Annotated in this window: 54 protein-coding genes and 1 tRNA gene; 30 read left to right on the top strand and 25 right to left on the bottom strand. The window is 64.2% G+C overall.

Annotated features, from left to right (window positions below; all coding sequences use genetic code 11):
* The first annotated feature begins 651 nt into the window (after positions 1 to 651).
* Together LG661_RS15755 and LG661_RS15750 are read left to right on the top strand one after the other, a co-directional pair.
* A complete protein-coding gene (locus LG661_RS15755) occupies positions 652 to 2691 on the top strand; it encodes a M23 family metallopeptidase (RefSeq protein WP_230532845.1) in 2040 nt (679 codons plus the stop codon).
* A gap of 6 nt (positions 2692 to 2697) precedes the next feature.
* A complete protein-coding gene (locus tag LG661_RS15750) occupies positions 2698 to 3615 on the top strand; it encodes an AEC family transporter (RefSeq protein ID WP_230532844.1) in 918 nt (305 codons plus the stop codon).
* Here the strand turns inward: LG661_RS15750 and gluQRS are convergent.
* Positions 3594 to 4502: a tRNA glutamyl-Q(34) synthetase GluQRS gene (gene gluQRS, locus LG661_RS15745; protein ID WP_230532843.1), complete on the bottom strand. Its 909-nt coding sequence runs from the start codon at positions 4500 to 4502 to the stop codon at positions 3594 to 3596. The two genes, LG661_RS15750 and gluQRS, sit on opposite strands and share 22 nt — an antisense overlap.
* Before the next feature lie 17 nt (positions 4503 to 4519).
* Here gluQRS and LG661_RS15740 point away from each other — a divergent pair, with 17 nt between their 5' ends.
* Positions 4520 to 5161, top strand: coding sequence for a DNA-3-methyladenine glycosylase family protein (locus LG661_RS15740; protein WP_230532842.1), 642 nt, complete (start codon positions 4520 to 4522; stop codon positions 5159 to 5161).
* Positions 5162 to 5171: 10 nt separating this feature from the next.
* Here the strand turns inward: LG661_RS15740 and LG661_RS15735 are convergent, their stop codons facing one another.
* Together LG661_RS15735 and LG661_RS15730 are read right to left on the bottom strand one after the other, a co-directional pair.
* Positions 5172 to 5942, bottom strand: a complete 771-nt coding sequence (locus LG661_RS15735; protein WP_230532841.1) for an HpcH/HpaI aldolase family protein — start codon at positions 5940 to 5942, stop codon at positions 5172 to 5174.
* Between the two features lie 34 nt (positions 5943 to 5976).
* Positions 5977 to 6300 carry a DUF1476 domain-containing protein gene (locus tag LG661_RS15730; protein ID WP_230532840.1) on the bottom strand — a complete coding sequence of 108 codons (324 nt, stop codon included), beginning with the start codon at positions 6298 to 6300 and terminating at the stop codon, positions 5977 to 5979.
* Positions 6301 to 6535: 235 nt separating this feature from the next.
* Here LG661_RS15730 and purC point away from each other — a divergent pair, with 235 nt between their 5' ends.
* The 8 genes from purC (at position 6536) to LG661_RS15690 (ending at position 12612) form a co-directional block, all read left to right on the top strand.
* Complete coding sequence (purC, locus tag LG661_RS15725) at positions 6536 to 7330, top strand: phosphoribosylaminoimidazolesuccinocarboxamide synthase (RefSeq protein WP_230532839.1); 795 nt, start codon at positions 6536 to 6538, stop codon at positions 7328 to 7330.
* A gap of 117 nt (positions 7331 to 7447) precedes the next feature.
* Entirely contained in the window at positions 7448 to 7984 is a 537-nt protein-coding gene (locus tag LG661_RS15720) for a hypothetical protein (RefSeq protein ID WP_230532838.1), read from the top strand.
* A gap of 67 nt (positions 7985 to 8051) precedes the next feature.
* Positions 8052 to 8291: a phosphoribosylformylglycinamidine synthase subunit PurS gene (purS, locus tag LG661_RS15715; RefSeq protein WP_230532837.1), complete on the top strand. Its 240-nt coding sequence runs from the start codon at positions 8052 to 8054 to the stop codon at positions 8289 to 8291.
* A 7-nt stretch (positions 8292 to 8298) separates the two neighbouring features.
* Positions 8299 to 8997: a phosphoribosylformylglycinamidine synthase subunit PurQ gene (gene purQ / locus LG661_RS15710; RefSeq protein WP_230532836.1), complete on the top strand. Its 699-nt coding sequence runs from the start codon at positions 8299 to 8301 to the stop codon at positions 8995 to 8997.
* Between the two features lie 197 nt (positions 8998 to 9194).
* On the top strand, positions 9195 to 11405 hold the full coding sequence (gene purL / locus LG661_RS15705) for a phosphoribosylformylglycinamidine synthase subunit PurL (protein ID WP_230532835.1): 2211 nt from the start codon (positions 9195 to 9197) through the stop codon (positions 11403 to 11405).
* Between the two features lie 11 nt (positions 11406 to 11416).
* Positions 11417 to 11653, top strand: coding sequence for a BolA family protein (locus tag LG661_RS15700; protein ID WP_230532834.1), 237 nt, complete (start codon positions 11417 to 11419; stop codon positions 11651 to 11653).
* Between the two features lie 101 nt (positions 11654 to 11754).
* Positions 11755 to 12090, top strand: coding sequence for a Grx4 family monothiol glutaredoxin (gene grxD / locus LG661_RS15695; RefSeq protein ID WP_230532833.1), 336 nt, complete (start codon positions 11755 to 11757; stop codon positions 12088 to 12090).
* A gap of 201 nt (positions 12091 to 12291) precedes the next feature.
* Positions 12292 to 12612 carry a hypothetical protein gene (locus LG661_RS15690; protein WP_230532832.1) on the top strand — a complete coding sequence of 107 codons (321 nt, stop codon included), beginning with the start codon at positions 12292 to 12294 and terminating at the stop codon, positions 12610 to 12612.
* Here the strand turns inward: LG661_RS15690 and tlpA are convergent.
* The 3 genes from tlpA to LG661_RS15675 form a co-directional block, all read right to left on the bottom strand.
* Positions 12609 to 13241, bottom strand: a complete 633-nt coding sequence (gene tlpA / locus LG661_RS15685; protein ID WP_322098878.1) for a thiol:disulfide interchange protein TlpA — start codon at positions 13239 to 13241, stop codon at positions 12609 to 12611. The genes LG661_RS15690 and tlpA overlap by 4 nt on opposite strands.
* Positions 13242 to 13420: 179 nt before the next feature.
* Positions 13421 to 14827: a calcium-binding protein gene (locus LG661_RS15680; RefSeq protein ID WP_230532831.1), complete on the bottom strand. Its 1407-nt coding sequence runs from the start codon at positions 14825 to 14827 to the stop codon at positions 13421 to 13423.
* Positions 14828 to 15011: 184 nt separating this feature from the next.
* Positions 15012 to 16841, bottom strand: a complete 1830-nt coding sequence (locus LG661_RS15675; protein ID WP_230532830.1) for a calcium-binding protein — start codon at positions 16839 to 16841, stop codon at positions 15012 to 15014.
* 285 nt (positions 16842 to 17126) lie between these two features.
* Here LG661_RS15675 and lptM point away from each other — a divergent pair, with 285 nt between their 5' ends.
* Both lptM and lysA read left to right on the top strand, forming a co-directional pair.
* The gene (lptM, locus tag LG661_RS15670) at positions 17127 to 17369 is read left to right on the top strand and encodes an LPS translocon maturation chaperone LptM (protein ID WP_230532829.1); all 243 of its coding nucleotides are present in this window, start codon (positions 17127 to 17129) and stop codon (positions 17367 to 17369) included.
* Between the two features lie 8 nt (positions 17370 to 17377).
* Entirely contained in the window at positions 17378 to 18646 is a 1269-nt protein-coding gene (lysA, locus tag LG661_RS15665; protein ID WP_230532828.1) for a diaminopimelate decarboxylase, read from the top strand.
* A 58-nt stretch (positions 18647 to 18704) separates the two neighbouring features.
* Here the strand turns inward: lysA and LG661_RS15660 are convergent, their stop codons facing one another.
* The 3 genes from LG661_RS15660 to LG661_RS15650 form a co-directional block, all read right to left on the bottom strand.
* Positions 18705 to 20078 carry a calcium-binding protein gene (locus LG661_RS15660; protein ID WP_230532827.1) on the bottom strand — a complete coding sequence of 458 codons (1374 nt, stop codon included), beginning with the start codon at positions 20076 to 20078 and terminating at the stop codon, positions 18705 to 18707.
* 114 nt (positions 20079 to 20192) lie between these two features.
* Positions 20193 to 20423, bottom strand: a complete 231-nt coding sequence (locus tag LG661_RS15655; protein WP_230532826.1) for a hypothetical protein — start codon at positions 20421 to 20423, stop codon at positions 20193 to 20195.
* Positions 20424 to 20470: 47 nt separating this feature from the next.
* Positions 20471 to 20908, bottom strand: coding sequence for a cadherin repeat domain-containing protein (locus LG661_RS15650; RefSeq protein WP_230532825.1), 438 nt, complete (start codon positions 20906 to 20908; stop codon positions 20471 to 20473).
* Positions 20909 to 21281: 373 nt separating this feature from the next.
* On the opposite strand from LG661_RS15650, the gene LG661_RS15645 reads away from it, so the two are divergent.
* From LG661_RS15645 to LG661_RS15605, 9 genes are all read left to right on the top strand, one after another.
* Entirely contained in the window at positions 21282 to 23837 is a 2556-nt protein-coding gene (locus tag LG661_RS15645) for a TIGR02302 family protein (RefSeq protein WP_230532824.1), read from the top strand.
* A 121-nt stretch (positions 23838 to 23958) separates the two neighbouring features.
* Positions 23959 to 24150, top strand: coding sequence for a twin transmembrane helix small protein (locus LG661_RS15640; protein WP_230532823.1), 192 nt, complete (start codon positions 23959 to 23961; stop codon positions 24148 to 24150).
* 101 nt (positions 24151 to 24251) lie between these two features.
* On the top strand, positions 24252 to 24848 hold the full coding sequence (locus tag LG661_RS15635; protein ID WP_230532822.1) for an acyloxyacyl hydrolase: 597 nt from the start codon (positions 24252 to 24254) through the stop codon (positions 24846 to 24848).
* 24 nt (positions 24849 to 24872) lie between these two features.
* Positions 24873 to 25448, top strand: coding sequence for a cob(I)yrinic acid a,c-diamide adenosyltransferase (locus LG661_RS15630; protein WP_230532821.1), 576 nt, complete (start codon positions 24873 to 24875; stop codon positions 25446 to 25448).
* A 203-nt stretch (positions 25449 to 25651) separates the two neighbouring features.
* Complete coding sequence (locus LG661_RS15625; protein WP_230532820.1) at positions 25652 to 26359, top strand: rhomboid family intramembrane serine protease; 708 nt, start codon at positions 25652 to 25654, stop codon at positions 26357 to 26359.
* A gap of 102 nt (positions 26360 to 26461) precedes the next feature.
* A complete protein-coding gene (locus LG661_RS15620) occupies positions 26462 to 27211 on the top strand; it encodes an electron transfer flavoprotein subunit beta/FixA family protein (protein ID WP_230532819.1) in 750 nt (249 codons plus the stop codon).
* A 13-nt stretch (positions 27212 to 27224) separates the two neighbouring features.
* A complete protein-coding gene (locus tag LG661_RS15615; RefSeq protein WP_230532818.1) occupies positions 27225 to 28169 on the top strand; it encodes an electron transfer flavoprotein subunit alpha/FixB family protein in 945 nt (314 codons plus the stop codon).
* A 77-nt stretch (positions 28170 to 28246) separates the two neighbouring features.
* The gene (locus LG661_RS15610; RefSeq protein ID WP_230532817.1) at positions 28247 to 29128 is read left to right on the top strand and encodes a 3-hydroxybutyryl-CoA dehydrogenase; all 882 of its coding nucleotides are present in this window, start codon (positions 28247 to 28249) and stop codon (positions 29126 to 29128) included.
* A 185-nt stretch (positions 29129 to 29313) separates the two neighbouring features.
* On the top strand, positions 29314 to 29883 hold the full coding sequence (locus LG661_RS15605; protein ID WP_230532816.1) for an HNH endonuclease: 570 nt from the start codon (positions 29314 to 29316) through the stop codon (positions 29881 to 29883).
* 17 nt (positions 29884 to 29900) lie between these two features.
* Here the strand turns inward: LG661_RS15605 and LG661_RS15600 are convergent, their stop codons facing one another.
* Positions 29901 to 30401, bottom strand: a complete 501-nt coding sequence (locus LG661_RS15600; protein WP_230532815.1) for a disulfide bond formation protein B — start codon at positions 30399 to 30401, stop codon at positions 29901 to 29903.
* Positions 30402 to 30414: 13 nt separating this feature from the next.
* Entirely contained in the window at positions 30415 to 30996 is a 582-nt protein-coding gene (locus LG661_RS15595; protein ID WP_230532814.1) for a YqaA family protein, read from the bottom strand.
* A 152-nt stretch (positions 30997 to 31148) separates the two neighbouring features.
* On the opposite strand from LG661_RS15595, the gene LG661_RS15590 reads away from it, so the two are divergent.
* The 5 genes from LG661_RS15590 to LG661_RS15570 all read left to right on the top strand — a co-directional run bounded on the left by LG661_RS15590 (position 31149) and on the right by LG661_RS15570 (position 35588).
* Positions 31149 to 31233 (top strand) — tRNA-Leu (locus tag LG661_RS15590).
* A gap of 336 nt (positions 31234 to 31569) precedes the next feature.
* On the top strand, positions 31570 to 31962 hold the full coding sequence (locus tag LG661_RS15585) for a hypothetical protein (protein WP_230532813.1): 393 nt from the start codon (positions 31570 to 31572) through the stop codon (positions 31960 to 31962).
* A 1-nt stretch (position 31963) separates the two neighbouring features.
* A complete protein-coding gene (locus tag LG661_RS15580; RefSeq protein WP_230532812.1) occupies positions 31964 to 32482 on the top strand; it encodes a hypothetical protein in 519 nt (172 codons plus the stop codon).
* Positions 32483 to 32692: 210 nt separating this feature from the next.
* Positions 32693 to 32923, top strand: coding sequence for a hypothetical protein (locus LG661_RS15575; protein WP_230532811.1), 231 nt, complete (start codon positions 32693 to 32695; stop codon positions 32921 to 32923).
* A gap of 358 nt (positions 32924 to 33281) precedes the next feature.
* On the top strand, positions 33282 to 35588 hold the full coding sequence (locus LG661_RS15570) for an MHYT domain-containing protein (RefSeq protein ID WP_230532810.1): 2307 nt from the start codon (positions 33282 to 33284) through the stop codon (positions 35586 to 35588).
* A gap of 36 nt (positions 35589 to 35624) precedes the next feature.
* On the opposite strand, the gene LG661_RS15565 is transcribed toward LG661_RS15570, so the two are convergent.
* A complete protein-coding gene (locus tag LG661_RS15565; protein ID WP_230532809.1) occupies positions 35625 to 36269 on the bottom strand; it encodes a hypothetical protein in 645 nt (214 codons plus the stop codon).
* Between the two features lie 70 nt (positions 36270 to 36339).
* Entirely contained in the window at positions 36340 to 36615 is a 276-nt protein-coding gene (locus tag LG661_RS15560; protein ID WP_230532808.1) for a hypothetical protein, read from the bottom strand.
* A 278-nt stretch (positions 36616 to 36893) separates the two neighbouring features.
* Between LG661_RS15560 and LG661_RS15555 the strand changes: the two genes are divergently transcribed.
* Positions 36894 to 37325 (top strand): COG4315 family predicted lipoprotein, encoded by a 432-nt coding sequence (locus LG661_RS15555; RefSeq protein WP_230532807.1) that lies wholly within the window; start codon positions 36894 to 36896, stop codon positions 37323 to 37325.
* Positions 37326 to 37381: 56 nt separating this feature from the next.
* Here the strand turns inward: LG661_RS15555 and LG661_RS15550 are convergent, their stop codons facing one another.
* The 7 genes from LG661_RS15550 to LG661_RS15520 form a co-directional block, all read right to left on the bottom strand.
* Entirely contained in the window at positions 37382 to 37921 is a 540-nt protein-coding gene (locus tag LG661_RS15550; RefSeq protein ID WP_230532806.1) for an RNA pyrophosphohydrolase, read from the bottom strand.
* A 344-nt stretch (positions 37922 to 38265) separates the two neighbouring features.
* Positions 38266 to 39582, bottom strand: a complete 1317-nt coding sequence (locus tag LG661_RS15545) for a S41 family peptidase (protein WP_230532805.1) — start codon at positions 39580 to 39582, stop codon at positions 38266 to 38268.
* On the bottom strand, positions 39582 to 40937 hold the full coding sequence (locus tag LG661_RS15540) for a murein hydrolase activator EnvC family protein (protein ID WP_407666726.1): 1356 nt from the start codon (positions 40935 to 40937) through the stop codon (positions 39582 to 39584). Before LG661_RS15540 ends, LG661_RS15545 begins: the two co-directional genes overlap by 1 nt.
* Positions 40938 to 40941: 4 nt before the next feature.
* Positions 40942 to 41436, bottom strand: coding sequence for a 23S rRNA (pseudouridine(1915)-N(3))-methyltransferase RlmH (rlmH, locus tag LG661_RS15535; protein ID WP_230532803.1), 495 nt, complete (start codon positions 41434 to 41436; stop codon positions 40942 to 40944).
* Positions 41437 to 41451: 15 nt separating this feature from the next.
* Positions 41452 to 41781 carry a ribosome silencing factor gene (rsfS, locus tag LG661_RS15530; protein ID WP_230532847.1) on the bottom strand — a complete coding sequence of 110 codons (330 nt, stop codon included), beginning with the start codon at positions 41779 to 41781 and terminating at the stop codon, positions 41452 to 41454.
* Positions 41782 to 41932: 151 nt separating this feature from the next.
* The gene (locus LG661_RS15525) at positions 41933 to 42517 is read right to left on the bottom strand and encodes a nicotinate-nucleotide adenylyltransferase (RefSeq protein ID WP_230532802.1); all 585 of its coding nucleotides are present in this window, start codon (positions 42515 to 42517) and stop codon (positions 41933 to 41935) included.
* 83 nt (positions 42518 to 42600) lie between these two features.
* A complete protein-coding gene (locus LG661_RS15520; RefSeq protein ID WP_230532846.1) occupies positions 42601 to 43842 on the bottom strand; it encodes a glutamate-5-semialdehyde dehydrogenase in 1242 nt (413 codons plus the stop codon).
* 94 nt (positions 43843 to 43936) lie between these two features.
* On the opposite strand from LG661_RS15520, the gene LG661_RS15515 reads away from it, so the two are divergent.
* Together LG661_RS15515 and LG661_RS15510 are read left to right on the top strand one after the other, a co-directional pair.
* The gene (locus LG661_RS15515) at positions 43937 to 44398 is read left to right on the top strand and encodes a DUF72 domain-containing protein (protein WP_230532801.1); all 462 of its coding nucleotides are present in this window, start codon (positions 43937 to 43939) and stop codon (positions 44396 to 44398) included.
* A complete protein-coding gene (locus LG661_RS15510; RefSeq protein ID WP_230532800.1) occupies positions 44395 to 44502 on the top strand; it encodes a DUF72 domain-containing protein in 108 nt (35 codons plus the stop codon). Before LG661_RS15515 ends, LG661_RS15510 begins: the two co-directional genes overlap by 4 nt.
* 79 nt (positions 44503 to 44581) lie before the next feature.
* Here the strand turns inward: LG661_RS15510 and proB are convergent, their stop codons facing one another.
* From proB to rplU, 5 genes are all read right to left on the bottom strand, one after another.
* Complete coding sequence (gene proB / locus LG661_RS15505) at positions 44582 to 45727, bottom strand: glutamate 5-kinase (RefSeq protein ID WP_230532799.1); 1146 nt, start codon at positions 45725 to 45727, stop codon at positions 44582 to 44584.
* Positions 45724 to 46758, bottom strand: a complete 1035-nt coding sequence (obgE, locus tag LG661_RS15500; RefSeq protein ID WP_230532798.1) for a GTPase ObgE — start codon at positions 46756 to 46758, stop codon at positions 45724 to 45726. Before obgE ends, proB begins: the two co-directional genes overlap by 4 nt.
* 139 nt (positions 46759 to 46897) lie before the next feature.
* Positions 46898 to 47548, bottom strand: a complete 651-nt coding sequence (locus LG661_RS15495; protein WP_230532797.1) for a GNAT family N-acetyltransferase — start codon at positions 47546 to 47548, stop codon at positions 46898 to 46900.
* 177 nt (positions 47549 to 47725) lie between these two features.
* Positions 47726 to 47992 carry a 50S ribosomal protein L27 gene (gene rpmA, locus LG661_RS15490; RefSeq protein ID WP_230532796.1) on the bottom strand — a complete coding sequence of 89 codons (267 nt, stop codon included), beginning with the start codon at positions 47990 to 47992 and terminating at the stop codon, positions 47726 to 47728.
* Positions 47993 to 48026: 34 nt separating this feature from the next.
* Positions 48027 to 48419 (bottom strand): 50S ribosomal protein L21, encoded by a 393-nt coding sequence (gene rplU, locus LG661_RS15485; protein ID WP_230532795.1) that lies wholly within the window; start codon positions 48417 to 48419, stop codon positions 48027 to 48029.
* Positions 48420 to 48721: the final 302 nt, after the last annotated feature.

Raw genomic sequence — 48721 nt, 5'->3', positions numbered from 1 at the left:
ACCGCCGCCTACGCTTCTCTTTCTTTCTTCACTTGTCAAAGAGCAGCATCGAATGATGCGTAGATTTTCCGAAGCCGAAAGCGCCTCAGCCCGGCATCGCCGGTTTGAGCCGCCAACCTCAATTCAGGAAAATCTCGGAACCGCCATTTGCCGGCCATTTCCGCGATGAACCTGATTTAGGATCATTCGACTTTCGTGTCAACCCCGAATTTGAATTTTCCAAATCCGGGACCAAACCCACCGTCCGAAGATGACGGCCTCCACAGTAACGAGCTTCTTGTCCCGACCGAGGTCGGGCCTGTCTGCCCGGGTTCCGAGGAGGTTCTTGGCGCTGCCAGGGGCGGCGTCGATGGGCGGTATATAGGCTCAAGCCTTCGCCCCTGTCAACGCGTTCATGAAAGTTTTTTGACGGCCTTCGAACCGGGCCGGCCGGCGCCGGGATCCACTGCAAAATTCGGGCCGGTTTTCTCCCGCCGCGCCTTACTGCAGACATAGTGCGGGCCGAAGCAGCGGGTCGAAACCGCGGCCTTCGGCAGGGAGCGGCCGATCCGCAGGCCTTCGGGAGACCTGTGCGGTCGCCGTCTGTTGTGCTAGAGCGCCATAGGGCTTCATGAACCCGCCTGACCGACCCGCCACCATCCGTCCGAGCCGATGAGCCATAATCCTCCAGACGACAGCCGAGACAGACGCTCCCAGCGGGCGGCCTCGCGCCTGTATCAGGGAATAGACCTCGGGCAGGATCCTCCCCTCACCCCCAGCGGCGGCGCCGCACCGGAGGTGGACCGGCGCGAGATCAATCTGCGCTGGCTCGGCGCCAGCGTCCTGACGGGACTGACGGGCGCCGCCCTCATCGGCGCCTCCATCTATATAGCGCTCGAGGGCGCCACGACCTCGGCGCTCCCGCCGGAGCGGGTGGCCATGAACGGCCTTGCCGGCTCGAGGGCGGAGGAAAGCCGCGAATCGAACACCGCCCGCAAGAGCGACCGGCTGAACCGCACGGAGGTCGCGAACGCGGCCCGCCATACATTCCGGGCTCCCATGACGATCCGGAATGGCGAGCGCGAGGCGATCAAGGTGCGCCAGTTCGTGCGGATCGCCACCAACCTGTCCCTGACGGCCGGCACCTATGCCTCCGACATTCCGCCATTCAACCCGCTGCGGCTCTTTGCGGAGGACAACCAGGAGCGGATCGAGGCCACGCCCGAAATCACCGATGCGGATGTCTCGGTGGTCCGGCGGGATCTCGCCTCGACCGTGATCGAGGCCAGCGCCCCCGCCCTGGCGGACAGCGACATCCTCGCAATCCTGGAGGAAGAGCGCCGCTCCTCCAGCGAGGCGGGACGCCGGGCCTCCGTTCCCATCCCCGCCCAGCAGCTGCTGTCGCGGACGCTGCGCCAGCCGGAAGAATTCGGCGAGGCGCTCGGCTACGCCAATGTGGTCGACGCGGCCTTTAGCAGCATCGAAGTCCGGGTCGTGCCGGAAAACGTGACCAGCCTGCCCAAGCTCGAGCCCGTCGCGATCACGCCCCTCGTCGAGGAGCGCGACGTCGTGATGAAGAAGGGCGAGACCCTCGAGACGGTCCTGCGCAGCTATGGCGCGTCGCCCGAGCAGATCACCGCGATCACGGCGGCGCTCGCCGCGCGCATCAAGGTCGAGGCCCTCACCGACGGCCACCGGCTGCGCATCCTCATGGCGCCGGGCCCGCGTCTGGGCGATTCCAAGCAGATCGTGCGCGTGCAGGTCTTCGGCGACCGGGGCATCGACGGGATCGCGGCCATGAACGACCGCGGCGTCTTCGTCTCCGTCACGCCTCCGAGCGACCCGTCCGATCAGCAGAGCGCCGAGGCTCCGGAGGAGGAAGGCGAGGAGGAAGAGGGCCGCGGCGGCGTGCGCCTCTACGAGAGCCTCTACGAAACGGCCCTGAAGAACGAGCTGCCGCAGGAGATGGTGGACGAGCTCGTCCGGATCTTCGGCTATGACGTGGATTTCCAGCGCCGCGTCGCGCAAGGCGACAGCTTCGAGGTCTTCCTCGGCGCCGACGACGAGGACGACACGCCGGAGATCCTCTACGCTTCCCTGAACGTGGGCGGCGACACGCGCAGCGTCTACCGCTATCAGGGCGACGACGGCTCCGTCGACTATTTCGACGAGACCGGCCGCTCCCTCAAGAAGTTCCTCATCCGCAAGCCCATCGCCGATGGCGTCCTGCGCTCCGGCTTTGGATCGCGCCGGCATCCGATCCTCGGCTATAACCGTCCGCATACCGGCGTCGACTGGGCCAACAGGATCGGAACGCCGATCTTCGCGGCGGGCAACGGCACCATTCTCAAGGCCCAGTGGGATTCCGGAGGCTATGGCCGCCGCGTCGAGATCCAGCATACGAACGGCTACGTCACCGCCTATTCCCACATGTCGTCCTTCGGCAAGGGCATCGTCCCCGGCGTCAAGGTCAGGCAGGGCCAGGTGATCGGCTATGTGGGCAATACCGGCCTCTCCACGGGCCCGCACCTCCATTACGAGGTGATCATCAACGGCAGCTTCGTCGACCCGCTCAAGATCCGCCTGCCCCAGGGGCGGGAGCTGGAGGGCCGCGGCCTGGCCGAGTTCCGGCGCCAGCGCGAGCAGGTGGACAATATCATGTCCCAGGCCAGCGCCTCGGCGAGCCTCTCACAGCGGGCGGAGCTGCGCTAAGTCCCCATGCTCGACCTGCTCGCGATCGTCCTGCCGGTCTTCGGTCTGATCGGCATCGGCTATGTCGCGAGCCGGACGGGCTTCGTCTCCGACCGGGCCGGCGAGGGCCTGTCGGAATTCGTCTTCACCCTCTCCCTCCCCTGCCTGATCTTCCGCACTCTGGTCCGCGCCGAAATTCCCGACGTCCAGCCCTGGGGCTACTGGATCTCCTATTTCGCCGGCGTCGCCGTGGTCTGGGCCCTGGCGACGGTCATGGCCAAGCGCTTCTTCGGGCTGAAGGGGGTCTCCGGCGTCGTCGCGGGCTTCTCGGCCGGTCAGGCGAATACGGTCTTCGTGGGCGTGCCCATGATCCTGAAGGCCTATGGCGACGAGGGCGCGGTTCCCCTCTTCCTGCTGATCGCCGTGCACCTGCCCGTCACCATGACGCTCGCGACCATCCTGGCCGAGGGGCGGCAGGCCTCGCCGCTCATCATCCTGCGCCGGCTTGCGACCCATCCCATCGTCGTCGGAATCCTGGCGGGCTCCGCCTGCCGGCCGATCGCGCCCTACCTGCCGGGGCCCTTCTGGCAGGTGGTGGAGCTTCTCGGGAGCGCGGCGGTTCCCTGCGCCCTGATCTCCATGGGCCTCGCGCTTCGCCGCTACGGGCTCAAGATGGGCTGGAAGCTGCCGACCCTGATCTCGGTCCTCAAGCTCGTGATCCATCCGCTCGTGGTGCTGCTGCTGGCGACCCTGGTCTTCGACATGCCGCCGGTCTGGGCGGGCGTCGCCGTGCTGTTCGCCTCCTGCCCCTCCGGCATCAATGCCTATCTCTTCGCCGAGCGCTACGGCGAGGGCGTGGCGCTGGCCTCGAGCGCCGTCACGCTCTCGACGGCCCTTGCCCTGGGCACGACCCTCGTCTGGCTCTACGTGCTGGGCGTGGGCTGAGCCGGGAAGCCGAGGCGCTGCCGTATCTCGGCGGCCGTGACGCCTCGCTCCCGCAAGTCGCCCAGGGCCTCGGATTGCCGGCTCTTCGCCAGCTTGTCGCCCTCCGGATCGAGGATGAGGCCGTGGTGGTGGTAGAGCGGCGTGGGCAGCCCGAGCAGCGCCTGCAGCAGGACATGAAGGTCGGTGGCGGCTTCGAGATCCTGCCCGCGCACCACATGGGTCACGCCCTGCAGCGCGTCGTCCAGCACCACGGAGAGATGATAGCTCGTCGGCACGTCCTTGCGCCGGATCACCGCGTCGCCCCAGCGCCAGGGATCGGCCGGAACGGTCTCCTCCCGTCCCTCGCGGTCGAAGCGGCGGTAGGAATGCGGCCCCGGCAGGAGCCTGCGCGCCGCCTCCATGTCGATCCGCCAGGCATGAGGCCGGCCCTCGGCCATCCGGCCTTCGGCCTCCCCGGCGGAAAGCGCCCGGCAGGTTCCGGGATAGAGCGGGGCCCCGTCGGGATCGCGCGGCCAGGAACGGCCGCTCCCGGCCTCACCATGGGAAATGGCGTCGGCGATCTCCTTGCGGGAGCAGAAGCAGGGATAGACGACTCCCCTCCCCTTCAGCCGGGCGAAGGCGGCGCCGTACTCGGCGAAATGCTCCGATTGCCGCCGGACGGGCTCCTCCCAGGACAGACCGAGCCAGGCGAGGTCGTCGTCAATCGCCGCCTCGAACGCGGGACGGCAGCGCGTGATATCGATATCCTCGATGCGCAGGAGGAGCCGGCCCCCGAGGCGGCGGGCGAAGTCGTCGTTGAGCAGGGCCGAGTAGGCGTGGCCGAGATGAAGTCGCCCGTTGGGGCTGGGAGCGAATCGGAAGACGGGCTTCGTCACGGGAGCCTGCATGGAAAGGAACGAACGGAATGGGCACCCTCCTCGAAACGGATGCGGTTCTCAAGAGGGGGCTCGACGCCCTGACCGGAGCCGATCCCGTCATGAGGAGGCTCGTCGGAGAAGGAATCGTCCCGGCGCTCCGCAAGCGTCCGCCAGGGTTCGAGGGCCTGGCCTGGATCGTCGTGGGCCAGCAGGTCTCGACGGCGAGCGCGGCGGCGATCTGGGGGCGGCTGAGACAGGTCCTCGATCCGCCCTCCCCTGGGACCCTTCTGGGCCTCTCCGAAGAGACGCTGCGCGCGGCGGGCCTGTCGTCCGGCAAGGTTAGGACGCTGCGCGCCGCCGCGACGGAGATCGTGGAGGGCCGCCTGCCCCTCGACCGGCTCGATGAATACCCAGACGACGAGGCCCATGCCCTGCTCACCGCCGTGAAGGGCATCGGCCCCTGGACCGCCGACATCTACCTGCTCTTCTGCCTCGGACACCCGGACGCCTTCCCGAGCGGCGACCTCGCCGTGCAGGAGGCGGCCCGCCTCGCCTACGGCCTGGAGCAGCGCCCGGACGCGAAGGGGCTGACGGCTCTGGCGGAAAACTGGAGACCCTGGCGGGGCGTCGCCGCGAAAGTGCTCTGGGCCTATTACCGCGCCGTGAAGGCGCGGGAGGGCGTAATTTAAGGAGGGGGGCTCAGCCCCGGGCCGCGCCGAGCGCCGCCTGGGCGCCTGCCCTGAGGAAGGACACGTCGCTGGAGATCGACACCATGTGGAATCCCTTGCGAACGAGCGCCGCCGCGCGGATGCCCGACACCGCGTAAATGGCGGCGAATTTGCCGGCCGCCCTTGCCCGGGCGAGCACATGGTCCAGCGCCTCCTCGACCGCGGCGCTTTCCGGGTTCAGCTCCCGCCCTTGCGACAGGGCGATGGACAGGTCGGACGGGCCGATGAAGATGCCGTCGATTCCGGGCACGGCCAGGATGTCGTCGACGATGGCGAGCGCCTCTCGGGTCTCCACCATAGCGAAGGTGACGGAGAGGCTGTCGGCGCTCCGGAAATAATCGGCGGGCTGAAGGCCGAAGACCGTCAGGGCTCCGTGAGGTCCCCAACTCCGCTCCCCGACCGGCGGGAATTTCGTGACGCTCGCCAGGCGGCGGGCATCCTCGATGGTATTGATCATGGGGGCGATCACCCCTGACACCCCCGCATCGAGGAAGCGCGAGCAGGCCGCGAAGTCGCCCACCGGAACCCGGACCAGGGCGGGCTTTCCCGCCGACGCGATGAGCGGCACCGCCTGGAGCGCCGCGGCCATGTCGACGGAGCCATGCTGCATGTCGACCACCACGGCGTCGAACGCCTCCCGGGCGAGGAGGCCCGGGATGGTCGGCTCCGGCATGCCGCACCAGGCGGCGAGGACGGGGGAACCGCCCCTCAGGCGGTCGGGAAAAGACAGGCTGGCGGGCATGAAGCGGTCCTCGACGTGATGGTGCTAGGGGGGTTCAGCGCCCGGCCTTGATCTCCTCGACGGCGCGGGCCGTCAGGTCAAGGAGCCTTGCCGTCAGTTCGGTCTCGCCGACCGGCTTGCCGGCGCTCTCGAGATCCCGGCTGACCTTGCGGACCACGTCCGCGTCGCCGGCCTCCTCGAAATCGGCCAGAACGACGCTCTTGGCGTAGGCTTCCGCATCGGCGCCGCTCTTGCCGAGCTGATCGGCCGCCCAGAGGCCGAAGAGCTTGTTGCGGCGGGCGGTGGCCTTGAAGCGAAGCTCCTCGTCGAGGGAGAACTGCTTCTCGAAGGCATCCCGGCGGTTGTCGAAGGCAGTCATGGGAGTGATTCTCCTAACGGTAGGTATTCCTGCGATATAAAGGCGCACTCGCGTTCTCGCCAGTCATAACCATCTCAGATCAAGAAGCCCGCATCCTGCTGTAACTCTGCAGCTTTTCCCCTGCGTTGTGCTTGTCCATGGGATCGGATAGGTTGCCCCTAAGCGGAGCGCTGGTACCAAGCCGCGCCTACGCCAGCCGCGGATCACATTGTCCATCCCCAAGGAGCCACGGCAAATGGATTTTCTCAAACCACGGTACACGCCTATGAATCGTCGCCGTCGCATCTATGAGGGCAAGGCGAAGGTCCTTTATGAGGGCCCGGAGCCCGGCACGCTCATCCAGCACTTCAAGGATGACGCGACCGCCTTCAACGCCAAGAAGCACGAGGTGATCGACGGCAAGGGCGTGCTCAACAACCGGATCTCGGAATTCCTCTTCCAGCATCTGAACGAGATCGGCGTTCCGACCCATTTCATCCGCCGCCTAAACATGCGCGAGCAGCTGATTCGCGAGGTGGAGATCATTCCGCTTCAGGTGGTCGTCCGGAACGTCGCGGCCGGGTCGCTCGCCACGAGGCTCGGCCTCGATGAAGGCACGCAGCTGCCCCGCTCGATCATCGAGTTCTATTACAAGAACGACGCCCTCAACCACCCGATCGTATCCGAGGAACATATCACCGCCTTCGGCTGGGCCTCCCCCCAGGAGATCGACGACATCATGGCGCTCGCCATCCGGGTCAACGACTTCCTCTCCGGCCTCTTCCTCGGCGTCGGCATCCGCCTCGTGGACTTCAAGATCGAGACGGGCCGCCTGTGGGAGGGCGAGATGATGCGCATCGTCGTCGCCGACGAGATCTCCCCGGATTCCTGCCGCCTCTGGGACATCAAGTCCAAGGACAAGCTGGACAAGGACCGTTTCCGCCAGGACATGGGCGGTCTGGTCGAGGCCTATTCGGAAGTCGCCCGCCGCCTCGGCATCCTGTCCGAGAACGAGAACCCCGTCACCGGCGGCCCGCGCCTCGTCCAGTGAAGCGGGTCTTTGATGAATGACGCTGAAAAGCCCGGCCCAGCGCCGGGCTTTTTGTTTGGGCATCCGGGCACGCGCAGCCCATCGACCTTCCCGCCCGTTTGGCGTTACTAAGGCACCATGTCGGTTCGCCTGCTCCCCCGCTGCCTCGCCCTGGTCCTGGCCCTGTCCCTCGTCTCCTGCGGCTATGTCCCCCGCCCGGTGGCGGGCCTGCCTGCGGGCGAATCCTGGGGGGCGCTTCCCTTGCGCAAATGGCTGGCCGAGGACCGGGCCGAGCCGGTGGCCCTCTCCTTCTGCGTTCCGCCGGAATGCCGGCCGGGTCTGGCGGTGGGCGTGATCCGCCTCATGGGCAGGGAGGCCCGGATCACGGAGACCGTCCTCAAGGATCCGGAGCGCCTAGCCCGCGCCCTGCGCTCCCCCGGAGGAAAGGAGCGAAAGGTGCGGACCCTCGTCTCGGTCGAGCGCCTGGGCACCGGACCTCACTCGGGCTTTGCGATCAGCCTCGCCCCCGCCGACGGCCGCAAGGAACCGGTCTATGGGGCGGCCCTCGGCCGGCGCGCGGGCGAGAACCTGGAGGTGGTTCTGGTGATCGGGGAGAAAGCGGACGCCGTGCGGGAGACCGCGCTCAGTGTCGCCGCCCAGGAATTGGGCTCCTGAGGGCGTTGTTTCTTGGGCTCTTTGGCTTTATGGCGTTGTCCAATTCCTGAAACAGCCTGAGGCCCCCATGAAAGCCCGCGTCACCGTGACCCTCAAGAACGGCGTTCTCGATCCGCAAGGCAAGGCCATCGAAGGCGCCTTGCAGTCCCTTGGCGTCGACGGCATCGCCAATGTCCGCCAGGGCAAGGTCTTCGACATCGAACTCGACACCGCCGACAAGGCCAAGGCCGAGGCGTCGCTGAAGGCCGCCTGCGAGAAGCTTTTGGCGAACACGGTGATCGAAAACTATCGCGTCGAGATCGCGTGAGGCATCGATGAAATCTGCTGTCGTCGTCTTCCCCGGCTCCAATCGCGAAGGCGATGTGCTGCGGGCGCTGAAACTGGCTGGCTCCGACGTCCAGAAGGTCTGGCATGCCGAAACCGAGCTGCCCAAGGGCACGGACCTGGTCGTCCTGCCCGGGGGCTTCTCCTACGGCGATTACCTGCGCTGCGGCGCGATTGCGGGCCGTGCGGCGGTCATGGACGCGGTGCGGGCCCATGCGGCGCGGGGCGGCCTCGTGCTCGGCATCTGCAACGGCTTTCAGATCCTGTGCGAGTCGGGACTTCTCCCCGGCATCCTCATGCGCAACGCCAATCTCAGGTTCATCTGCCACCGCCAGTTCCTGAAGGTGGAGCGCAACGACACCGCCTTCACGAAGGCCTATGCCAAAGGCCAAGCCATCGACGTCTGCGTCGCCCACGGGGAGGGCAACTACACGGCGGATGTGGAGACGCTCAACCGCCTCGAGGGCGAAGGCCTCGTCGCCTTCCGCTACTGCGATGCGCAGGGGCATGTGACAGCCGATGCGAACCGCAACGGCTCCATGAACTCCATTGCCGGCATCTATTCCGACAAGCTCAACGTGCTCGGCATGATGCCCCATCCGGAAAACCTGGTGGAGAACCTCGTGGGCGGCACCGACGGGCTTAGGCTTTTCGAGAGCCTCGTGTCGAGCTTCCCGAAGGCGGCCTGACCTCTTGAGCGGGGACGAGACGCCCCGCAGCCCTCATCCTGAGGAGCAAAGCGTCTCGAAGGACGAGGGCGTCTCCAAAAGCTCTCCTGACCCGGTGTCCTCGTCCTTCGCGATAGGCCTTGCAGGCTCCTCTCAGGATGAGGACACCTGATTGTTCCATCCCCTCCTTGCCGGAGAGGGTAAAAAGCGAGACCCCGATGATCCGCAACGACGTCGCCATCACCCCGGAGCTGGTCAAGGAGCATGGGCTGAAGCCCGACGAGTACGAGCGCTTCGTGAACCTGATCGGCCGCGAGCCGACCATCACCGAGCTCGGTATCGTCTCGGCCATGTGGAACGAGCACTGCTCCTACAAATCCTCCCGCATCCATTTGCGCGGCCTGCCGACGAAGGCGCCGTGGGTCATCCAGGGACCGGGCGAGAATGCTGGCGTGATCGACATCGGCGACGGGCAGGCCTGCGTGTTCAAAATGGAGAGCCACAACCACCCGTCCTTCATCGAGCCCTATCAGGGTGCGGCGACGGGCGTGGGCGGCATTCTGCGCGACGTGTTCACCATGGGCGCGCGGCCGATCGCGGCGCTGAACTTCCTGCGCTTCGGGGAGCCCGACCATCCCAAGACCGCGCATCTCGTCTCGGGCGTGGTGGCCGGCATCGGCGGCTACGGCAATTCCTTCGGCGTGCCGACGGTGGGCGGCAGCGTGGGCTTCCACTCGCGCTACAACGGCAACATTCTCGTCAACGCCATGGCGGTGGGCCTCGCCCGCGCCGACGAGATCTTCTACGCCAAGGCGACCGGCGTCGGGAACCCGATCGTCTATCTCGGCTCCAAGACTGGCCGCGACGGCATCCACGGCGCGACCATGGCCTCCGCCGAGTTCGACGAGTCATCGGAGGAGAAGCGCCCGACCGTGCAGGTGGGCGATCCCTTCTCCGAGAAGCTGCTGCTCGAAGCCTGCCTCGAACTCATGAAGTCGGGCGCGGTGATCGCGATCCAGGACATGGGCGCGGCGGGTCTCACCAGCTCCGCGGTCGAGATGGGCGCGAAGGGCAATCTCGGCGTCGAGCTCGACCTCGACCAGGTGCCCTGCCGCGAGGAGGGCATGACCGCCTACGAGATGATGCTGTCCGAGAGCCAGGAGCGCATGCTCATGGTGCTCAAGCCCGGCATGGAGAAGGAGGCCGAGGCCATCTTCCACAAATGGGGCCTCGACTTCGCGATCATCGGCAAGACCACCGATACGCTGCGCTTCGTCATCAAGCACGGGGGCGAGGTGAAGGCGGACCTGCCGATCAAAGAACTCGGCGACGAGGCCCCGGTCTACGACCGGCCGTGGGTGGAAAGCCCCAGGCAGCCCGTCATCGAACCTTCGAGCGTAAAGGCTCCGATGTCCGAGGCCGAGGCGCTTCTCAAGCTCGTCGGCTCGCCGGACCAGTGCTCCAAGCGCTGGGTCTGGGAGCAGTACGATCACCTGATCCTCGGCAACACGGTGCAGACGCCGGGCGGCGACGCCGCCATCGTGCGCATCGAGGACGGCCCGAAGGGTCTGGCGCTCACCACCGACGTGACCCCGCGCTATTGCGAGGCCGACCCGTTCGAGGGCGGCAAGCAGGCGGTGGCGGAGGCCTGGCGCAACATCACCGCCGTCGGCGGCCTGCCGCTCGCGATCACCGACAACCTGAACTTCGCCAGCCCCGAGCGGCCGGAAGCCATGGGCCAGTTCGTCGGCTGCGTGCGCGGCATCGGCGAGGCCTGCCGGGCACTAGACTTCCCTGTCGTGTCCGGCAACGTCTCGCTCTACAACGAGACCAACGGCCAGGGCATCCTGCCGACCCCCGCCATCGGCGGCGTGGGCCTGCTCGACGACGTGACGGTGAATGCCTCCATCGCCTTCAAGCGGGAGGAGGACGTGATCGTCCTCATCGGCGTAACGGAAGGCTGGCTCGGCCAGTCGATCTATCTGCGCGACATCTGCGACCGGGAGGAAGGCGCCCCGCCCCCGGTCGATCTCGTAGTCGAGAAGCGCAATGGCGATTTCGTGCGCCAGCTCATCCGCTCCGGTCAGGTCGACACCGTGCATGACTGCTCCGATGGCGGCATTGCGCTCAGCTTGGCCGAAATGGCCATGGCCGGCCGGATCGGCGCGACGCTCACCGCCGTGCCGGAGGGCCTTGCATTGCACGCCTTTCTCTTCGGCGAGGACCAGGGCCGCTATCTCCTGGCCCTGCCGCAGGAGAACGCAGCCGATGTGCTCTACGAGGCCTCGGCGATCGGCATCCTGGCCGTGGCCCTGGGCGTGACGGGCGGCGATACGTTGATTCTCCCCGGCGAGCAGGCCATATCGGTGAGGGAATTGAAGGCAGCGCACGAATCCTGGCTGCCCGACTACATGGCCGGCAAGGCCTGAGGAGCACAGACATGCCCATGGATGCGCGCGACATTGAGCGCATGATCAAGGAGGCCATCCCGGACGCGGAGGTCGAGATCAAGGATCTGGCGGGCGACGGCGATCACTACGCCGCCACCGTCACCTCCTCCGCCTTCAAGGGGAAGTCGCGGGTCCAGCAGCACCAGATGGTCTATGCGGCGCTGCAAGGCCGCATGGGCGGCGTCCTCCACGCCCTTGCATTGACGACCCTGGCACCCGACAATTGAGATACGAACCCGGCGCCTTGACCGCCCGAGATTTTCTTCCGCATTTTCTTCGCAGAACCGGAACCACTTTTGCGGAAAATGCTATGGAACAGGAGACATCCATGGCCGATGCCAACCAGATCATCGACAACGAAGTGAAGTCCAACGACGTCGTGCTGTTCATGAAGGGCACGCCGCAGTTTCCCATGTGCGGGTTCTCGGGCCAGGTGGTCCAGATCCTCAATTACCTCGGCGTGCCCTATAAGGGCGTGAACGTGCTCGAGGACGAGACCATCCGCCAGGGCATCAAGGATTATTCCAACTGGCCGACCATTCCCCAGCTCTACGTGAAGGGCGAGTTCATCGGCGGTTGCGACATCACCCGCGAGATGTTCCAGGCCGGCGAGCTGCAGCAGCTCTTCGCGGACAAGGGCGTCCAGGTCCAGCAGAGCGCCTGACCCGCTCTCGCTTGGAAGCCATCGAGGCGGAGCCGTGGCTCCGCCTTTTTTGTTGCCCGCACGGCCCCGCTCTCCCCGAACGGAGGGCGTTTTATGTCGCATTCCTTAGCCGGTCGGCTTTCCCACATACTGGCGCACTTCGAAAGACGGGAGGCGCCGTCCACAAGAACAGAACGCGGCGTCTCGGCAATGGGGGTTTTCATGCTCGATCAAGAGACGAACGTCGTCGCGTTCAGGCCACGCCAGCAGACCGTTCAGCACCATCCAAAGAGCCTGATGGAGCGGGTCTATGCCGCGGGCGCCCTGCCGGTTCGGGCGGACGACGTCTCCAGCAAGACGGCGGCGGTGATGCTGCAGGCCCTGGGCTTTCTCGCCATCGAGGAGATTCTGGCCGATGGAACCCCGCGCCCGCTCAAGCGCGGAGAGGCGCGCCGGGCCATGGACCGCCCCTGGCGGCTCCTGAAGCCGGCTTTTTCCGGCAAGGCCGGAGTTCCGGACGGCGAGGGGCAGCTTCCAGTCTAAGACCGCCCCAGCGCCGTGCGCATGAAGACGAGGGCGTCGGGCGAGGCCCACTCGGCCGGGCCCTTGAGAATGGCCACCTCGCAACCGGCCGGATCGACGATGAAGGTCGTCGGCAGGCCCACCACATGGCCGGACCGCTGAAGCGTCTGGAGGAGCTTACCGGCCGGATCGGCGTAATAGGCGAGATTCCGGATGCCGTTCTCCTCGAGCCAAGCCTTCGGCTTGTCGGGGTTGCGGGTATCCACGTTGATGGCGACGACCTCGAAATCCCGGCCGCCCAATTCGGCCTGGAGCTTGTCGAGGGCCGGCATCTCCTGGCGGCACGGGACGCACCAGGTCGCCCAGAGATTGACCAGAACGGTCTTGCCGCCGAAGCGCTCCAGGCTCGTCGGCTGTCCATCCGGCCCCGTAAAGGCAATGGCCGGAGGCTGCTTGGGCGAGGCGCTCACCCCGACTGCCGCCAGCTCGCCCTTGGCCAGCGGCTCCAGGCGCTCCGCAACGGGCGCCGACGCCCGGCATTCGGCAGCCTCGGCCGTCATCGCGCCACGCTGCGAAAGGCCGTACCAAGCCGCCCCGGCCCCGATCAGGCCGAGAGCGACGACACCGGCCAGCAAGGTCCTCGTCCGCATCGCTCGAGAATTCTCCACATTCGACATCATGGCCGATGTGGCGCTTTTCGAGCTTGGCCTCAAGACCTGAACGGCACGGAAGACCTATCCCCCGCATCACGATGCCGTGGAGCCCTGAGCTTGCCGCGCAATCCCGGCAACTGCCACCGCCGGAATTGCACGGCGGGCAGGACCATCCCTCAGATGACGTAGAAATCCTTCTCGGTCATCTTGAGGCCCTTCCTGAGCTGGGCGAACTCCACCGCCGCCTTTGAGCCCGAGCCGTCGACGTCATAGGAGAGCTTCCCGGTCTTCTTGTTGTAGATCAGGTAGTCATTCCGGTCGTCGGCCCTCGAGCCCACCTCGAAATAGGTCTTCTTCAGCTTTTTCGGCTTGAATTCGGAGCCTGATCCGAGCTTCTTGAACACGGCATTGTCGAGCCAGAGCGTGTTGTACTTCGTGCTGAAATCGGCGATCTTGTCGAAGTTCTTCTTCTTGTTGANGCCTGATCCGAGCTTCTTGAACACGGCATTGTCGAGCCAGAGCGTGTTGTACTTCGTGCTGAAATCGGCGATCTTGTCGAAGTTCTTCTTCTTGTTGATCTTGGCCGAGTAGAGCTTGGTGTCGAACACGAACGTGTCACGCCCGGAGCCGCCCCTCATATGATCGTTGCCCATCTCGCCTTGCAGGGTATCGGCGCCGGACCCGCCGCTGAGGGAATCGGAGCCGATATCCCCTCTCAGGATATTGTCCTTGGAATTGCCCTTGAGCTTGTTGTTCGAATTGTTGCCCCAGAGATGCCAATAGAAGCTTCCGCCCGTCAGACTGGCGTTCTTGTTGAGCCTTCCTTCTGAGAGCGCGAGAAGCCGCAGCTCGGGGTGCTCGTAGATTCCCCCGCTGATGATCTCACCGATCTGTCCGATACCAGGGTTCGCGCCCTCAAGTGCAATCCTCTGATCGCTGAATGCGAGGGCCTCGACATGAACCAGCATGTCGCTTCCATCCGGGCTGCCGATGCGGTTGTCCGTAACAGTCCAGGCACCATTCCCATGATTGGTAATGGTGTAATTGCTGCGGGATCCGGAATACTCTGCCGTATCATAACCGCTCCCGCCATCGAGGGTGTCGTGTCCCTGACCGCCATTCAGCCAGTCGTTGCCGCCCTGGCCGAGAATAGTGTCGTTGCCGCTCTCGCCTCTGATCACGTTGGTCTGCTGGTTCGCCTGAATGAAGTTGCCCAGGTCGTTGCCGATGGCATCCATGATGCCAGGCCCCTTGAGAACGAGGTTCTCGACATTGTCGGCCAGAATGACGCCGATGCTGGCATAGACCGTGTCGATGCCGCCATTCTCCTCCTCGACGACAATGTCGCTGCCCGGCCCGCCGCCGGTGGTCCACTGCTCGATGACGTAGATATCATTGCCGGCGCCGCCGATCATGGTATCCGCGCCGGCGTCCCCGCTGAGAACATTGGCTCCGGAATCACCAATGATCGTATTGTCGAGGTCATTTCCCCAGATGTTCCTGTAAGGACTGCCCTCCGACAATTGATAGGCCGCCTCGCTGGTCAGATTGATGAGGCGCAGCCCGACATATCTATTCGGCATGATCAATATTCCCTGCTTGAGGCAGGAACACTGTCATGTCGTCCGCTCAATTGAAGGCCAGTCTTAGGAGGGATATGCCCCAGGAGTAGAGTGGATGGCGCCACACTACCCTTCAGAGGTAGCTGTGCTTGAAAGAGCCCCGGGAGCTTGCCCCCGGAGCGGGTCGCCGGTTCCTCTCTGAAGCTCAGATCAGGTAGAAGTCGCTGTATTTTAGGATCGTACCTTTCTTGAACTGGGCGAACTGCACCGCATCCTTCGACCCGGAGCCGTCCGCGTCGTAGTAGAGCTTGCCCTTCTTCTTATCGTATATCAGATGGTCGTTCCGATCATCGGCCTCCGTACCGAGCTCGAAATACTTTTCCTTCAGCTTTTTTGGCTTTCTTTCCGAGCCGGAGCCGATCTTCTTGAAGTACTTGTTGTCGAGCCAGAGCGTGTCGTACTTGGAGCTGAAATCAGCGACCTTATCGAGGTTCTTCTTTTTGTTCGTCTTAGCCGAGTAGAGCTTGGTGTCGAACACGAACGTGTCACGCCCGGAGCCACCTTTCAGATAGTCATTGCCCTTGCCGCCCCAAAGCTTGTCGTTTCCGGAATTCCCGTAGACCTTGTCTTTGCCGGAACTGGCGTAGAGCTCGTTTGAGCCGGAATTGCCATAAAGCCTGTTGTCCCGGGTATTGCCGGTCAGATCGATCGAGAAGGCGCCGGAGGCGTAGAGCCGTTCGACATGGCTCGGCAGCTTATAGTCGACCGTGGTGTAGATCCGGTCCGCCGTGCCGCCGGACGATGCTTCGACCACGCGGTCGCCTGCATTGTCGACATAGTACCGGTCGCTACCGGACCCGCCCGACAGATAGTCCCTGCCGGAGCCGCCGTTGAGCACGTTTGCACCGGAGTTGCCATAGATCGCATTGTCGAGGCTGTTACCGGTCAGGCTGAGGGAGGCAGAACCCATTGCGTGCAGGTTCTCGACATATGCCCCCAAACTGTAGCTGATAAAGGCATTGACGCTGTCCGCGGCTCCGCCGAGGGCGGTTTCAACCACCTGATCGCCTGAATTGTCGACGTAATAGGCGTCATTGTCGGCTTCGCCTTCCATGTAGTCCGCTCCGGCACCGCCGTCGAGCGTATCGGCGCCAGCCCGGCCTCTGAGCATGTTGGCGGAGGCATTGCCGGTCAGCACATTGTCGGCGCTGTTTCCCCAGAGATTGTTGTAGACGCTGCCGTTCGCCAGCCCGTGATTCTTGCTGGGCCGGCCTTCAGAGAGGACGAGAAGGTTTAATTCCGGATGCTCATAGAGTCCGGCGGCGACCGTCTCGCCGACACTGCCGCGATTGATGTCACCGTCATGCAATTGGTGCAGTTGGTTGTTGAAGGAAAGCACCTCGACATCAATCACCGTATCGGTGCCATCCGGACTGCCAGCGCGCATGTCGGTGACGGTCCATACCCCGGGCCGAACCTGGGTGAATTCGTAGTCGTTCTTAGTTCCTGAGAAATAGGCGATGTCGTGGCCGGCTCCGCCATTGAGCGTGTCATCTCCTTCACCGCCATTCAGCCAGTCGTTGCCGCCTAGGCCGAGGATGGTGTCGTTGCCGTCCTTACCCTCAAGTCGGTTGATCTGGTTGTTGCCTTGAATGAAGTTGCCCAGATCGTTGCCGATGGCATCCATGATGCCAGGCCCCTTGAGAACGAGGTTCTCGACATTGTCGGCCAGAATGACGCCGATGCTGGCATAGACCGTGTCGATGCCGCCATTCTCCTCCTCGACGACAATGTCGCTGCCCGGCCCGCCGCCGGTGGTCCATTGCTCGATGACATAGATATCATTGCCGGCGCCGCCGGTCATGGTGTCCGCGCCGGCATCGCCGCTGAGGACGTTGTCGTAGGCATTCCCGAAAATCTGGTTGTCGCGGGCATTGCCCCAGACATTCCGATAAAAGCTGTCATCCGTCAGAGTATAGGCCGTCTCGGTTCCGACCAGGTTGAGAAGAAGAAGAGGCTTGTATTCACTCGGCATGATCAAGGTCCTTTGCTTAAGCAGGAACATTGTCATGTCGATTTCATTTTCTAGACCTCTCTTCGGAGGTATACATATCGGGGTTAATACTTCTAACCCACCGATCTACCCCTTGCGGATGATGTATTTGTGCCGCCAGCGGGTCCGGATTCGCTCTCATCTGGTGTCTTTACCTTTCGGCAGACTCCTTCCGGATCCTGTCGATCCCTGTACCTGTGGGCTGCCTTCCCTCTCGCATCTGCCCGGGCTTCCCGTTATGGTGCCGCCACGTTTCGGAGCCTGTCGATGTCGTCAAGCCTTACCCTGCCTCGCGCCGCCCTAGTGGCCGGCCTCATTGTCCTCGGTCTTGCGGCCTGCGGCCGCCGCGGCGCGCTCGAGCCGCCGCCGGACGCCGCGGCTCCCCAGCAGGCCCAGACGGAGGGGACCGCACAGGGCATCCTGCCTTCCCCGGTCGGCACACCGCGCGCCAAGGCCTCGGTGGGCTACACCGTTCCAGACCGGCCTTTCATTCTCGATCCGCTCCTATAGGCCGACCGATGCATCATTTCGCCTATCGCGATGGCGTTCTCCATGCCGAGGACGTCGATCTGCGCCGCCTTGCGGATGAGGTCGGCACACCCTTCTACTGCTATTCCTCGGCTACGCTCGAGCGTCACTACCGCGTGTTCGCTGAAGCCTTCGCTGATACCGACGCCCTCGTCTGCTACGCTATGAAGGCGAATTCCAACCAGGCCGTCCTCAGGACGCTCGGATCCTTGGGCGCAGGAATGGACATCGTCTCCGAGGGCGAATTGCGGCGGGCCCTTGCCGCAGGCGTTCCGGGAGAGCGCATCGTCTTCTCCGGCGTCGGCAAGACGCGCCAGGAAATGGCCTTCGCCCTGGACAGCGGGATTCTCTGCTTCAACGTCGAATCGGAGCCGGAACTCGAGGCGCTTTCGGAGGTGGCTCTTTCCAAAGGCCTGCGCGCTCCCGTCTCGATCCGCATCAACCCGGATGTGGACGCCAAGACGCACAAAAAGATCTCGACCGGCAAGTCCGAGAACAAGTTCGGCATTCCCATCGCTAGGGCCCGCGAGGTCTATGCTCGGGCGGCGGCGCTCAAGGGCATCAACGTCACCGGCGTCGATATGCATATCGGCAGCCAGATCACGGATCTGGAGCCGTTCGACAACGCGACCGCACTGCTCGCTGAGCTTGCGCGCGACCTCATGGCCGCCAGTCACAGGCTGCACCATATCGATCTCGGCGGCGGCCTCGGCGTGCCCTACCGCGAGGACAACGAGCCTCCGCCGGACCCGAAGGCCTACGCCGACACCATCAAGCGGCATACGCACGACCTCGGCCTCAAGCTGGTCTTCGAGATGGGCCGCATGATCGCGGGTAATGCGGGCATCCTCGTCACGCAAGTGATCTATGCGAAGGAAGGCGCGGACAAGACCTTCGTGATCGTCGATGCGGCGATGAACGATCTCATCCGCCCGACGCTCTATGATGCGCATCACGACATCAGGCCTGTCGTCGAGCCGGCGCGCAACACACCGTGGATCGTCGCCGACGTGGTCGGCCCCGTCTGCGAGACCGGCGATTATCTCGCCCTCTCCCGCGACATGCCCGCTGCGAAACCCGGCGACCTCCTTGCCGTCATGACGGCCGGCGCCTATGGCGCCGTGCAGGCCAACACCTACAATACCCGCCGGCTCGTGCCGGAGGTGCTCGTGCGCGGCGGGGATCATGCGGTGGTCCGGCCCCGCCCGACCTATGAGGATCTGATCGGTCTCGACCGGATACCAGGCTGGCTTGATTGAGACAAAATGATGAAGCCCGGGCGTTTCGCCCGGGATTTATTTTGTCAGGGCACGTTTCTCAGAGGACGAAGAAGTCGCTGTAGCTCACCTTCTCGTTCTTGCGCAGCTGAGCGATCTCGACCGCAGCGCCTTTCCCGGAACCGTCGGCATCGTAATAGAGCACGCCCGTCTTCTTGTTGTAGACAAGATAGTCGTTCTTATCCTTTGCACTCTCACCCGCGGTGAAGTACTTCTTGATCAGCTTGGCTGGCTTCGTTTCCGAGCCCTTCTTGCCGAGCTTCTTGAACACCTTGTTGTCGAGCCGGACCGTATCGTCCTTCTTGTCGAAGTCGATGATCCGGTCGAGGTTCTTCTTCTTGTTCGTCTTGGCCGAGTAGAGCTTGGTGTCGAACACGAACGTGTCACGCCCCTTCCCGCCGCTCAGCACATCGTTTCCGAGACCGCCATAGATCCTATCATCTCCTGTCATCCCGAAGAGTTTGTCGCTACCGGACAGTCCCTGCAGGATATCCTCGCCGGCTGCTCCCCTCAGGAGGTCGCCACCCTTGGTGCCGCGCAGGATGTCGGGAAGATCGGCCAAATTGAGCGCAAAATTGCGGTCCAGAGCATTTGCGCCGTCGCTGGCTCTCACTGCAACGCTACGGTGAGTCGCGAGCTCGTAATCGAGCGTGACGCCGTCGAGAACGACGACCTCCCACCTGCCATCAGCCCGCTCCACTAGGTCGAACAGTTTTGCGCTGTCGCCCAACAATTCGTATGAGACATCGTCCCCTTCCGGATCGATCGCGGACAGCGTGCCCAGCACAGTGCCACCACGCCCACCCTCCTTGAGAGGAACCGGCGCGAAACTGACGATCGGGCTTTCGTTTACATCCTGGAGATCAAGCGCGAATGTTTCCGTGATCGCCGGATTGACGCCGTCATCGACAACGACCGAGAAGCTCCGATGCGCTGCATTCTCATAGTCGAGAATCACGCCCGGTTTGACGCGAACCTCCCAACTGCCGTTTTCATTGTTCTTGGCAACGGTGAAGAACTGTTGGCTGACATCGGACAGCCTGTATTTCAGCTCATCCCCGTCCTGATCCGCACCTGGCAGAGTCCCGAGCAGCGTTCCACCCTGCGCACCCTCATTCACCTCAGCAGGATCGAAGTCCACGTCCGGAGCCTCGTTCGCGAACGCGACCTGGAAGGTTTCCTCGAATGTGTTGACGCCATCAGTAACGGTGACAGTGAAGCTGATCGGCTGGTTCGGCTCGTAGACGAGCGTTTCACGCGCCAGAACGGTGTAGGTGCCATCCTGATTGTGCACCAAGCTGAACTTCAACGCGCTCGCCTCGGTGAGGGCGTAGATGACCGTGTCGTCCTCCTGATCCTGCGCGGAAAGAATCCCGATCTCAGTACCCGCCGGGGCGATCAGCGGAACCTCCAATGGGTCAAAGATCGGAGTCGGTTCCTGATTCTCGGCGATTTCCAGATAGAACGTCTCCTCGAAGCTGTTCTGCCCATCCGATACGGTGACAGTAAAGCTTTGATGCGCCTCGTTCTAGTCGTCGAGAACGACCCCGGCCTGGACCAGGACCGTGTAGCTGCCATCATCGTTCCTCACCAGATCGAACACTTGCTCACTGGCTTCGGAAAGTGCGTAGCTGACTTCGTCGCTTTCCATGTCCTGAGCCGTCAGCCGGCCGACCGGCGTACCGCCCCCTGCTCCCTCGACGACAGGCTCCTCGGTGAAGGTTACCTCCGGGGGATTATTCTCGTCTTCGACCGTCACAGTGACGGGCCGGATGATGGAATTTCCCGCCGAGTCCGTTACCTTAACTAGAGTGTGTGGGTGCTGCCCTCGGCGCCGAGGGCGGCCTTCACGAGGATCTCGTCGCCGTTGATCCGGAAGAGGTCATGGTCGAGGGGCGTATCATCCGTCTCGCTCGTTACCAGCGTAAAGGTGAACGTGTCCCCCTCGTCCGGATCCTCAGCGCCGAGCGCAGCGACAACATCGCCGATTTCGGCATGCTCCCCAATCGCGGCCTCGACCGGCGTGAGCCCCGTCGGAGCCTCGTTCACGTCAGTGACGTCAACAATGATCTCGGGCATCCCCTCGCCCGTTACTGGGTCTCCGATTTTTGTGCCCTTGTCACCATCTGCCGTCAGAAAGACCAGAATCTGGGGACGGGTTTCATGATTGAAGCCGTTGCTCGACTTCACTACGAGGTTGAAGGCTCCTTCCTCCTGTTCGTCTGGCACAACATCGAACAGCATCTCGCTTTCGCCTAAGAGCGAAAAGGTGAACTTCTCACCCTCGCGGCCGCCTTCAACCCTCAGCGTCCCGAATGTGGAATGTTATCTCTTCGCTGGTTGGGGCATTTGTATTGAAATAATGTTTCTTAGATCAAGACTAGAGACCTGCAGTGGTGGAATCCAAAAAGCAACCACCGGCAATGCTGTTCTATTAAATTCTATTTTAAATTGCCGCCCCTAAAGCCAGTCCTCCATCGCGTGCACCCCGGTTCCGAGCCGCAGGTCAAGACTTGTTGATCCTCTGTGCCCATTTGACCGCTGGCCTTCGGATGAGGCCGTGCTAGCTTCCAAAGGGGGTTGTCGACGGACCAGGATTCAGCGGAGACTTTTTGGCATGAGCGAAGGCTCCAACCCCTCGCCTGCGCAAAGCAGCCTCGACAGGCGGCTCGGACGCCTCATCACCCGTGCCCGCTGGTCCCTGTGGTGGGAGGAGGCCTGGCCGCGGCTCTGGCTGCCGGTCGCCATCGTCCTGCTCTTCCTAACCCTGTCCTGGTTCGGTCTCTGGCTCGATGCCTCGCCCCTCTGGCGGGGCCTGGGCCTTGCGCTGTTCGCAGCGGCCTTTCTCCTGTCCCTCTGGCCTCTCCTGCGCCTGCGGATGCCGGGCCGCACGAGCGCCCTCGACAGGCTGGACCGCGATACCGGCCTGAATCACGGCCCGGCCCGGGTGCTCGACGATTCCCTGACGCTCGGCTCGGCCGATCCGGGAACGCGCGCGCTGTGGGCCCTGCACCGCAAGCGGGCGGAGGAGACCATCTCCCGGATGCGGGTTGCCCCGCCCCGTCCCGACATGCCGCGGCGCGACCGCTACGCCCTGCGCGCGGCGGGCATCCTGGCCGTCGTGACGAGCGCCTTCGTGGCCGGCCCCGAGATCGGGACTCGCCTTGCCGCCGCCTTCGATTGGCGGGATGTCGAGATGGCTTCCCCGTCCTTCCGGATCGACGGATGGATCGACCCGCCGCTCTACACCCGCATGCCCCCGCTCATGATCGATCTCGCGCGGAATCAGCGCCTGCGCGCGCCGATCAACTCCACCGTCGTGATCCGCGTCGCGGGCGAGGGAAAGGCCGAAATCGCACCCGGCGAGGAGCTGACGGCCCTGCCGCCCAAGGAGAACCAGCGCGCCGATCTGCACGAGGAGCGCTATACGCTCAACGATACGGCCGAATTGACGATCCGGACAGGCTTTGCCCAAAGCGTCACCTTGACGATTGAGGCGATCCCCGACCAGCCCCCGCAGATCGCCTTTGCCAGCCCGCCCGAGGTCAATGCCCGCGGCAGCTTCACGCTCAGCTATAAGGGCAAGGACGATTACGGCATCACCGCCCTGGAAGGTCAGGTTGAGAAGGCGGAAGGCGGCCAGGGCCGCTCTCTCGTGACGGCCCCTCAGATGAACCTTGCCATTCCGAGCCATGAGGAGAACGCGCCGGAAACCCGCTCCCCCGTGGATCTCACCAACCACCCCTGGGCCGGCGCGAAGGTCACGATCAAGCTGCGCGCGAAGGATGAGGCGGGCCAGGAGGGTGAGAGCGAAGCCCTCACGATGACCCTGCCGCAAAGGCCCTTCGCCAATCCGCTCGCAAGGGCGCTGGTGGAGCAGCGGCGCAATCTCGTGCTCAATCCCGACGACCGCAAGCGCGTGCAGACCGCCCTCGACGCGCTGCTGATCGAGCCCACGCTCTTCACGCCGCAATGGGGCGTGTTCATGGGGCTGGACATCGCCTCCGAGCGCCTGCGCAATGCGCGGACGGACCAACACCTCCTCGAGGTCGCCGACTGGCTCTGGAGCATGGCGCTGCAGATCGAAGAGGGGGACCTCACCGATGCGGAGCGCCAGCTGCGCGCGGCGCAGGAGCGCCTGAAGGAGGCCATGGACCGGGGCGCAACCGACGAGGAGATCCGGCGGCTGACCGAGGAGCTGCGGCAGGCCATGGACCGCTTCCTGCGCGAGTTCGCTCAGCGGATGCAGCAGAATCGTCAGGCCCAGGACCAGAACCAGCGCACGCCCGACCGGATGATCTCGCAGGACGATCTCAACCGCATGCTGCGCGAGATGGAGGACGCCATGCGCCGCGGCGACGTGGCCGAGGCCCAGCGCCTCCTCGAACAGCTGCGCAATATCCTGGAGAACCTCCAGACCGCCCAGCCGAACAGCCGCACGAGCGATCCCCTCGGCCAGGAGATGAACCAAGCCATGCGGGACCTCGAGGACATGGCCCGGGAGCAGCAGAACCTGCGCGATGAGACCTTCCGGCAAGGCCAGAACCAACGCATGCAGGAAGGCGAGCGCGGCCAGCGGCAGGGCCAGAGGGGCCAGCGCCAGCAGGGGCAACAGGGCCAGCAAGGGCAGCAAGGAGAAGGTCAGCAGCAAGGCGAGAACGGCCAGGGTGACCTTCAGGAGCGCCAGCAGGCGCTCCGAGAGCGACTGCAGGAACTGCAGCGGCGCATGCAGGGCATGGGCATGGAGGGCGAGCAGGGCCTCGGCGACGCCGAAGGCGCCATGCGCGAGGCGGAGGAGGCCTTGGGCCAGGGCCAGGACGGCCCCGCCGTCGACGCCCAGGGCCGTGCGCTGGAATCCCTGCGCCAGGGCATGCAGGGCATGGCTCAGCAGATGCAACAGATGCAGCAGGGCAACCAGCAGGCGGGCGACCAGCCCGGCGAAGGGGATCCGCAAGGCGGCCAGCAGGCGGGACCGCTCAGTACCGATCCCCTGGGCCGCCCGCAAAGGAACAGGGGCTACAGGGACGACGGCCGGGTTCAAGTGCCGGAAGCCGGGCAGTCCGCAGCCCAGCGGGCCCAGCGGATCCTGGAGGAACTGCGGCGCAAGCTGGGCGATCCCACCCGCCCGACGGAAGAGCTCGACTACTTCGAGCGGCTTCTGCGCCGGAACTGAGCCCTCAGCATCGCGCGGAGACCGACCCCCCTTCTTCCGCGCGATGCATTAAGACAAATCGGCCTCTTGCCTCGTGTCCGGGTTCGGGCCACGGTCGCCCGGACCTCCCTACGGAATCACGATGACAAGCTTTGCCGACCTTCTTGTGCCCACCGCCGTGCTGGCCGTGGCCTTTGTCCTGCTCCTGGGCCTCGTCAACATGCTGCGCGGCGGCAGCGCCAACCGGTCGCAGACTCTCATGCGCTGGCGTGTCCTGCTTCAGTTTCTGGCCATTATCCTGATCATGGGAATCATCTGGTGGCGAGCGGTCTAGCTGACCCAGTCTTGACACTTTTTCGCCGCCGTCTTTTAAAGGTTTTATTAGCCATAAGGGGTACACCTTTAGGGCATTGATTCTAAAACAACGGATTTTTTATGCGCATCAGAACTGTCACGGGCCTGAGCCTCATGATCCTTGCCATGGGATCATCGGGTGTCCTGTCCGCAGACGGGACAAGGCAATCCGGCCCGGCACCCACCTCTTATCAGTCCAGCTTCATCTCTGAATTCCGCTTCGGCCTGTCCGCTCAGGACCCCTGGGGGGCAGAGGGCCGCGACGGCTCCGCCAACCTGACCGGCGAGCTCCTCTTCGCAAAGCCCTTTACTGCCTCGGACCTTTTTACCAGCTACTTCATTCCCCGCCCTCATATCGGCGGCAGCCTGAATTTCGACGACCGGACGAGCTTCGCTTATGCCGGCCTCTCCTGGACCATCGACGTTACGCCCAACCTCTTCGTCGAGGGCAGCTTCGGCGGCGCGATCCATAACGGCAAGAAGGACGTCTACAATCCCTTCGCCGAGCAGCAGGCCCTGGGCTGCACTGCCCTATTCCGCGAATCCGGCTCGGTGGGCGTGCGGCTCTCGGCCAACTGGAGCGTCATGGCGACCGTCGAGCACCTCTCCAATGCCGGCTCCTGCTCCGACAATCGGGGCTTGACGAACGTCGGCGCTCGGGTTGGGTATTCCTTCTAGGCAAATCCCAGCACCGGGCCACCAATGGTCGTTCTCAACCGAATCTATACCCGCACCGGGGATCAGGGCACCACGGCTCTTGCCGCCGGCGGACGCCGCCCGAAGAACGATCTTCGCATCGAAACCTTCGGCACTGTGGACGAAACCAACGCCTGCATCGGCCTCGCCCGGCTGCATACGGCCGGTCATGATGTCGACGCCATGCTGGGCCGGATCCAGAACGACCTCTTCGATCTCGGCGCGGATCTGGCCACTGTCGAGACCGGCAAGCCCCTGCCTTACGAGCCGCTGCGCATCACGCAAGCGCAGGTGGACCGGCTCGAGCAGGAGATCGACCGGCTCAACGAGCACCTGGAGCCGCTTCGCTCCTTCGTCCTGCCGGGAGGGACGGCTGCCGCCGCCGCGCTCCATCTCGCCCGCACCGTCTGCCGCCGCGCCGAGCGCCATGCGGTCGAGTTGATGCACAGGCCAGACGAGACGGTCTCGCCGGAGGTCGTGAAATACCTCAACCGGCTGTCGGATTTTCTCTTCGTCGCGTCCCGCTACGTCAACGACAAGGGCGCAATCGACGTCCTCTGGGTCCCGGGCCAGAACCGTTAGCGCACCCCGCGCGGGAAAATGGCCCCAGCTTTTCTCGGATGCGGACCATCGCTGCGCCGAAGGACGTGCTTGAGTCGCGAATGAGCATCGGATAGTTCCAGAGGTGCAATCCATTCTGGATCCGATGCTTTCTCTTGAGATGAGAGCATCGTTCGGGCGCAAAACCGGGTCCACTTTTCCGCACGATGCTCTAGGAGCGGATCATGTTTCTTCCGCTTCACGACGGCGTTCCCCTCCAGCACATGAAGACGCCGCTTGCGACCCGTGCGCTCATCGGGCTCTGCATCCTCGTCTATCTTCTCACCTTCTTCGGCCCCATCGGCCCGGATGCGATGGTGGGCGGCTTCGGCCTGATCCCGGGCGTCCTGTTCGACACGGAAGTCCTGCCCGAAGGCTTTCCCTTCGTGCCCGTCGAGCTGACGCTCGCGACCAATATCCTCCTCCATGGATCGCTGTTCCACCTCGCAGGCAACATGCTGTTCCTGTGGGTGTTCGGCGACAACGTGGAGGATGCGATGGGCCATCTCCGCTTCGTCCTGTTCTTCGTCCTGTGCGGGGTCGCCGCGAGCCTCGCCCATGCCTTCGTGACGCCGGACCCGCACCGCCCGCTGATCGGGGCCTCCGGCGGCGTTTCGGGCGTCGTGGCTGCCTATCTCATTCTCTACCCGCGGGTGCGCATCTGGGGCCTCTTCCTGAAGGGCATCCCTTTGCGCCTGCCGGCCTACTGGGCCATCGGCTTCTGGTTCGCCTTCCAGTTCGCCTCGGCGTTTCTTGGCGGCGACGACGCCGTCGGCTGGTTCGCCCATCTTGGCGGCTTCGCCGCCGGCGCTATTCTCATCCCCCTCATGCGACACCGCTACGATCCTGTTCTGGCCCGCGTCGAGGCTCAGGAAATGCAGGCGCCGCGTTGACAATCGGGAGCCGCCCGCTACGGTCCGATCCATCTTTTTCCGACCTGTCCGGAGAGCCGGCTATGGCTTTTTCCGGACCTGATCTTCGATGAGGACAGACGAATGAAACTGCTCGTGCCTGTGAAGCGGGTTGTCGACTACAACGTGAAGATCCGGGTAAAGCCGGACGGATCGGGCGTAGAGCTCGCCAACGTGAAGATGTCCATGAATCCCTTCGACGAGATCGCCGTCGAAGAGGCGGTTCGCCTGAAGGAACAGGGCAAGGCCACCGAGATCGTCGCCGTTTCCATCGGCCCGGCTCAGGCCGCCGAAACCCTGCGCACCGCGCTCGCCATGGGCGCCGACCGCGGCATCCTGGTCAAGACCGACGCCACCGTCGAACCGCTCGCCGTCGCCAAGATCCTCAAGAAGGTCATCGAGCAGGAAAGCCCGCAGCTCGTCATCATGGGCAAGCAGGCCATCGACGACGATTCCAACCAGACCGGCCAGATGCTGGCTGCTCTTCTCGGCTGGCCGCAGGGCACCTTCGCCTTCAAGGTGAATGTCGGCGACGGCTCGATCGACGTGACCCGCGAGGTCGATGGCGGCCTGCAGACGGTCGGCCTCAAGCTGCCGGCCATCGTCACCACGGACCTGCGCCTCAACGAGCCGCGCTATGCGTCGCTCCCCAACATCATGAAGGCCAAGAAGAAGCCTCTCGACGAGACCTCGCCCGAGGCGCTCGGCGTCGATGTCAGCCCCCGCCTGCAGGTGGTGAAGACCGCAGAGCCCGGCGGCCGCAAGGCCGGCGTCAAGGTCGGCTCCGTGGCCGAACTGGTTCAGAAGCTCAAGACCGAAGCCGGCGTGCTCTAAGGGAGGAATGACAATGACCACATTGCTGTTTGCCGAGCACGACAACGCTCAGCTCAAGGACGTCACCCACAAGGCGCTCTCCGCCGCCAAGGCTCTCGGTGCGCCCGTTCACGTGCTGGTGGCCGGCTCCAACGCCCGCGCCGCCGCAGAAGCGGCTGCAAAGCTGGAGGGCGTGGAGAAGGTGCTGCTGGCCGATGCGCCCGCATACGAGCACCAGCTCGCCGAGCCGACCGCAGCGCTCATCGTGTCGCTCGCCGGCTCCTACGACGCCCTGGTGGCGCCTGCCACCAGCAAGGGCAAGAACATCATGCCGCGCGTCGCGGCGCTGCTCGACGTGATGCAGGTCTCGGACATCACCAAGGTGGTGTCCCCCGACACCTTCGACCGACCGATCTATGCCGGCAACGCGATCCAGACGGTGCAGGCGACCGACGCCAAGAAGGTGATCACCGTGCGCACCGCCGCCTTCCCGGCGGCCGGTGAAGGCGGCTCGGCGGCCATCGAGACGGTGAATGCAGCCGAGGATCCTCAGCTTTCGAGCTTCAAGGGCGAGGAGATCGCCAAGTCCGACCGTCCCGAGCTGACCTCGGCCCGGATCATCATCTCCGGCGGGCGTTCTCTCGGCTCGGCCGAGAACTTCACCACGTATATCGAGCCGATCGCCGACAAGCTCGGAGCCGCCATGGGCGCCTCGCGCGCCGCCGTCGATGCGGGCTATGCGCCCAACGACTGGCAGGTCGGTCAGACCGGCAAGGTGGTGGCCCCCGACCTCTACATCGCGGTCGGCATCTCGGGCGCAATCCAGCACCTCGCCGGCATGAAGGACTCGAAGGTGATCGTGGCGATCAACAAGGACGAGGAGGCCCCGATCTTCCAGGTGGCCGATTACGGACTCGTCGGCGACCTCTTCCAGATCCTCCCCCAACTACAGGAGGAGTTGACCAAAGCCGGTCAATAAGGTCAGGAATAATGACGGATCGGGCGGGACCTCCCGCCCGGTCGCTGTGACGACATGAAGGTCAGGCGGCAGGTAAGATGGGCATCGAGATCAAAACGGTTGGCGTGATCGGCGCAGGGCAGATGGGCAACGGCATCGCCCACGTGTGCTCGCTCGCAGGGCTCAACGTTCGTCTCAATGATCTCTCGGAGGAGCGGATCAATGCCGGGCTCGCCACCATCAACGGCAACATGGCGCGCCAGGTCTCGAAGGGCGCCATCACTGACGCCGACCGGCAGGCTGCCCTCGAGCGCATCCGCCCTGCCCTGACCTACGATGATCTCTCCACCTGCGATATCGTCATCGAGGCTGCAACCGAGAACGAGGAGGTGAAGCGCAAGATCTTCACCGCCCTGTGCCCGTCGCTGCGCTCCGATGCCATGATCGCGACCAATACGTCCTCGATCTCCATCACGCGGCTTGCCGCCTCCACGGACCGGCCGGAAAAGTTCATCGGCATCCATTTCATGAACCCGGTGCCGGTAATGCAGCTCGTGGAGCTGATCCGGGGCATCGCGACCGAGGATCCGACCTACGAATCGGCCAAGGAGTTCATCGGCAAGCTCGGAAAGACCGCGACCGTCTCCGAGGACTTCCCGGCCTTCATCGTCAACCGCATCCTGCTGCCGATGATCAATGAGGCGATCTATACCCTTTATGAGGGCGTGGGATCGGTCGAGGCCATCGACACGGCCATGCGGCTCGGCGCGAACCATCCAATGGGCCCGCTCCAGCTCGCCGACTTCATCGGCCTCGACACCTGCCTCTCCATCATGCAGGTGCTCTACGAGGGCCTAGCCGATTCCAAATACCGCCCCTGCCCGCTCCTGGTAAAGTATGTGGAGGCCGGCTGGCTCGGACGGAAAACCAAGCGCGGCTTCTACGATTATCGCGGCGAGAACCCGGTTCCGACGCGCTAAGTCCCTGCCGGAACCGGCATTTTCCGGCCATTGCACCCGCCCGACAGGGGTTTCGGACCTGTACCGGCCTGTCGACTGTCCTGTGGGTGCGTCACAAACGCCGCGCGCGTGAACTTCACAACAGCGTCACACTGCCTATAGTCTTATTGGACGGGATACGACTCTTCTCTCTATGAGGAGGTGAGGTGACGATACACGTCCAACCTGTTGTGCGGCCTGAGGCCTGTCCGGCCCTCGTCCTCAATGCCGATTACCGGCCCTTGAGCTATTACCCTTTGTCCATCTGGTGTTGGCAGGATGCGATCAAGGCGGTGTTCCTCGACCGGGTCAATATCGTCTCCGAGTATGACAAGGTCGTCCGAAGTCCGAGCTTCGAAATCCGCCTTCCCTCGGTCATTTCCCTGAAAACCTACGTCCAGCCGTCCCGTCACCCGGCCTTCACCCGCTTCAACGTCTTCCTGCGCGACCGCTTCACCTGTCAGTATTGCGGCACCCGCGAGGACCTGACCTTCGACCATGTCATTCCCCGCTCCAAGGGGGGACAGACCACCTGGGAGAACGTCGTCGCCGCCTGCGCGCCCTGCAATCTCAGGAAGGGGGACAAGATGCCCCGCGAAGTGGAAATGTGGCCCCGCCAGAGCCCCTTCGCCCCGACGATCCACGACCTCCACTCCAATGGCCGCCTCTTCCCGCCGAACTACCTACACGACAGCTGGATGGACTATCTCTACTGGGACAGCGAGCTGGAGCCGTAAAACCCCTCGCCCATCCATCAGCGCCCGAAGAAGATGCCCTTATCGGCCGCCGCCTTGGCGGCGAAGGCCGCGAGTGCAAGCGAAATCACCACGTTCCATCCCGCCAGCGACAGCCCGACGAACCGCCATGCGGCCTCCGTACAGCTGACCACGCGCGTGTTCTGCAGCTGGTTCAGGAAATCGCCCACATTGCCTGGGCTGGCGCCCGATCCGCCGCCGCAATCGCTGGGCCCGGCCCAGAAGCCCCATTCGACTCCGGAATGGTAGGCGCCGAGACCGGCGCTCACGAGGAAGATCACAGCCAGGAGCCACAGGCCCGCCCGCGCCCAGCGCGGCGGCATGAGCGCCGCGACAAGGCCGAGCGGAACGGCGATGTAATAGGGATTGCGCTGGGTCAGGCACAGCTTGCAGGGCACGTAGCCGAAGACGTGTTCGAAGATCAGCGCGCCGCCGACGGTGGCCGCGGCACCGAGCGCCACGGCCAGAGCCGCCTGTCGCATGGAGAGCTTGAAGCGCATCGGCCCCTCCCTCTCAGATCAGATACCGGACAGCCGCAAAACCGCCGATGAACAGGGCGACGCCGGCAGCCGCGATCAGGTTGAAATGGCGGTCGATCAGAGCCTTGATGAACGGCCCGAACCGGCTCATCAGCAGGGCGATGAAATAGAAGCGGGCCCCGCGCGCCAGGACGGAGAGCAGGATGAACCAGAGCAGGTTGTATCCCGCAAGCCCCGACATGATGGTGACGAGCTTGTAGGGAAGAGGCGTCAGGCCTCCGAGCAGGATCACCCAGGATCCGTACTCCTCGTACCAGGCCCGGAAGAGCTCTACCTTGTCGTTAAGCCCATAGAAGTCGATCAGCCAGAGGCCGACCGTGTCGTACATCAGGAGGCCGATCATGTACCCGAAGACACCGCCCAGGACCGAAGTCGCCGTGCAGATGGCGCCGTAGCGCCACGCCCTGTCCGGCCGGGCCAGCATCATCGGCACCAGCATCACGTCCGGCGGAACGGGAAAGAAGGAGCTCTCCGAGAAGGATACGGCGGCCAGGGCATAGGGGGCCGAAGGCCGGGCCGCGAGGGACAGGGTCCAGTCGTAAAGGCGTCTCAGCATGGTGTCCCGCAGGGTCCGACAGAAACAGGGGCCACTCGCCCCAGCCCCTTTGAGCACAAGCCGCCGCACTTGGCGAGAGGCGCACCTGCGGCGCCCTATCACATCTGCCTCATTGACCATGCTCGACGGTGCATGCTAGTCGGCAGGTCCTTGCCCCTGTGGCGGAATTGGTAGACGCGCTCGACTCAAAATCGAGTTCCGCAAGGAGTGCTGGTTCGATCCCGGCCAGGGGCACCATTGCCTTTTTCAGATGGTACGGCGAGCGCCGCAATCACAGCTTCAGGCCGCGCTCTTTACTATAACAATATAGCTTAAATCGCGCCCCTTTTTGCATTAGTCGCTCCTTACCGCATCCGAATTTCGCCTGCCGTAAATGGATGGGCATGACGATTCAGACTCTTTCGCTGGCAATGCCGCAGAAGTCCTCTCGGGCGGGAAATTGTTAACCACTGACGTGGATATCCCTTGCGTAACGCCAATGCTCTATACCTTTCATCCGATTTTATATATTTGCATGCCATCGTTCCATCACGCGGCATGAATTGAAACCGCGCCAGAGAGATCATTGCGAAGATGTCGGACGAGGAAGTTGAAAAGATTGCCGAGCTGCTGGCCAAGGTCGGAGGCTCCTGGTTCCCCGAGCGCACCAAGGCCGCCCTGCGCGCCATCAACAGCCGCCATCGGGATGTGGCCCGTCTCGTAATCGCCGAACTTGACCGCACACGCGGCGTCGAGCAGGAAGCGGATTCGACGGGCAGCCCGGCTTCCGGAGGCGCCGATCCGTTCAATTTCGCCCAGGACGATCAGCTCTATGTAGGAGCAACCGTCGTCTATCGCCCTCCGGGCGAGAAGCGGGCGATCACCTGCCGGGTCGAGAAGATGGATCATGGCCGCGCCTATCTGGTCCCCGCCCCCCGGGAGATCGGCTGGGTCTCCGTTCACACTCTCCTGCCGTTGAAGTCCTGACATGTCGCACACCAGTCAACCCGGCGAGGCCGACCGGTCGGCCAGCAAGAGCAAGGCCCCAGCGGTCATCCACTATTTCAACTCGTCCGGCGAATGGATCGCATTCCGCCGGGAGAAGAACGACCGCCACCTCTTCGACAAGCAGGGGAACTGGATCGGCTGGTTTCCCTGGGACGAGACCGAGGTAGTCGACGTCAATGGTGATTATCTCGGAACGGTGATCGACGGCGACCGCATTTATCGCAGGACCACCTACCAGCCGCCGAAGCCTCGTCCAGGCGTCCCGGTCTATCCCGGCAATGTGGGCTATGTGGGATATCCGGGCTTCACCTCCTATTGCACGCCGCCGCGCGGCTTCGAGGATGTGGATACCAACTGGACCTATGCCGAGCGTCATCACCTGGTGATGAGAAGCCGCGCCAAGCAGCGCAAGAAAATGGGCTTCCTGCAGCGCTTCCTGACGAAACTTCGTCGCGTCATGCATGCCCTTAAAGAGCCGGTCGATCCCATCGGGCGGTGAGCCCGCCTGTGGGCCTACGGATGCGGCGCCCGGCTCTTTGCCGGCCTCTACCACTTTCGAGACATTGCGAATCTCTTCTGTCGGGTCGTAGACATAGCTCCAAGCTGAAAAGCTCAGTACCGCGGTGCGACAGCAAGTCGAAGTAACAAGCGCCGCAACAAGAGAAGCGTTTCCGCAAAACAAACTGACTTCATAGTCAGGGGGCCAATCATGAACGACCAAATCGAGTTTGTCGCTCGGGCGTTTTACGATGCCGAGGGCGAGGGGCAGTGCTGGGCATCCGAGCCCGAAATCCTCAAGGAAGAATTCCGCCGGTTCGCCCGCGAGGCCATCGAACTCCTCGGGGACGACAGCGACCTGTCGCTGCAGGACCTGAGCCTGGCCGGCTCGGCCCAAGGCTCCTTCGAGGCATCCTCCGCGCTGCGCCGTTACGCGGCCTGAAAATATCGAGCGCCCGTGGCGCAGATGTGCCATGGGCCTCCGGCCGAATGCTTGCGCCAGCCTTATCTGCGCTCGATGACCGTCACGATCCGGCGTGAGCTCGGCTCCACGATCACGACCTGATCGCGCACGGCTTACGCACTGGGACAACCCGGTCCGCATCATCCCTTGCGAGCACGATTGATAGGCGTCTCTGTCGGGCTCCTTACCCATTTTTTCCGTACCCTGGATGATTGAAACAGGGTCACGTTCGCCGGTGGAACTTCCGACGGGCCGGAGAGTTTCTCTTGCGCTCTTCTTAAGGCTACGCTTGGGTGCGTATCCTCCGGCATGAGCGATCCCCGAGGAACGAACAGGAATGTCCCACGTCGGCACCCATGACGGAACTCTGGTCGCCCTGTCCGTTCTCACCGCAACGGTTGCGTCCTATACGGCCCTCGACCTGGCCGGCCGAATCCGTGTCTCGACAGGTTTCGCCAAAGGGGCTTGGCTCGCAACGGCGGCCGTGGCCATGGGAGGCGGCATCTGGGCGATGCACTTCGTCGCCATGCTGGCCTTTCAGGTGCCGGACCTGCATGTCACCTACGATACCGCCCTGACGCTTTTCTCTCTCCTGCTGCCCATTCTGGTAACGGGGTTCGGCTTCTACATCGTGAGCCGGACGGCTTCCGGCCTCTGGGCTCTGGTCGTCAGCGGTCTCCTCATGGGGCTGGGAATCGTCGGCATGCATTACATGGGCATGTCCGCGATGCAGATGGCGGCGGATCTCCGCCACGAGAGCCTGTGGGTGGGCATCTCGGCGCTGATCGCCATCGGTGCGTCCACAATCGCGCTCTGGCTCGCCTTCCGGAATGTAGGCTTTACCCAAAGACTCATTGCTGCCGTCGTCATGGGCCTTGCCGTTTCGGGCATGCACTACGCAGCCATGCAGGGAACGGTCTTCAGCGCCCACTCCCCGGTGGACGAAGCCCATGCGCATGCAAGCCTCGACCAGACCAACCTGGCTCTCGGTATCTCGGCCACAACCTTCCTGATCCTGTTCCTGGCCCTCGTCGCGGCCATGTTCGATCGCCGCTTCGGCCAGATGGCGGAACGCGAGGCTCGAGCCCTGCGGGAAAGCGAGGAGCGCTTTCGGAATTTCTACAACAGGACTCCCCTGCCCCTGCACATCCTGCGCGAGAACGGCGTCATCGATGGCGTGAGCGATGCCTGGCTCGAGCTCCTGGGCTACAGCCGCGAGGAGGTGGAAGGCCGCATCATCACCGATTTTATGACGGAGGACTCCGTCCGCAAGCGGAGCGAAGTCGCCTGGCCCACTCTTCTCAAGGCCGGCGAAGCCAAGGACGTCGAGTATCGTTTCGTGGCGAAGGACGGCCGCGTTCTGGATGTCCTCCTGTCGGGGCGCGTCGAGCGGGACGCCGGGGGCCGGATCAAGCACATCCTCGGCGGCGTCGTCGATGTCACCGCCCGCAAGCGTGCGGAAGATGCCCTGCGGCAGGCCCAGAAGATCGAGGCGGTCGGGGCGCTCACCGGCAGCATCGCCCATGATTTCAACAACCTGCTCGCGGTGGTGCTCGGCAATCTCGACCTCCTGCGCAACCGCTTGCCGGACGATCCCAAAGCCAAGCGCCTGCTGGATACCGCGATCCAGGGCGCTGAGCGGGGCGCAGTCCTCACCCAGCGGATGCTGGCCTTTGCGCGTCGTCAGGATCTGAAGGCCGAGATCGTCGACGTGCGCGAGCTCGTAACCGGCATAGCCGATCTCCTCCAGCGCTCCATCGGACCCATGGTGCAGATCGAGACCCGCTTCCCCCTGGGCCTCTCCGCGATCCATGTCGATGCGAACCAGCTCGAGCTGGCCCTGCTCAACCTCGTCGTGAATGCGCGCGACGCCATGCCCGATGGCGGCGTGATCACGATCGCTGCGCGCGGTGAGACCGTCACGGACGGCCATAAGTGCGGTCTGCCACCCGGTCCTTATGTCTGCCTCTCTGTCAGGGATACGGGCGAAGGCATGGACGATGCGACCCTGGCGCGGGCCATGGAGCCGTTCTTCACGACCAAGGGAGTCGGCAAGGGGACCGGCCTCGGTCTTTCGATGGTGCATGGGCTGGCAGCCCAATCCGGCGGCTGCCTGCTGCTGAACAGCGACCGGGACCGGGGAACTACGGCGGAGATCTGGCTTCCTGCGGCGCATGCGATCCAGACGGCCGAACCCTCCGCGCAGACAGGCGGGCTGCCGGTCGAGCGGACCGGCTCGGCGCCATCGCCCCTGACCATTCTTGCGGTGGATGACGATCTTCTCGTCCTGCAGAACACGGTCGCCATGCTCGAGGATCTCGGGCACCGGGTCGTCGAGTTCTCGTCTGCCGAGGAGGTCCTCTCCTATCTGGACAGCGGCCGACCGGTCGATCTCGTCATCACCGACCAGGCGATGCCGCGCATGACAGGCGTCCAGCTCGCCGGCAGGATCAAAGCGCAGTGGCCGCATCTGCCGATCATCCTTGCGACGGGCTATGCCGATCTTTCTCCTGGAGCCGATGAAGGCCTCACGAGGCTCAACAAACCGTTCCGGCAGGATGCGCTCATCCGCTCTCTGTCAGAGAGCCTTGTGCCGGTGCATGAGTCGGAGAAGATCATTCCGTTCCGGCCCCGGCAAAGCTGAGGGGCTGCGGCACGGCGCAGCCCCTGGGCCGTTCTCTCAACGTTGCGCAGAACGCTGATAGAGCGGACGGTTCACCGCATAGGTGCGGTTGCCGACACGCACGGCGTCGGCGAGCAGAAGCGCCCGGTTATTGCCGATGCGGACGACCTGACCGCGCACGGCGATCGGTGCGCCGCGCCTCAGATTGGAGGTGCGGATGTTCTGGCCGACATCGGCCACGACGCGGCGGCCGGGCTGCGTCTCGAAGACGACCAGATAGTTGGGCGTGCTGACGCCGCGAACGCGGATGGGTCGCACGGAAACGATACGCCCGCGCTCCTGGCGGTACTGCGAAGGCACCTGCTGCCGGGCCTGCTGCATCTGCTGACCCTGCGCCCCGGACCGGAAGTCGCGGGGCATCACGTCGGCGCTCACGCCGGCGCGGTTGTGAGCCCGCTGCGCAATGTTCGCAAGGGCCTGGCGGCAGGCCTGGAGATTGTTGTTGTCCCGGAAGGTGCGCGCCTGATCGAGCGTGACGGACATGTTGGCCGTTCCTTGCGATCTCTGAAGCACACGGATCAGCTCGGAACAGGAATTGTCCTGGGCCTGCATGGACCGGTTCTGCTGGGCGAGAGCAGGAGCGGCAAGAAGGGCCGCCGACCCGGCGAGAACGAGGAGCATTTTCGAACGAATGAGGGTCATGAGATTGTCCTCCAAAGGTCGGTTCTTGCGCCGGACGGACCGGCACAGCGGTTAGCGGGATCGGCCGGGATTAATCTTCCTCCTCGCCAAAGACGCCTTCCTCTTCCTCGTAGTAACCGCCGTAATCCTCGTAGAGGCCACCATCGACCTCCCCGTAGTAATCGCCCATGGGCTCGGTGAGCCCCTCTTCGTAAACGCCGCCGTCATCCTCCCAGTAACCCTCCTCCTCGCCGAAGATCCCCTCCTCCTCACCCAACTGGGCGAAGGAGGCCTGAGGGGCTGCAAAAGAAAGGAGGGCCGCCAGAAGCGCGGGTCCTTTCAGCTTGTCCAAATATCGAAGAAGCATGTTCGTCTCCTTTGGCCGGTCGTGCTGAGGCTCCCCAAGCTCCTATCCCTTGCAAAAGCGCTGTCGTCGTCAGGGGGCAGGCAGATCTGAGCGGGGTGGTACTGAAACCGGCAGAGTCGCAGCCGGTTTCAGTACCGGCGGCCGCATCGGCGTGAGAAGTGGCGATTGCGTACGTGAACGTACGGATTTTCGTGCGAGATCGATGCCGCGCAGGCATGGCGCGTCGTTTGCTGTTGGGGGCGTCTCCTGAACCGGACGGAGAAAATGCTATGAGAAGAATGCCGATTGCAGCAATGGCGCTGGCCCTTGCAGGAGCTGCCTGGGCCCAGACGAGCGGCGCAGCCAAGCTCGTCGCGGAGCAGAAGCAACTCTACGGCCAATACCTCGCCGATGCGGATGGAAGGGCCCTGTATCTCTTCGAGAAGGATACGAAAGGAACGAGCAACTGCTACGATGCCTGCGCCGAGGTTTGGCCGCCCATGATCACGTCAGGTCCTCCGCAAACAGGACCGGCCGTCGACCAGTCGCTTGTGGGAACCATCGAGCGCAAGGACGGCAGGACGCAGGTCACATATGACGGCATACCGCTGTACTACTACGTCAAGGATCAGGGCCCCGGCTCGGTGACTGGGCAGGATGTCCATGATCGGTTCGGCGGATGGTATCTCGTCTCTCCGCAAGGCAAGAAGATCGAGGCCGAGAAGAGCTGATCTCCTGGTCGCCCCGTCACGGCATTGCGGCTCGCGGGAACGCTCCGCGGGCCTGCTCAGATCCGCGTGTCCTGCGGTGCCAAGTCCGCGAAGGCCCGGACGACGTTTTCATAAACGGACCGCTTGAAAGGGATGATCAGCTCGGGCAGGCGATGCATCTCCTCCCAGCGCCACTCGTCGAATTCGGGCTTATGGCCGCCGCCGGGCTGGTGAATATTGATTTCGCTCTCGTCGCCTTCGAACCGGAAGGCGAACCATTTCTGCGTCTGTCCCCGATAGCGGCCGCGCCATGCGCGGCCCGCCACCATGGAGGGGAGATCGTAGGAGTACCATTCGGGCGCCTCGGCCAGGAAGGTGACGGAACGGACGCTCGTCTCCTCGTGGAGCTCCCGCAGGGCGGCCTGATAGGGATCCTCGCCCGGGTCGATTCCCCCCTGCGGCATCTGCCAGGCATAGCCGTCCGCGACGTTGTCGCCGCTGGATTCCGAGCGGCGACGGCCGATGAAAACGAGGCCCTGCTTGTTGAGAAGCATCACGCCGACGCAGGAGCGGTAGGGCAGGTCTTTCCTGCTCTGTGATCCTCTGGCGCTCCTCATCCGACATTTACTCCCATTCTTGCGAGAACCCGACCTTGCCGATTTCATTCATCGCCGAGCGATCAATGATGGTTCCCGATATTTCCCTGAGAGTGCAGCCTCAATCTCTCCGGCACAAGCACTTCGTGGCGATTGTCGAAACCATTCGGGAAAAGTGAGAACCGGCTTTGCGTCCGAGATGACGGCAAGCCGAGGGCCTGCGTCGCCGGTTGCGGTCTCATGGATGCGCAAACCGCTTCCTGGGCCGGAATCGAAAAAGCCTGACGGCTTGGAGACCGTCAGGCTTGGCTTTCACCGGTTCCGAGAACCACGCCCTGTCAGGACAGAGCCCGCCGGTCCGATCTTTAGTTCGGAACCGTTGTGGTGTTGGCTGCGCCCTTGCGAACGCCGTGGATCAGGTCGTAGGCAGCGGTGAGCTGCTTGTCCTTGGCCGGATCCGGCGGGACATAGGCAGACGATCCGCCGCGCTCTTCCTTCTCGCCGCCATTGCTCAGGTGGCCGCGCAGGCCGGCTTCGCCCTTGGTCTCGTCCTTGCCCTTCAGCTCCTCGGGGATCTCCTGCAGCACCTCGACGTCAGGATCGATGCCCTTGGCCTGGATCGAGCGGCCGGACGGGGTGTAGTAGCGCGCCGTCGTCAGGCGCACGGCCCCGTTGCCGCCGAGCGGGATGATGGTCTGCACGGAGCCCTTGCCGAAGGAGCGGGTTCCGAGAACCGTTGCGCGCTTGTGGTCCTGCAGGGCGCCGGCCACGATCTCCGAAGCGGAAGCCGAGCCGCCGTTGACCAGCACGACCAGCGGCTTACCCTTGGTCAGGTCGCCGGCCTTGGCGCTGAACCGCTGCGTATCCTCGGCATTGCGGCTGCGGGTCGAAACGATCTCGCCGCGGTCGAGGAAGGCATCGGAGACCATGATAGCCTGATCGAGCAGGCCGCCCGGATTGTTGCGCAGGTCGATGACGAAGCCGGCCACCTTGTCGGCGCCGATGTCGTTCGTCAGCTTGTCGATGCCGGTGCGGAGCGCCTCGTAGGTCTGCTCGTTGAACTGCGTAATGCGCAGGACACCGATGTCGCCCTCGACGCGGGCGCGCACGGGACGGACCTTGATCGTCTCGCGGGTCAGCTTCACCTCGATTGGATCCTTCGCTTCCTTGCGCTGGACCTTGAGGGTGACCGAGGAGTTGATCGGGCCGCGCATCTTTTCAACGGCCTGATTCAGGTTGAGGCCCTGAACCTGCTCGCCATTGATATGGGTGATGATGTCGTTGGCCAAGATGCCGGCGCGGGAGGCGGGCGTGTCGTCGATGGGGGTCACCACCTTCACCAGACCTTCCTCCATGGTGACCTCGATACCCAGGCCTCCGAACTCGCCGCGGGTCTGCACCTGCATGTCGCGGAAGCTCTTGGGATCCATGTAGCTCGAATGCGGGTCGAGCGAAGTCAGCATGCCGTTGATGGCCGATTCGACGAGCTTCGACTCATCCGCCTTCTCAACGTAATCCGTACGCACCTTTTCGAAAACATCGCCGAAAAGGCTCAGCTGGCGGTATGTATCGGCCGAGGCGGCGACCGCGCTCGTCGAGGAGAGTAGGTCCGTCTGCGACACCATGGTCGCGCTGCCTGCGCCGATAGCCGCACCGAGAATCAAAATGGATAGTTTGCGCATTATCCGCGAACCTTTTCGCCTTGCGATTTCGTCCACCATGGACCTGGATCAATCGATCCGCCGTCTTTCCTGAACTCAACATAGAGAACGGGATTGTTCTTTTCTATGGTACTGCCCATCAAAGACATGAGAGGTTCCTCTCCCATCGTCGCAACAGGCTCGCCCGCGAGCACGAACTGCCCGACATCGACATTGATCCGGTCCATCCCGGCCAGAAGAACATAATATCCACCGCCGGCATTAATGATCAAGAGTCGACCATAGGAACGGAAGGGTCCCGCAAAGGCTACCCACCCGTCGGCAGGTGATACTACAGGAGCTTTGGGCCGGGTTGTGATCGAAATGCCGCGCGTCGTTCCGCCATAGCCGTCATCCGACCCGAAATCCTGGACGGTCTCGCCGCTGACGGGACGTGGAAGGAGGCCCCGCGCCTCGGAAAACGGGATCTTCGGGGCCAGCCGCGCCGGGTCTCGGAAGGCGGCCTGGGCGAAGCGCTCCTTCGTCTCCCGCTTCTGGGCCTCTGCGGCCCGACGTGCCTCCTCGGCGGCCTGGCGAGCGCCTGCGATCTCCTGCTCCATCCGGTCGATCAACTCTTTGAGAGTTCCTGCCTGACGGGCAAGCTCCGCAGCCTTTTCCTGCTCGGCCCCGACGCTCCGCTCGACCTCGGCCATCCGGGCCTGGCGTGCATCCATGAGGGCGGCGAGGCGCTGCTGCTCTCCATTGAGCGCGACCAGTTCCTGATTGAGGGTCGTGCGGTCGGTGGCGATCGCCTCCTTGAGGCGCACGAGCTCGGCCAGATCAGTGGCCAGGATATCGACCTCGGTCCTGAGCTCGGGCAGCACTGCCCCCAGCATAATGGAGGCCCGGACGGCCTCCAGCATGTCCTCCGGCCTGACCAGAACGGCCGGTGGCGGACGGCGGCCCATGCGCTGGAGGGCGGCAAAGACTTCGACGATGACCCCTCGCCTGCTCTCGAGCGAGCGGCGGATCGCCGCCTCGCTGGCGGTCAGGGTCAGGAGCCGCTGCTCCAGGGCGCGGATCCGGTCCTCGATGCCGCGGACCCGTCCGGCCGTCTCAATGAGTGCGGCATTGAGCCTCGCCCGGTCGGAGCGGATCTCATCGATCTCCGATTCGAGGCGCTTGCGGGCCTCGGCGCTGGCCGCCATGGCCTCCTCCAGCACCTTGAGATCGTTTTCGCGCCTCGCCTTCTCCTCGGCCGTCTCCATTATTCCGGCCGGCACCTCCGGCGCAAGCGCAGGCGTCTCCTGAGCTTGGAGGGGGCTCAGAGCGGAGGCAGCCAGCCATGCGGCAAGGCCCAGGGCCTTGCGGGAGGAAAGAGAGGTAAAGCGGATCATCCGTTCAGGAATCGTCGTGACCGGCGCGATGATAAGGGTGTCCGGCAATGATTGTCAGCGCCCTATAGAGCTGCTCGACCACGAGCGCCCGCACAATCTGGTGCGGCATGGTGAGCGCACCGAAGGAAACCACCAGCTCGGCACGCTGGCGGATCTTGGGATCGAGGCCGTCCGGCCCGCCGATGATGCAGGCGATCCCGGGCCGGCCCTCGTCCCGCCACTGTCTGATTTTCTCGGCAAAAGCCTCGCTGGAGGGGCTCTTGCCCCGCTCGTCGAACACGACGAGCACGGAAGCGCCGGCCTTCTCCGAAAGGCTCACGGCTTCTTCTGCCCGGCGGTCGTCGTCCCGCCGCGCCCGGCTTTCGGGCAGTTCGACGATATCGAGGCCGGCCAGACCCAGGGCCCGGCCCATGCCTTCGATCCGCTGTCTGTATCGCTCGACCAGCTCCCGTTCGGGGCCGCTTTTGAGACGGCCCACGGCCACCAGGCTCAGTCGCACGATACGGACCTTAGGTTAGCTGGCGCGGTCCTGCGGACGGTCGGCGCCCCACATCTTCTCGAGGTTGTAGAAGCCACGGACCTCGGGACGGAAAACGTGGATCAGCACGTCGCCGGCATCGATCAGCACCCAATCGCAGGCGGGCAGGCCCTCGACCCGTGCATTCCCGAACCCCTTGTCCTTGAGGTCCTGGATCACGCGGTCGGCAATCGCGCCCACGTGGCGGTGGGAACGGCCCGACGTAACGATCATGGTATCTGCAAGCGAGGTTTTTCCGGCCAGATCGATCTCGACCGTGTTTTCGGCCTTCATATCCTCGAGGGAAGCCAGGGCAACGGCCCGGATGTCCTCACCATTCGGAGCATCCGCTCCGGAGAGAGGAGGAAGCGGATTCCGATCCGCCTCAAGCGAAGATAGTCGGTTCAGGTTCAGACCCTTTCTCAGCAGCGCTATCCTATGCGCCGTTCCCTAAGATAAGGTTGAACGGCACGTTATTTCAACGTCCCCCTGAAGGAGAAGTTCGCCGCAGGCGGCGCAGCGCAGTGGACGAGAGATGCGAGCGGGGGCCGTGCAGGAAGACCCAGGCCGGGGGCTCGAAGCTCGGCAGCGCTGAGGCCTGCTCCTCCCCGATTCGCCATGGGGACAGGGCTGTGGCAGCAGGGGAGCGGACCGCCTTCAGGGTCCAGCCGGGGCGGTCGATGACGGCGATGGGCATGGTCCGGGCGATCCTCCGCCAGCCCCGCCAGCGGTGGAAGCTCGCCAGGCTATCCGCCCCCATGATCCAGACGAATCGCACGCCCAGGTAGCGCCGCGTGAGATAGGCCAGGGTATCCACGGTGTAGCGGGCCCCGATCTCCTCCTCGAAGGTGGTCACGTCGATGCGGGGATGGCCGGCCATGTCCTCCGCTCCTGCCGCCCTCTCGGCCGTGGAGGCGAGCTCGCCCGTGTCCTTCAAGGGATTGCCGGGGGTGACGATCCACCAGACCCGGTCAAGCTCGAGACGCTTGAGGGCGAGGAGGCTCACATGCCGGTGCCCGGCATGGGCCGGGTTGAACGAGCCGCCATAAAGACCGATCCGCATACCCGGGGCGGCCTGCGGCAGGCGGGCTAGTCCCGAAGGGCGGAGGCGGAACCTGGAGGGAGGCCGCTTGACGGGAGCGTGGATCACGGACGTGTCTGGCCCGTGCCGCGGACGCGATACTTGAACGAGGTCAGCTGCTCGACGCCGACAGGCCCGCGGGCATGCATCCGCCCCGTGGCGATGCCGATCTCGGCTCCGAAACCGAACTCGCCGCCATCGGCGAACTGGGTCGAGGCGTTGTGGAGCACGATGGCGGAATCGACCTCGGCCATGAAGCGCTCGGCAGCCGCAGCGTCATCGGTGATGATCGAATCGGTGTGGTGGGAGCCGTAGGTCTCGATATGCGAGACGGCCGCATCCAGTCCGTCCACGACCTTGGCCGAAATGATCGCGTCGAGATATTCGGTGCGCCAATCCTCCTCCGTCGCCGGAGCCACGCGGGGATCCGCTGCCTGCACGGCTTCGTCGCCGCGAACTTCGCAGCCCGCGTCGAGCAGCATAGCGATCAGCGGCGTGAGATGGGTGTCAGCGCAGGCGCGATCCACCAGGAGCGTTTCCGCGGAGCCGCAGATGCCGGTGCGCCGCAGCTTGGCGTTGAGCACGATGCGCTTCGCCATGCCGAGATCGGCCTTTTCGTGGACGAACACGTGGCAGATGCCCTCCAGATGCGCGAAGACCGGCACCCTCGCCTCCTCCTGCACCAGCGCCACGAGGCTCTTGCCGCCGCGCGGCACGATCACGTCGATATTGCCGTCGAGGCCCGAGAGCATGGCCCCCACCGCCACCCGGTCGCGGGTGGGAACGAGGCTGCTCGCATCGGCGGGCAACCCTGTCCTCTCCAGCCCCTCCCCCATGGCTTGCGCGATGGCGGACGAGGTGCGGAAACTGTCGGAGCCCGCGCGCAGGATCGCGGCATTTCCCGCCTTCAGGCAGAGAGCCCCCGCATCCGCGGTCACGTTGGGCCGACTCTCGAAAATGACGCCGACGACGCCGAGCGGCGTCGCCACTCGCTCGATCTTGAGACCATTCGGCCGCTCGAAGCTCGCCAGAACCCGACCGACCGGATCCGGAAGCGCGGCAATGCTTTCGACGGCAGCGGCAATGGCTTCGAGCCGATCCGCATCGAGAGCAAGGCGGTCGATGAAGGCGGGCGGCTGCCCCTTGGCTCTGGCCTCGCCGAGATCCTCCGCATTGGCCGCAAGGATGCGGGGCGCGGCGGCGCGGATGGATGCTGCGATGGCGTTCAGGGCTGCGTTCTTCTCCGCCGCCGAGGCCAGGGCGACGCGCTGTGAAGCCTTTCTCGCCCGGCGCCCCAACTCGGCCATGAGGGCCGGAGCGTCAGCGGATTCGATCCAAGCGGCCTCTGTCGCGTTGTCGGATTCGGCGAGCGCGTTCTGGCTCAAGGCACGAGTATCATCCATGTCCAAGTCCCGGGAAAAATCCCTACAGCCGAAATCCATAGCACGTGAGATGGCCCGAGGGCCAAGCCGCACCGCATCCGAGAGTGCGATTCGCGCTCTGAGAAGAACAGAGCTGCGGATCGGCACCTCCGGCTGGCACTACCAGCCACGGAAGGGCTCCTTCTATCCGGAAGACCTGAAAATCAAGGACTTTCTGCCCTACTACATCACCCAGTTCGACACGACGGAGATCAATAACTCCTTTTACCGCCTGCCGACGGAAAAGGCCGTGGCGGACCGGCATGATTCCACGCCGGAGGGCTTTCTCTTTGCTTGGAAGATGTCCCGCCTCGTCACTCACATGAAGCGCCTGAAGGACGTAGAGGAGAATATCGCCTTCGTGATGCGGCGCATGGCGGGCCTAATGGACAAATTCGGCCCGGTCCTGATCCAGCTGCCGCCCCTTCGCCCTGGGTCGTGACCGCCGACTTCGTCTATGTGCGAGCCCACGGCACCAACGGGCGCTATGCCGGCAGCTACGGAACCGGCATCCTCGCGGATTGGGCGAAGAGGATCGCCGCCTGACGGAAGGAGGGGCGAGACGTCTACGTCTATTTCGACAACAATATCAAAAGCGCAGCCCCCGGCGATGCGAAGGATCTGCTCAGGCTGACCGGGACGCCGGAGCATCCGCCCAGTCGCTGAGGGCCATGTCGTCCCGATGCACCATCTCGGCCCGGCCCGGATAGCCGAGGATCGCCTCGATCTCGCGGCTGGAGCGGCCGATGATGCGGGCGGCCTCGTCGGCGTCGTAGGCCACGAGACCACGACCCAGAACATGGCTGTCGTCGCGGATGGTCACCGCATCGCCCCGGTGGAAGGAGCCCTCGATCCGGCGGACGCCCACCGGCAGCAGGCTCGCCCCGCCCTTGAGCGCCCGCGCCGCACCCTCGTCCACATGGAGGGTACCGCGAGGCTCCAGCGCTCCGGCGATCCAGGTCTTGCGGGCGGTGGCGGGATTGGAAGGAGTAAGGAACCAGGTGCAGCGCCCGCCCTCGGCGATGCGCTTCAGCGGGTTCTTGGTGCGCCCGTCCGCAATGACCATATGCGTGCCGCCGGAGGTGGCGATCTTGCCCGCCTCGACCTTCGTGCGCATACCGCCGCGCGACAGCTCGGAAGCCGCCCCGCCCGCCATGGCCTCGATGGCGGGCGTGATCCGCTCGACCACCGGAATGTGCCGGGCATTCGGATCGGAAGCAGGCGGCGCCGTGTAGAGGCCGTCGATATCGGAGAAGAGCACCAGAAGATCCGCGCCGATCATGGTGGCGACGCGGGCCGCGAGCCGGTCATTGTCGCCGTAGCGGATCTCGGAGGTGGCGACCGTGTCGTTTTCGTTGATGACGGGAACGGCCCGCATCTCGAGAAGCTTCAGGGTCGTGGCGCGGGCATTGAGATAGCGGCGGCGCTGCTCGGTATCGGCAAGCGTCACCAGGATCTGCCCCGCCGTGATGCCGTGATGGGCCAGCACTTCCGACCAGGTCCGGGCCAGTGCGATCTGCCCGACCGCAGCCGCCGCCTGGCTTTCCTCCAGTCTCAAGGGGCCGGAAGGCAGACCCAGGACAGTGCGGCCCATGGCGATGGCGCCGGAGGAGACGACGAGAACGTCCGCCCCCTTGGCGTGGAGATCGGCAATGTCCTCGGCCAAAGCCGCCAGCCAAGCGTGATTCAGGCGCCCCCTCGCCCGGTCCACGAGCAGAGCGGACCCGACCTTCAGGACGACACGGCGGAACTGGCTGATTGCGGGGCTCACGGGCGCCACTCTTCCCGGGATTGGGCGGGCTCTTCCTCGGCCTTGGCCTCGTCGATCACGCCGAGCAGCGCCTGCAGAACCTCCTGCACGCCCTGGCCTGAGGCCGAGGAAATGACGTAAGGATTCTGCTTGCAGGCCTTTTTGAGCTTCTTGAGCTGCTCCTTCAGCGTGTCCTCGTCCAGGGCGTCCGCCTTGGAGAGGGCGACGATCTCGGGCTTCTCGTCGAGCCCATGGCCATAGGCCTCGATCTCGTGGCGGACCGTCCTGTAGGCCTCGCCCGCATCCTCGCTGGTGCCCTCGACCAGATGCAGGAGCACCCGGCAGCGCTCCACATGGCTCAAGAACCGGTCGCCGAGGCCGATGCCTTCGGATGCGCCCTCGATGAGTCCGGGGATGTCGGCCAGCACGAATTCGCGGTTGTAGGCGCGCACCACGCCGAGGCCCGGATGGAGGGTCGTGAAGGGGTAGTCGGCAATCTTGGGCTTGGCCGCCGTGACGGTGGCGAGAAACGTCGACTTGCCCGCATTGGGAAGCCCCACGAGCCCTGCATCGGCAATCAGCTTGAGCCGCAGGATGATCGTGCGCTCCTGCCCCTCCTGGCCGGGATTGGCCCGGCGCGGGGCGCGATTGGTGGAGGTGGTGAAATAGGCGTTGCCGAAGCCGCCATTGCCGCCCTTCGCCAGCAGGACTCGCTGGCCCACATGGGTCATGTCGGCGATGACGGTCTCGCCGTCCTCCTCCAGGATCTCGGTTCCGGCCGGAACCTTCAGCACCACGTCGGCGCCCTTGGCGCCGGCCCGGTTCTTGCCCATGCCGTGACCGCCGGTCTTGGCCTTGAAATGCTGCTGGTAGCGGTAGTCGATGAGGGTGTTGAGCCCTTCCACGCATTCCGCCCAGACGTCGCCACCGCGGCCGCCGTCGCCGCCGTCGGGCCCGCCGAACTCGATGAACTTCTCACGGCGGAAGGACACGGCGCCTGCGCCGCCATTGCCGGAGCGAATATAGATCTTGGCTTGGTCGAGAAATTTCATAACCCGCATCCTTTACGGGACTGGAGCATTTTCCGCAAAGGTGGATCCGGCCCGGCGCAAGGGAATGCACCGGGCCCAGACTTTTTCGGATCAACGCAGACAAAAAGGGAAGCGCTCCCGTATCGGGAGCGCGTCGTCTTCAACTGGCCAGGGAGATATCCCGGTCAAGCTCGACCTCGACGTCGACGGGCTCGCGCACGAGGCCCGTATGCCCCCAGGTCTTCAGGCTCTCCCAGGCCCGCCTGTCGAGGCGGAAATGGTCGGCCGGATAGAGGCCGCCCCGGGCCGGCAGCTCCACGAGGCCGGAACCATGATAGGCGAAGCCGCACTTCTCCAGGACGCGCCGGGAGCCTGGGTTGATGACCCGGGCGTTCGCCGTGAGCTCGTCCTCCTCGCCATATGCAAAGAAGGCGTCGATCAGTGCGCGCGCCGCCTCGGTGGCGTAGCCCTGGCCCCAGCAGGAAGTGCCCAGCCAGTAGCCCAGATGCGGCTTGCCCGTTTCGGGATCGGGTCCGATCCCCACCATGCCGATCAGGCTGTTGGGCTTGGACCGGGGGGTGATAGCAAGCTGAAGCCCGTGGCCATCCGCGTTGGAGCGCCTGGCCTGGAAGATGAACCGCTCGGCATCGTCCGGGTGATAGGGATGCGGAATTCGGGCCGTCATGTCCGCGACCGCTTTCTCACCGGCGAGGCGTACGATGGCTTGGGCGTCCGCAAGACGGGGCCAGCGCAGCCACAGGCGGCGGGTCTCGAGGCGGAAAACATCGTCACGGGTGAGGTCGGGAAACATAGTCCTGCTCCGATCCGGTTGGGCCCTCCCTGGGCCCGAAAATGACGAAGGGGAGGTGGGACATCCCACCTCCCCTGTCTTTTCGGATCTGAGCTTGGCCTTATGGGCCTGTCTGGAGCTTCGATCCGCCGGGTCGGTGTGATGCCGGCGGGAGCTCCTTCGTTTTGCTCTCGCCGTTTACTCTGCGGCCTCTTGGGCCGGTACGACCGATACAAAGGCTCGGCCTTGACGCGTAAGGAATCGGACGCGGCCATCGGTGGTGGCAAAGAGGGTGTGATCCTTGCCCATGCCGACATTCGCGCCCGCATGCCATTTCGTGCCGCGCTGACGAATAATGATGTTGCCGGCAACGACCTGTTGATCGCCGAATTTCTTGACGCCCAGACGACGGCCTTCGGAGTCGCGACCGTTGCGGGACGAGCCGCCTGCTTTTTTGTGAGCCATGGGTTACTCCCGTGTTCCGTTCAGTTGCTGCCGCTTACTCAGCGGTGGCCGGCGCAGCTTCGTCAGCCGCAGCCGTGGTGGTCTTCTTAGCCGCAGCCTTCTTGGGCTTCGCTCCGCCAGAGAGGATCTCGGTGATCCGCACCACGGTGTAGTCCTGGCGATGCCCGCGCTTGCGACGCGAATTCTGCCGACGGCGCTTCTTGAAGGCGATGACCTTCTCGCCGCGGGTGTGTTCCACCACCTCGCCGGCCACGGTCACGCCCTCGACGAGGGGCGCGCCCACTTGGGTCGAGCCGTCGTTCGAGACCATGAGAACCTGGTCGAACGTAACGGCGGAGCCCGGCTCGCCCGCGAGCGTGGCGACGGTGATGACGTCATTGGCGGCAACGCGATACTGCTTGCCGCCGGTCTTGATCACTGCGAACATCTTGATCCTCGTGTTCAAACCCAATTCTCAGCGGGGAGGTCCCCACCGGATTGGCTTTTTGGCAGTTTCCGGCTTCGTTTCACGGCGGACAGGCCACCGCATGGATTAAGCGGGCAGACTGATCCGCCCATAGAGGAAGCCTCCCTATGGCCTGGAGCTTCTTTTGTCAATCAAAAAGCTTTCTTTTGGCGCTTGAAGAGCCGCCAAGCCCATGATATCCACCCGGCCTCAACCAGCGGGCCCTAAGGCCTTCGCACCCCGGAGAGGTGGCAGAGTGGTTGAATGCACCGCACTCGAAATGC

The organism is Microvirga roseola (genome assembly GCF_020866965.1).
Lineage (GTDB): Bacteria > Pseudomonadota > Alphaproteobacteria > Rhizobiales > Beijerinckiaceae > Microvirga > Microvirga roseola.
This window is presented reverse-complemented; position numbering and strand designations above follow the sequence as displayed.

What these genes read in the sequence shown, in the direction of transcription:
- LG661_RS15755 (WP_230532845.1), top strand. Translation starts at nt 652, where the DNA reads ATGAGCCATAATCCTCCAGACGACAGCCGAGACAGACGCTCCCAGCGG.
- LG661_RS15750 (WP_230532844.1), top strand. Translation starts at nt 2,698, where the DNA reads ATGCTCGACCTGCTCGCGATCGTCCTGCCGGTCTTCGGTCTGATCGGC.
- gluQRS (WP_230532843.1), bottom strand. Translation starts at nt 4,502, where the DNA reads ATGCAGGCTCCCGTGACGAAGCCCGTCTTCCGATTCGCTCCCAGCCCC.
- LG661_RS15740 (WP_230532842.1), top strand. Translation starts at nt 4,520, where the DNA reads ATGGGCACCCTCCTCGAAACGGATGCGGTTCTCAAGAGGGGGCTCGAC.
- LG661_RS15735 (WP_230532841.1), bottom strand. Translation starts at nt 5,942, where the DNA reads ATGCCCGCCAGCCTGTCTTTTCCCGACCGCCTGAGGGGCGGTTCCCCC.
- LG661_RS15730 (WP_230532840.1), bottom strand. Translation starts at nt 6,300, where the DNA reads ATGACTGCCTTCGACAACCGCCGGGATGCCTTCGAGAAGCAGTTCTCC.
- purC (WP_230532839.1), top strand. Translation starts at nt 6,536, where the DNA reads ATGGATTTTCTCAAACCACGGTACACGCCTATGAATCGTCGCCGTCGC.
- LG661_RS15720 (WP_230532838.1), top strand. Translation starts at nt 7,448, where the DNA reads ATGTCGGTTCGCCTGCTCCCCCGCTGCCTCGCCCTGGTCCTGGCCCTG.
- purS (WP_230532837.1), top strand. Translation starts at nt 8,052, where the DNA reads ATGAAAGCCCGCGTCACCGTGACCCTCAAGAACGGCGTTCTCGATCCG.
- purQ (WP_230532836.1), top strand. Translation starts at nt 8,299, where the DNA reads ATGAAATCTGCTGTCGTCGTCTTCCCCGGCTCCAATCGCGAAGGCGAT.
- purL (WP_230532835.1), top strand. Translation starts at nt 9,195, where the DNA reads ATGATCCGCAACGACGTCGCCATCACCCCGGAGCTGGTCAAGGAGCAT.
- LG661_RS15700 (WP_230532834.1), top strand. Translation starts at nt 11,417, where the DNA reads ATGCCCATGGATGCGCGCGACATTGAGCGCATGATCAAGGAGGCCATC.
- grxD (WP_230532833.1), top strand. Translation starts at nt 11,755, where the DNA reads ATGGCCGATGCCAACCAGATCATCGACAACGAAGTGAAGTCCAACGAC.
- LG661_RS15690 (WP_230532832.1), top strand. Translation starts at nt 12,292, where the DNA reads ATGCTCGATCAAGAGACGAACGTCGTCGCGTTCAGGCCACGCCAGCAG.
- tlpA (WP_322098878.1), bottom strand. Translation starts at nt 13,241, where the DNA reads ATGCGGACGAGGACCTTGCTGGCCGGTGTCGTCGCTCTCGGCCTGATC.
- LG661_RS15675 (WP_230532830.1), bottom strand. Translation starts at nt 16,841, where the DNA reads ATGCCGAGTGAATACAAGCCTCTTCTTCTTCTCAACCTGGTCGGAACC.
- lptM (WP_230532829.1), top strand. Translation starts at nt 17,127, where the DNA reads ATGTCGTCAAGCCTTACCCTGCCTCGCGCCGCCCTAGTGGCCGGCCTC.
- lysA (WP_230532828.1), top strand. Translation starts at nt 17,378, where the DNA reads ATGCATCATTTCGCCTATCGCGATGGCGTTCTCCATGCCGAGGACGTC.
- LG661_RS15650 (WP_230532825.1), bottom strand. Translation starts at nt 20,908, where the DNA reads ATGCTGTTCGATGTTGTGCCAGACGAACAGGAGGAAGGAGCCTTCAAC.
- LG661_RS15645 (WP_230532824.1), top strand. Translation starts at nt 21,282, where the DNA reads ATGAGCGAAGGCTCCAACCCCTCGCCTGCGCAAAGCAGCCTCGACAGG.
- LG661_RS15640 (WP_230532823.1), top strand. Translation starts at nt 23,959, where the DNA reads ATGACAAGCTTTGCCGACCTTCTTGTGCCCACCGCCGTGCTGGCCGTG.
- LG661_RS15635 (WP_230532822.1), top strand. Translation starts at nt 24,252, where the DNA reads ATGCGCATCAGAACTGTCACGGGCCTGAGCCTCATGATCCTTGCCATG.
- LG661_RS15630 (WP_230532821.1), top strand. Translation starts at nt 24,873, where the DNA reads ATGGTCGTTCTCAACCGAATCTATACCCGCACCGGGGATCAGGGCACC.
- LG661_RS15625 (WP_230532820.1), top strand. Translation starts at nt 25,652, where the DNA reads ATGTTTCTTCCGCTTCACGACGGCGTTCCCCTCCAGCACATGAAGACG.
- LG661_RS15620 (WP_230532819.1), top strand. Translation starts at nt 26,462, where the DNA reads ATGAAACTGCTCGTGCCTGTGAAGCGGGTTGTCGACTACAACGTGAAG.
- LG661_RS15615 (WP_230532818.1), top strand. Translation starts at nt 27,225, where the DNA reads ATGACCACATTGCTGTTTGCCGAGCACGACAACGCTCAGCTCAAGGAC.
- LG661_RS15610 (WP_230532817.1), top strand. Translation starts at nt 28,247, where the DNA reads ATGGGCATCGAGATCAAAACGGTTGGCGTGATCGGCGCAGGGCAGATG.
- LG661_RS15600 (WP_230532815.1), bottom strand. Translation starts at nt 30,401, where the DNA reads ATGCGCTTCAAGCTCTCCATGCGACAGGCGGCTCTGGCCGTGGCGCTC.
- LG661_RS15595 (WP_230532814.1), bottom strand. Translation starts at nt 30,996, where the DNA reads ATGCTGAGACGCCTTTACGACTGGACCCTGTCCCTCGCGGCCCGGCCT.
- LG661_RS15585 (WP_230532813.1), top strand. Translation starts at nt 31,570, where the DNA reads ATGTCGGACGAGGAAGTTGAAAAGATTGCCGAGCTGCTGGCCAAGGTC.
- LG661_RS15580 (WP_230532812.1), top strand. Translation starts at nt 31,964, where the DNA reads ATGTCGCACACCAGTCAACCCGGCGAGGCCGACCGGTCGGCCAGCAAG.
- LG661_RS15575 (WP_230532811.1), top strand. Translation starts at nt 32,693, where the DNA reads ATGAACGACCAAATCGAGTTTGTCGCTCGGGCGTTTTACGATGCCGAG.
- LG661_RS15570 (WP_230532810.1), top strand. Translation starts at nt 33,282, where the DNA reads ATGTCCCACGTCGGCACCCATGACGGAACTCTGGTCGCCCTGTCCGTT.
- LG661_RS15565 (WP_230532809.1), bottom strand. Translation starts at nt 36,269, where the DNA reads ATGACCCTCATTCGTTCGAAAATGCTCCTCGTTCTCGCCGGGTCGGCG.
- LG661_RS15560 (WP_230532808.1), bottom strand. Translation starts at nt 36,615, where the DNA reads ATGCTTCTTCGATATTTGGACAAGCTGAAAGGACCCGCGCTTCTGGCG.
- LG661_RS15555 (WP_230532807.1), top strand. Translation starts at nt 36,894, where the DNA reads ATGCCGATTGCAGCAATGGCGCTGGCCCTTGCAGGAGCTGCCTGGGCC.
- LG661_RS15550 (WP_230532806.1), bottom strand. Translation starts at nt 37,921, where the DNA reads ATGAGGAGCGCCAGAGGATCACAGAGCAGGAAAGACCTGCCCTACCGC.
- LG661_RS15545 (WP_230532805.1), bottom strand. Translation starts at nt 39,582, where the DNA reads ATGCGCAAACTATCCATTTTGATTCTCGGTGCGGCTATCGGCGCAGGC.
- LG661_RS15540 (WP_407666726.1), bottom strand. Translation starts at nt 40,937, where the DNA reads ATGATCCGCTTTACCTCTCTTTCCTCCCGCAAGGCCCTGGGCCTTGCC.
- LG661_RS15525 (WP_230532802.1), bottom strand. Translation starts at nt 42,517, where the DNA reads ATGCGGATCGGTCTTTATGGCGGCTCGTTCAACCCGGCCCATGCCGGG.
- LG661_RS15520 (WP_230532846.1), bottom strand. Translation starts at nt 43,842, where the DNA reads ATGGCCGAGTTGGGGCGCCGGGCGAGAAAGGCTTCACAGCGCGTCGCC.
- LG661_RS15515 (WP_230532801.1), top strand. Translation starts at nt 43,937, where the DNA reads ATGTCCAAGTCCCGGGAAAAATCCCTACAGCCGAAATCCATAGCACGT.
- obgE (WP_230532798.1), bottom strand. Translation starts at nt 46,758, where the DNA reads ATGAAATTTCTCGACCAAGCCAAGATCTATATTCGCTCCGGCAATGGC.
- LG661_RS15495 (WP_230532797.1), bottom strand. Translation starts at nt 47,548, where the DNA reads ATGTTTCCCGACCTCACCCGTGACGATGTTTTCCGCCTCGAGACCCGC.
- rpmA (WP_230532796.1), bottom strand. Translation starts at nt 47,992, where the DNA reads ATGGCTCACAAAAAAGCAGGCGGCTCGTCCCGCAACGGTCGCGACTCC.
- rplU (WP_230532795.1), bottom strand. Translation starts at nt 48,419, where the DNA reads ATGTTCGCAGTGATCAAGACCGGCGGCAAGCAGTATCGCGTTGCCGCC.